The following is a 42,394-nucleotide window of genomic DNA, read 5'->3' on the forward strand; positions in this document are numbered from 1 at the left end:
AAGTCGGTATGTTTTCCCCCGCTGTAGTAATAGCGCAGCGCTTTATCTCCGATCAATACTGCTCCGCGAATATCGAGGATTTGGGCTAGGAGATTGGACGTCGCCGAGTCGGCATCAGCTTTATCGGGGGCAGGGAGAGAGATGACACTTAAAACTTCGCGTTGTGCCACAATTCCGACACCGAAATGGCGGCAATTTTTGGCGGTAATACTGGAGATAAACGCCGCATCGATCCGACGCATGGCAAATTCGCGGTTCAGTGCCGAGGGGACCCCTTTATGGTAATGGAGGCTTTGGTGAAATCGGGTGCTTCGGGCATAGCGTTTGATAAAGACGTGAAACGGGAGGAGATTTAAAAAATCTATTTTTCCGAAAATCAAAACTTCTCCTCTTTAAAAATAAAAGTCATTATACTAATTGATCCCTGACAAGGGACTGTTAGTTCTCTTTCGCTATAATTTTCTCCAATAAAACTACCCAATAAGGGGAATTGTCATGGTGACAATCGAATTTTTAGGACCGATTCAAAAGGCTCCGTTAACGTTGGAAGCATCATCTTTGCGGGATGTTGCCGAAGTATTGAAACAAGACAGCGAAATGGCGCAGTGGCTTGAGAATTGTGCGGTTGCACTCAATGACACATTGGTTTCATCCCTTGACACACCGCTTAAAAGCGGGGATAAAGTATCCTTGCTTCCTCCGGTATGCGGTGGATGAATATGTTGGAACTCTATGATGGCGCATTGAATGTTCCTGAAATCATAACCCGTTGGTATTCAGAGGAAACTGATTATAACTACGGTGCCTATATCCCTTTTATCGGTACGGTGCGTGAGGAAGACGGGATTGAGGGGTTGAGCTTCGATGTATACGAGCCGATACTGACTGCATGGTTTCAAGCGTGGCAGGCTAAAGCAGAACCGCTAGGGGCAAAACTCAAAATGGCACACAGCCGCGGTGACGTGCTGGTGCATGAATCCTCCTACATCGCGGCGGTATTTTCTCCGAAACGGCGTGTCGCCTTGGAGATGATTGAGCAGTTTGTCGAGGACTTCAAAGCCTCCGCTCCGATTTGGAAATACGATCTCAAAAATGGTGAGCGTCTTTACGCACGTGATAGATCGACCCCGATTGGCGGTGCGGGTATTTTGGGAGGAAAGCAATGATTTCATACGAAACCTCTCAAAATATGATTAGTCTCCTCAGTATCGGGAATGTCCGAAGCGAGCGTATTTTTCTCTCCTCAGCGTTGGGGCGGATTTTGGCGGAAGATATTGTTGCTGATAGTGACTATCCGAGCTATCCGACTTCGGCAATGGACGGTTATGCGATACTCCATAGTGATTTGAAAGAGTGCGATACATTGGAAATTTTGGGAGATAATCCTGCAGGCGCTGAAGAAATCGGCGGGGTTATGAGCGGAACGTGCATTAAAACATTTACCGGTTCGTTGATGCCGAAAGGATCCGATACCCTGATTCCGATCGAAAATGTCCGCGTCGATGGATCAAACATTGTAATTGAGAAACCGGTTCCCTTTGGATTTGCCGTCCGTCCGGTAGGAGAGAGTTACCGTGAGGGAGAAATTCTCATCGCAAAAGGGACAAAACTCGGGTTTGCCGAAATCGGTGTATTGGCAGGGATCAATCGTGTGATGATTCGCATCGCACAGCGTCCCCGCGTTGCGATCATCGCTACCGGAAGCGAGATCCTCGATATCGGCGAATCTGCGCGCCATGCCGGACAAATCCGAAGCTCTAACAGCTACACGCTCCAAGTCCTTGTTGATTCTCTCGGAGGCGAGGGGATTCAGATGGGGATCGTCGGAGATGATAAAACGGCGATTATGGAGCGGTTTGAAGAGGCGATCAGTTCGTGCGATATCGTAGTGAGTACGGGTGGAGTGAGTGTCGGCGATTACGATTTCGTCAAACATATCGTCCCAAAACTCGGTGCCGAAGTGATCTTCAAGGGGGTCAATATCAAACCGGGACAGCACGTGATGGTGGCTCAGCGGGGATCAAAATTTATTGTCTCTTTGCCGGGCTTCGCCTACTCCTCAACGGTTACCTTTATCCTGTATGCCGCACCGCTGATCGCTCGTATGTTGGGAGTTGAAAATCCCTACGACGTAATCGAAGCAACCCTCAAAGTGCCGTTTGCCAAACGCTCGAATAAAAGCGAATTTACCGCATGCAATCTCTCTTTTGAGGAGGGACGTTACTGGGTTGATTTCGAGGGGAAAAAGACAGGGAGTTCGGCGATTTTGACCAATCTTCTCGGTAATACCGGGCTTATGATCTGCGGTGAAGAGGATGGGGATCTGGAAGCGGGAACGCTCGTTAGAGTGATAAAGTTATAAACAGCTTGTCATCCTGAACGTCATTCAGGAATTTGGATTGCGGATCAAGCCCGCAATCACCAATTATTTAACAATCTTCGCTTTAATCGCCTCTTCTTCGATCAACTCTTTACGGTATTTCACTGCAACGATATTTTCGGTCTCATTGATAAACCACTCCGCGATATGTTCATGCTCTAAGCCGTTTAATTTTTCCATATCGACATGATCCATTGAAATATAGAGATGAGAATAGCGGTGCGGATTTTGCATTTTAAATGTCCACAATAGCCATATCGTACTGATAACGATTAAAGTGATGGTGAATACTTCACGGCTCGAGTACTGCAGTGCGATTCCGGCGGCCGCTCCCCCGACAAAGGTCATGAAATAGGCAAACCCGTTCGCGATCCCCAAAGCCGCACCTTTTTGGTGCACTTTGGCATATTTGGAGATCATCGACTGTACGAGCGGCTCCATCATGTTAAATGCCATAAAAAAGCTGACCACTCCGGCAACAAATTCCCAACTCTTTGTCGCAAATCCCATCAGGGTAAAAGCTACAATAAAGAGAATAATCGAGAGTAAAAATATTTCTCGAGGCTTATTGTATTTTTCACCGAATACGGCAGCCGGTCCCATCGCTAAAAGCCCCATGACCATTGCGGGAATAAACGCTTGCCAAAGATCCTTTTTATCCCATAAAAAACCGTATTCGGGTTTGATAAGAAAGATAGGGATAAGGACAAATGAAACGGTCATAAGCCCTTTTTGCATTCCGTTGGTGATAATCATACTAAGGAGATTCGGATCTTTGAGAATATCTTTGGTGGTAGTCGTTGAATGGTAGATGTGACGAATACGCGGAGGATTCGGGACATTGGTGAAGAGGACGACCATGGATAGGATCGACAAGACGGCAGCAATCCAAAAGAGTGACGAAAATCCAAATCCGGCGGCAATAACCGGCCCTAATGCCATCGCAGCGGCGAAGCTGATAGCAATGGTTCCCCCCATAAGTGCCATCGCTTTGCCGCGTGATTCTTCATTGACCAAATCGCTGATCATGGCAGGGATGACCGCACCGATAGCTCCCGCACCTTGTAAAAAACGCCCCGCCATCAAGGTGTAGATATCGGTGCTCACCGCACAAATGATCGATCCGACCAAAAAGATGACGAGTCCGAGTAACAGTGTCGGCTTGCGACCGATTTTATCGCTCATCACTCCAAAAGGAATTTGGAAAATAGCTTGTGTCAGAGCATATCCGCCGACGATAACACCGATTAGAAGGGGTGTAGCACCTTCGAGGTTAAGTGCATAGGCTGAAAGCACCGGAAGTACGAGAAAAAGACCAAAAAAGCGGAGCGATAAAATCGCAGAGAGGGGGAGAACCGTTTTAAACACCGTGCAACCTTAGATACGTTAAAATTTTCAGCATTATAATACACCCTTAGATGAAACATCGGGTAAACACCGATAGTTAAAGTCTATTGTAAGGAATGAAATGAAAATCGTCTTGGCAACGTCAAACAAAGGGAAAGTACGAGAGATCATTGAACTCCTCCACGATCGGGAAGTCTTTCCCTATACCGATTTGATCGAGGGATTTGAGATCGTTGAAGACGGTGAGAGCTTTAAAGAAAATGCGCTGATCAAAGCCCGCGCCGTGTACGCCGCATTGGGAGATGAAAATGCGATCGTTATCGCCGATGACAGCGGTATCAGCGTTGACGCGTTGGACGGTGCTCCGGGGATTTACAGCGCCCGTTACGGCGGAGAGGGGGCGAGTGATCGGGATAATCTCCTCAAGCTCGTAGAAGCGCTAAAAGAAAAAGGGTTAAATATTTCTCCCGCTCACTATACGGCGGCGATAGCGATTGTTTCTCTCGAGGGGGAAAGTTGTGTGCACGGGTGGATGCACGGAGAGGTTATCACGGAGTTACGAGGAGAAAACGGCTTCGGATACGATCCGATTTTTATTCCCGGTGGATTTGAAAAAACGCTCGGAGAATTGCCGAATGACGTAAAAAAAGGGCTTTCGCACCGCTCCAAAGCGTTGGAACTGGCGAAAATTTTGATCGATCAGATCAAATTCTTACGATCTCATGCCGGAAGCGTTGCCACGAAATAGAAGAAGATAACCCCGACAACGATTCGGTAGATCGCAAACGGGGTAAAGGTGTGGCGGCTGACAAAGGTGACGAAGAGTTTGACCGTTGCGAGGGCAAATACAAATGCCGTTATAAACGCTACCGAGAGCATAAAATAATCATCTACTACCATCTCGTTACGATGTTTAAGGAGATCGTATGCGGTAGCGATAATCATCGTAGGGATAGCGAGGAGAAATGAAAACTCCGCCGCACTTTTACGGCTGAGTCCGATTACTAATCCGCCGATGAGGGTGGCCCCTGAGCGGCTCGTTCCGGGGATCATGGAGAGGCTTTGAAAGACACCGATAGTAAATGCCTCTTTAACAGTAAGTTCAGAGACATCTTTGCCCGAATCGATGGGTTTATCACGTCGAAGATACTCAAAAAGCAAGAATACGATCCCTCCCGCAATCAGCATAATACTGACCGTTTCAACTCCGAAGAGGGCTTTGATCTGTTTGTAAAATAAAAATCCGAGTGCTCCTGCCGGTAGAAAAGCAACCCCGATTTTAAGCCACAACATTTTGTCCTGCATCAGCCGCTTGGCATATAGGAATAAGACGGCGAGGATGCTTCCGAGTTGGATGGAGACTTCGAACGCTTTGTGGGCAGCGGTTTGTTGAAGCCCTAAAAGCTGAGAAGCTAAGATGAGATGCCCCGTCGAAGAGATAGGGAGAAATTCGGTGACTCCCTCCAGTGCTCCGAGGATCAATGCGTCAAATAAAGTCATAGAGTAAGCTCTTTTTTTGGTGTAATTGTACCATAGCCTCACCCCTTAAACCTCCCCTAACCTCACATAGGATAAAATGCGCGGATTTATGACACTTTCCCTCAAGGAATTTTTGAATGTTACTTTTTACCCCCGGACCAACCCCGGTACCTGAATCGGTACGTATCGCTATGGCTGGTGAGACGCTGCACCACCGTACCCCTGAGTTCGAAGCGATTTTTGAACGCACACGCGCACTATTGTTTGAGTTGCTTGGAATGGATGAGGTACTGATGCTCGCTTCATCGGGAACCGGCGCTATGGAAGGGGCGGTGATCAATCTTGCCCACTCCAAACTCCTCTCAATCAATTCGGGAAAATTCGGTGAGCGTTTCGGCAAGATCGCCGTTGCTCACGGGATTGCCAACGTTGAGATTAAGCACGAATGGGATACGCCCGCTACGGTAGAAGAGGTTCAAGCAGCATTGAACGCTAACCCCGATGTCGATGCGATCACAATTCAAATCTGCGAAAGTGCGGGTGGATTGCGCCACAGTGTTGAAGCGATTGCAGCAGCGGTAAAAGCGCATAACCCAGCCATCATGGTGATTGCGGACGGTATCACAGCGGTGGGTGTTGAGAAAATCGACATCACCAATATCGACTGTTTGATCTCAGGGAGCCAAAAAGCGTTGATGCTCCCTCCGGGACTTGCGATTATGGGGCTCTCTAATGCGGCGATTGAAAAAATCGGAAGCGGCAAAGGGTATTATTTTAACCTTGCTACGGAGATTAAAAATCAGCGTAAAAATACGACGGCATGGACGGCGGCAACGACGATTACCATCGGTTTAGAATCCATTTTGAATCGCATCAAAGCCGAAGGCGGTTTGGATAAATTGTACGCCGATACGGCGCGCCGTGCGAAAGCGACCCGTGAAGCCATGACAGCGATCGGCCTCTCTATTTATCCGATCACTCCGGCTGACTCGATGACGACGGTAGGAGATCCTGAAGCGAAAAAAATTCGCTCAACTCTCAAAGCGTTCGATGTGAACGTCGCCGGCGGACAAGACCATATCAAAGATTCGATTTTCCGTATCAACCACATGGGTCTGATTGCTCCGTATGAAGCGTGCTGGGCAGCGAATGCGGTGGAATTGGCTCTCGATAAAATGGGACGACGTTCTTATGACGGAACCGCGAATCGCGTGTTTAATACCGTCTATTTCGGACTCTAAACCAATGGTATTTGAACACGAAATCCCCGAAGGATCAAAGCTTTACTTTGCCGCGACGGCAAAAACGAAGCGTATAATCGAAACCAAAGCGAGCACACTTTTAAGCGAAGCCGGATTTGAAGAGATCTTAACACCTCTTTTTTCATATCATCAGCACATGAGTGTTTGCGATCAGCGAGAACTTATTCGTGTCAACGACAGCGAAAATCATCCGATCAGTCTTCGTGCCGATTCGACGATTGATGTGGTTCGTATTGTCAATAAGCGTCTTGACGGAAACACCGAACACAAAAAGTGGTTTTACATTCAACCGGTGTATCGTTACCCGGCGGATGAGCAGTATCAAATCGGGGTAGAGATTATCGATGAGCCGAACCTCTCGGTAGCACTTACCCAAGCAACACGGATTTTAAACGAGTTGAAGATGAAACCGCTATTGCAAATCTCAAACATTAATATCCCTCGTCTCCTTACCGAGATGATGGATTTGAGTTTGGATGATTTCCGTCATGTCAATATTGAGAAACTCTTATCGCTAAAAATCGACTGGCTGACTCGCTTGGTTTATATGCAGCATGCAAGTGAAATTGATGCGGTAGTGGAGATTGTCCCCGACGCGATCAAACCGGAACTCATTAAGATAAAAGAGCTGTGCGAAGGGTTGGAATACCCTAATGTGGTTATTGCACCGCTTTATTACGCTAAAATGCTCTATTATGATGAGCTTTTTTTCCGTGTAATCGAAGGGAATGAGATGTACGCCATGGGCGGACGCTATAAAAGCGAAAAGACCGTTTCGGTCGGATTCGCTATTTACACCGATGCGTTGATTGACGCATTACACCAATAACTAATTTAGGATTGTTTATGAAAGCAGATTTGATTGTCGGTATCCAATGGGGTGACGAAGGAAAAGGTAAAATCGTCGATTTGTTGGCGCAAAAATACGATTGTGTTGCCCGTTATCAGGGGGGGCATAATGCCGGACATACCATCGTCGTTGATGGAAAAACCCACGCTCTTCATTTAATTCCGTCAGGGATTTTGAATCCCAAAGCGATCAATATCATCGGAAACGGTGTCGTTGTTTCTCCTGAAGCCCTTATTAAAGAGATGAAACAGTTTGATAATCTTCTCGGACGACTGTTTGTTTCTGAATCGGCTCACATGATTTTGACGTTTCACACGTTGATCGACCAAGCCAAAGAGAAACTTCGCGGCGAAAAAGCAATCGGTACGACGGGTCGCGGTATCGGACCTGCGTATAGCGAAAAAATAGCCCGTGCCGGATTTCGCTTGGGTGAACTCCGTGACGTGAGCGCATTAACGAATCGTGTCATGGAATATTTCGAGCAAAACAAAGCCATTTTTCAAGCGTTAGAAATTTCATTGCCGACCAAAGAAGAATTAACCGTCGAGTTGACGACATTCGCAGAAGCGTTGATACCGTTCTTGGCCAATACAACCCAAATGGCATGGAAACTCATGGATGAGGATAAAAAAATCCTCCTTGAAGGTGCTCAGGGGACAATGCTCGATATCGACCACGGAACCTATCCGTACGTTACCAGCTCATCAACGATCTCGGCGGGAGCGTGTACGGGTCTTGGGGTTAATCCGAAAGATATCGGCAAAGTGACGGGGATTGTCAAAGCGTACTGTACCCGTGTCGGAAACGGCCCTTTCCCGACGGAAGACCACGGCGAGATCGGCGAACGTCTCCGCAAAGCGGGACATGAATTCGGAACCACTACCGGACGTCCGCGCCGATGCGGATGGTTTGACGCCGTAGCGTGCCGCTATGCGAGCCGTTTGAACGGATGCGATGATCTCTCTATTATGAAACTTGACGTCTTGGACGGTTTCGACGAGATCCAGATATGTGTCGGGTACGAAGTGAACGGTGAAGTGATCGACTATCTCCCTCTTGATCTTGAAAATGTAAAGCCGGTCTATAAAACATTCCCGGGGTGGGATAAAACCGAGGGAGTCCGCCGTTTTGAAGACCTTCCTGTAACGGCACAGCAATATCTTCGTGCCATCGAAGAGTTGACTCAAACCAAAATCGGCATGGTTTCAACATCACCGGATCGAAACGATACGATTACATTATAATCATCTTGAGGAGCGTTTATGAGCAAATCGCGTTACGAGCCTTTGGTCAAACTCAAAAAAAAGAGTTTAGACACTGCCGAACGCGCCCTCATCAATGCGAATAACGAGCTTACTTTTGCTTCCGATACCTTAAAACGCTCGTATGAAGAACTCTCTCAAATGACTCTCCCTACACACGGCTCTGTCGGCGAATTTACCCAAGCAACAACCATGATTCATGCACAGCATCAGACCATCGAGCACTCTCAAAACAGAGTGCAAAGGGCACAGCATCTACAGCATCAGATGCGGGAACGTTTTAAGGCGGCAATGATGGATTTTGAAAAGTTTAAATATTTGGAAGTCCAAGAGATGAATGCACGGCTAAAACATCTCAAAGCTCAAGAGGCTAAAATGCTTGACGAGATCGGTACAATGACCTACAAAAGAGAGGAACTATGAAAATAATCTGGAGTTTAGCCGTAGTGATGATCGGCGGATTGTACGGGGCGCCCGCTACAAAATAGTATGAGTGTACCAAAATTTTTGAAGACCGTAAAAACGAGCTTTTGGTCGAACTTGAACGAATTGACGAGCAGAAACAATCGCTCGATTCCCTCAAACGGGCAACGGAAGATCTTTTACGCAAAAAAGAGGCGATGGTACAGGGAAAAGATGTCAAAGTCGATCAAAAGCTGAATGAGATCAAAGCCAAAGAAGCATCGGTCAAAAAAATGTTGGACGATAACAAAAAAGTTTTGGATGAAATCAAACAGCTAAAAGCAGACAAAGTGTCCCAAACTTTTGCGAAAATGAAGCCTGCCGCATCGGCACAGATCCTTGCTCAGATGCCCTCATCCGATGCTGCGGATATCATGAGTACCCTTAACAGCAAAGTCGTCGGACAAATATTGGCGAAGATGGACCCGAAAAAAGGCTCAGAAATTACCGACAAGCTGCGAAAACTTCCTGAACCTACTAAATAACGCTTCATTTCTCCTAAGCGATTTTAGAGGTATTTTAGGCTAAAATGCAGAAAATTTCACTCAGGGCTGGCAATGAAGGTTTCACTGACACACGTACCCCATATCGCGACACGAATTGCTGTCGATCTCAGCCGAAGCGGCTTGGTTACTATGACCAAAGGGCTTGAGAGCACTGCTAAAGAAGCCGAAAAGGTTTTGGCTGCCAACATCAAAAAAGAGATTGCTCTTGAAGAAAAGGTCAAAGAGATCGTTAATGCCAATGAAGAGCAGATCGATTTCTATCTTGCCGATGAGCGACAACTCTTTTTCATGATCAAAAAGAAATTGGCACCGCAATTCGGTGTTGTCCTCTCCTATGAAGATCGCTATTCAGACATTGCGCATCAGATTCTCAACGAACTGTATGAAGAAGATTTGATCAATTACGACGTGAGTGAAAACCGAATTAAAAATATTATTTATGATGCGATTACAGGCTCTATTGCCGATTCAACTGAAATCGAATCGGCTGTTTATGAAAAGATCAGAAGCTATAAACGCAATTTGATTCCGGGTACGGATGAGTATGAGATCGTTTATGAAAAACTCTATAAAGATGAATTGGTTCGACGGGGGATGGCATAATGTTACGCGATGCATGGATTTATCTCGAAAACGGCACCTATATAAGTGCCAAAAGTTTTGGTGCGGATACCACAGCGGTAGGTGAGATTGTTTTTAATACCTCTATGAGCGGGTATCAGGAGATTATTACCGATCCCTCGTACGCAGGTCAGTTTGTCACTTTTACGATGCCTGAGATTGGGAACGTCGGTGTAAACAGCGAAGACATGGAAAGCTCTCGTGCCCACTGTAAAGGGATTATCGTCCGCCAATATCAGCCGGAGCACTCATCGTTTCGTGCCGAAGAAGCGCTGCACACTTTTTTGGAAAAACACGGCATCATCGGTATCTGTGATATCGACACTCGGTTCATAACCAAAATGCTCCGAACGCAGGGGGCAATGATGATGATTGCTTCGACTCAGGTCAGCGATAAAGAAGAACTCAAAAAGCTCCTAGAAGCATCTCCTCGGATTGAAGAGATCAACTATATCGAGGAAGTCAGTACCAAAACATCGTATGTACACCGTAACGGCATCTACGACCCGTTCAACTTCCGTTACAACGATGCACCGGCGCCGAAGGCACGCATTGCGGCGATCGATTTCGGAGTAAAACGCAACATTCTAAATGAATTGACCGAAGCAGGACTGGAAGTCGAAGTCCTTCCGAATTCATTCAGTGCGGATGAGTTGATAGCACGATACGACGCCAAAGAGATTGACGGTGTATTTTTATCCAACGGCCCGGGAGATCCCCTTGTTCTGAAAGTAGAGCAAGAAGAGATTAAAAAGCTGATCGCACGTAAAATTCCACTATTTGGAATCTGCCTAGGGCATCAGCTTCTTAGTATTGCACACGGGTACGACACCCATAAACTAAAATTCGGTCATCACGGCGGAAATCATCCGGTTAAAAATGTGAAAACGGGGATGGTCGAAATTACGGCACAAAACCACAATTATAATGTTCCTGAATCGGTTCGTGAGATTGCTGAAGTGACCCATATCAATCTTTTTGACAACACGATTGAAGGGTTGCGCTATAACAGCGGACATGTCTTCTCGGTTCAACATCACCCCGAATCAAGTCCGGGACCGAAAGAGAGCCGATACATTTTCAGCGAATTTCTTCAACTTCTTCAACGCTAACCTAAAAACAGGGGGGATTCTCCTCCCTTTCTTACCATAAAAAATCTTCAACATGTTACTTTTCTACCCCTATTTCTGTAATTAAACTTAAATATATCGTTAAGTATGAATAGTGTGAAAAATATTTAATAATTTAAGATTCCTTAAATAGTGTGATTGCTATCATTAGAGTGTCTAATAGCCTACTTTTGTTACAAAAGTGTTAAGGGCATCTTTGATTTCACAGCTTTGCGAAGTCAGAGGTGCCCTAATAGGCTCTTATGCTTTGAATCTTTAAGGAGGTCGTAAATGGAGAATCGTCCATTGGAGTATGATTACACGGTTGCGAAATGGTTTATGCTAGCAACTGTTGTTCTCGGTATTGTCGGGATGCTTGTCGGCGTTATTTTGGCGTGGCAAATGGCGTTTCCAGGTGTAAATTTAATGGCGGGAGAGGGCTTGGCTGAGTATACAAACTTTAGTCGTCTTCGTCCGTTGCATACTGACTCAGTAATCTTCGGATTTACCCTTAGCGGTATCTGGGCTACTTGGTATTATGTCGGTCAACGTGTATTGAAAGTGTCAATGGCGGAATCAAAATTTTTGATGTTTCTTGCTAAATTGCATTTTGCTATTTACATGGTAGTAGTAGTTGCCGTTGTCGGTTCATTATTACTCGGTATTTCTACTGGTAAAGAGTATGCAGATTTTGAATGGCCGATTGATATCGCGGTAGTAGTGGTATGGGTTATTTGGGGTATGTCTATTTTCGGTTTGATCGGTATTCGCCGTGAAAAATCACTCTATATTTCTATCTGGTATTACATTGCTACTTTCTTGGGTATCGCTATGTTGTATCTTTTCAACAATATGGAAATTCCAACGTATTTTGCTTCAGGCGGAATCGGCAACTGGTATCACTCGGTTTCTATGTACTCTGGTACAAATGATGCGTTGGTACAATGGTGGTATGGACACAATGCAGTTGCATTCGGTTTCACAGTACCTATCGTTGCAATGATCTACTACTTCCTTCCAAAAGAATCAGGCCAAGCGGTTTATTCATATAAATTGTCTCTTCTTGCGTTCTGGGGATTGATGTTTGTTTACCTTTGGGCAGGCGGACACCACTTGATCTACTCTACAGTACCGGATTGGATGCAGACAATGGGTTCAGTTTTCTCCGTTGTATTGATTCTCCCATCATGGGGTTCTGCGATCAATATGCTTCTTACTATGAAGGGTGAATGGCAACAAGTAGCGGCAAGCCCGTTGATCAAATTCATGATCTTGGCTTCTACGTTTTACATGTTCTCTACACTTGAGGGTCCAATTCAAGCGATCAAATCGGTCAATGCTTTGGCTCACTTTACAGACTGGATCGTCGGTCACGTACATGATGGTGTTCTCGGTTGGGTTGCATTCATGATTATGGCTGCATTGTTCCATATGGCTCCGCGTGTATTCAAACGTGAGATTTATTCTAAATCATTGATGAATACTCAATTCTGGATCCAAACTCTCGGGGTTGTATTGTATTTCACATCAATGTGGATTGCAGGTATTACACAAGGTATGATGTGGCGTGCACACGATGAATTCGGTAACTTAGCGTACTCATTCATCGATACTGTTGCCGTATTGCACCCTTACTTCACAATCCGTGCGGTTGGTGGTACGTTGTATCTCGTAGGTATGTTCTTGTTCGCGTACAATATGTACAAAACAATGACAAGCTCTCGCCGTGTTGAAGAGAGTGAACTTCAAAACGCATCGCCTATGGGCGCATAATAAGGAGGGGAAAAATGTTTCACTGGTTAGAAAAACACCCGTTCTTTTTCGCGGTAGCGGTGTTCTTAACAATCGCGTTTGCAGGTCTTATCGAGATCCTGCCAAACTTTGCGCAAGCATCTCAACCGGTTGTAGGGACTAAACCTTACAGCACGTTGGAACTTGCAGGTCGTCATATTTATATTAAAAACAACTGTATGGGATGTCACTCTCAATTGGTTCGTCCGTTTAAATCAGAAACTGACCGTTACGGTCACTACTCTTTGAGCGGTGAATATGCGTATGACCGTCCATTCCTTTGGGGTTCAAAACGTACCGGTCCGGACTTGATGCGTGTAGGTAACTACCGTACAACGGATTGGCACGAAAACCACATGAAAGATCCTGCAGCGGTTGTTCCGGGTTCAATCATGCCGGCATACCGCTGGATGTTCAAAAATGCTGCGGACATCGATACAGCGTATGCTGAACAAATTACCGTTAATAAAGTGTTCAAAACACCTTATAACACTGAAATTCCAATGGCAGACGGTACAAAAGCGACTGTTGCATTGGCAGCAACATTGGATGAAGCAAAAACTGCAGCTCTCGAAGAGGCTAAAGTTATTGCCGCAGACATGAAAGATCAAGACGTTAAAGATGCGGTTGCAGCGGGTCAAATCCCTGAAATCGTTGCGGTAATCGCATATCTTAACTGCTTAAAATAAGGATGTGAGCGTGGATATAGGTACACTTCAAGCGTATGCTTACTTTTTCTTCGTTGCGTTTTTGGTGGTGGTATTGTATTCATACATTTATCACCTCTACAGCTCGCAGTGGAAAGGGAAGCGCGATTATGAAAAGTACGGCAATATCGCGCTGAATGACGAGATCACCGATCAACCGATCGAAGAGATCTCGAAAAACGATGATAAAAAAGTAGGAGGCATAAATGAATAAGACAGTACTTGCTGCTATCATAGTTGTAATTGCGATGCTTGGCTTCACCTACATTGCTGTCGGCGGAGCCGGCGGTATGGGTGGTGAAGGTGACTGGGTTAACAAACTCGCCGTACTCGGTGCAGTTGTCCTTGTCATCGTAACAGCATTTGTAGTTACCAAATATGTTCGTCAAATGCAATTTGATAAAGCGAGCGGTAAACTTGCTGATGAAAATTGGGACGGTATCGGAGAATATAAAAACGAACTTCCTTTCGGATGGGCGATTATTTTTCTTGGTCTTGTAATTTGGGCAATTTGGTATTTCCTTGCGGGATATCCAGTTAGTTCGTACTCACAAATCGGTGAATACAACGAAGCCGTTGCAGAGCACGATGCTAAGTTTGAAGCGCAATACGCTAATATGGATGATGCTACTCTCAAAGAGATGGGCGGATCGGTGTTTATCGTACAATGTGCTCCGTGTCATGGTCTTCAAGCGGACGGTATCGATGGTAAAGCGGCTAACTTGAATCACCGTTTGGAAGAGAAATCAATCAAACACGTTATTCAAAACGGTTCAAATAACCAACTTCTCGGAATCGAAATGCCGATGCCGGATCGTAACGGTCTTATGAACGCTAATACCGGTGCTTTGATTAGTGATGCTGAAATGGATGCGGTAGCTAAATATGTTGCCGGCGGAATGAAAGGCACTGTTGGTGCTGATGTATTCGCTGGTACATGTGCTGCTTGTCATGCTGCTGACGGTAAAGGTACTGATATGGTTGCTCCAAGTATCGCTGAATTCAATCCTACGCTTATCGCGAATGTATTGAAACACGGTAAAAAAGGTGCAATCGGTCAAATGCCGGCATTCAACAACTTGACAGATGTTCAAGTAAAAGCGCTTGGTGCTTATGTCACCGGCCTTAGCAAATAAGGAGAGTCATAATGGAAAATCGTAGCGTTTTTGCATTGGACGGGATTAGCGGTATGTTGATCGCAACCGTGTTGCTTCTCTCTATCCTCGCGGGTTTAACCGTGTGGGGATTGGGCGTTCAACAAGGAAGTGCAACTAATTATTACCAAATTGAAAATGAAAAAGACATCAAGATGTTTAGCACCGATAACGCTACGCATCGTGTTGATGTTAAATAAGGAGTTTTAGATGGCAAGTATCATGGATAAACTCATCACAATTACATTGGTGGTTTCTGCAGCGGTAACGTTGTGGGCGGTGGTAACACCGAATCACCTTTACGTCGGTTAAGGGTAACTTTTGTTACTCTCGCGAGGGCTAGCGGCCCTCACCCTCTCATTCTTATTTACCCTTTCTCTCCATGCGGAATATTTATATAAAGATGATGTTGTTAACAATCCAAAATTCGCGGAACAAATTAATTCGATCGGCGCTGAGCTAAAAGCCAAAACAGGTGTTTCTCTCTATTTGGTAATGGTGCGTGATTTGGATGAAAATCAAAGTGTCGCTGATTTTGAAAAAAAGGTGTCGGCAGAAGTAGGTGAACCGTCTGTGATTATGACGTTTATAGAGCTTCAACAGCAAATCGACATTTTAGCTCGTCCCGTCTCTTTATATGAGCATTTTAACAAAGCGCAGATACTCAGTCCGAATGCAACTTTTATCGGTTCCGTTGTAAGCGCTGTAATGTTCGCCCGCAGTTACGATGAAGCCAAAGAGCTTATTGTTAACCGCGGAGGTACTATTTTACCTATTTTGGCAGAAAGTACAAAAGGGGGCGAAACGGTTCAAAAGTATTCGGTAGCCATGTATAACGGCTACAGTGACACTGCGGATCAAATTGCAGCGGCTCAAGGGGTAACCCTCAGTTCGTCTGCCGGAAACGGCAGTAAAAACTTTATCGATATTATTCGGTTAATTTTTTACGGTATCATTCTGTACGGTCTTTCACGATACGTATACGGACGATTTTTTCGTCGTCGCAAGAAGGATGATAATGTTTAAAAACCCCGGGACTAAATGGCCGATTATCATTGCTGTATCAACAGTAATAGTAATTATTTTTGGTGTACTAACTATTAAGGCGGCTATTAACAATCCGGTGGAGATGTCGGATTATGGAATGCAAAATTACCATGAATACGACAGAGACGCGAATGATATTATTGAAGCAAAGATTGCTTTTGATCAAAAGTACAGTATTGCTTTTCTGACATCGCAGATTACCGAAAAAGGGTCCGTTATTGAGTATAAAATAACGGATAAAGCAGGTAAAGCCGTTAATAACGCTTCGCTCAATGTAATCCTTACCCGTCCTGATATGAATAAATACGATATCAATCTCTCCAATCCAACCGTGAGTGAAGGGAAATATACTTTTGCTCCGGTAGATCTTCCAAAAGTGGGTCGATGGGACATTATGTCAAAAGTTTCTGTAGGAACCGATCAGCGTTACTATAATCTTAAAGCCGATACCCGCGAACCGAAAACAGCTGAGTTTTAAACAAACGCATCTCTTCTCCCCTTTAGGGGAAACTGACTACAATAAACATTCATAAACTATCAAAATAATTTTTTACTTCCGCAGAAAAGTGGAATTAAGCGTAAAATCGAGGAAATTTCCTAAATGAAAAGAGAATGTGTCGTTTATCCGACCGCACGCTGTGTTCGCGAAGCGGTAGCGGAGTCTACGGAGAGCTTTCTTCCCCATAGAATGACAATGGGGGAGTTTCTATCACGTGCTTACGTAGCGGCCGGAAAGATTATTCCCGATGAGGATTTGCGTCTTTTGGCAATGCATGAAGCATCCAATTTTTCCGGATTTGCAGCACTTAACATCGAGCGGAATTTTTTCAGTTTCATCCAAAATTCGGAGTATCTGTTCCGTTTTTTTGAAGAGCTCTCTTCCGAACAGGTTTCACTCGAAACCCTCCAATCGGTCGATGTGTACGGGGAGTATGAGGAGCACATCACCATACTCAAAAGACTTCGTGAACGATACGGTGAGATATGTTCACGCGAGGGGTGGGCGGATAGAATTTTTCATTCTGAGCATACAACAATTCAGGACGATTTTTTACGCAATTTTGAAACCATAACCATTATCGTCGAGGGGTATTTAAGCCGCTATGAGATCGCACTGCTTCGGGCGTGTGCACATCAAATAGACGTAGTCCTTCACTACAATACAACAGCGTACAACCGTAAAATGACGGCACGATTTGAGGAGATGGGGTTTGAGCTGAAGGAGGGGATAGCCTATCGGCTCTCACTGAGTCAGATTCAAATCATCGACGAAAAACCGCTTCGAATCAATCGATCGATAAGCTGTGATATATTTCATACACGGCTGGCTCAAATCGGATTTATCAAAGCGTCCGTCGAGGCTTTTGTGGAAGAGGGGATGGCGCCTGAAAAAATTGCGGTGGTTCTTCCGGATGAGGATACGGCGCAGATGCTCAAAGAGTTTGATACCGAGGGGAACTTCAATTTTGCGATGGGTTCTCCCTTTAGCAATAGTCCCCTTTACCGTGACCTTGAGAGTATTACCCTTTACTTGGATGAAGCGAGTGTTCTAAATCATGAGCGTATCCGAAATGTCAAAACCGCTACCCTTGAGTGGTTTAAGGGACATTATCCGCAAAAATTTCTATTTTCTCAGTTGGAAGAGCTGATGGGAATGCTGGAAGATGAGGATACGGAGTCGATCGAAATCGTACGTGATGAACTGCATCGATTCAGCCATCTCTCTCATGCTCTGGAACAGATGGATTTCAGAGCGGTCTTTCGGATCTTTATGAACCGTCTGCGTCAACAAAGCATTGATGATGTCCGGGGGGGAAAAGTGACGGTTATGGGGTTGCTGGAGACTCGGGGCGTTGCGTTTGAGGGGGTGGTGATTATTGATTTCAATGAAGGATATGTCCCTCATAAGAGTGAAAAGGATCTTTTTTTAAATACAAAAACCCGTGAATATGCGGCTCTCCCAAGTGCGCATGATCGTGAATCCCTTCAAAAACACTACTACTCCATTCTCTTCAACCGAGCCAAAAAGGTAGCCATCGGATGTGTTCAAAATGCCGAATCGGTACCGTCACGTTTTTTACTTCAATTGGGGATCAAGAGCACTCCTGCCGCATACCGCTATGAGGAAGTTTTATTTCCGTCACCGCATTTTAACGAACGGCATATCGGAGCGTATGAGGGCGAATACGATTTTACGGCGCACCCTCTCTCTGCGAGCGGGATCAAAACGTTTTTGAGCTGTAAACGAGCTTTTTATTATCGTTACATCGCCCATATCCGAGAGCATGAACTGCCGCGTGACCTCTCGCAAGAGCGTGATATCGGGAATGAACTTCACAGTGTTTTAGATAAAGTGTACACATTGCAGGATAGCTATTCAGAACCCTCTGCGATCAAAGAGACGATTAGCAGGCTGTGGGAAGTGAAAAAAACGGACGATCCTCTGGAGCGGTATATGAAACGGCTTTGGATCGATAAACTGGATGATTTCTATGCGTGTGAGGTGTCTCGATTCGCTTCGGGTGCGAGGGTTCTCTACCGTGAAAAAGAGGTGAGCGCCGAGGTCGAGGGGATACGATTAAACGGACGAATAGATCGTATCGATGAGAAGGAAAATTCCCTCGAAGTGATCGATTACAAGAGCGGCAAGTATCCTGATACCGATAAAGAGCCCAAAGAGAGCGATGTCGATTATCAGCTCAGCGTTTATGCACTGCTTGCGGGAGGACTAGGGCGTGTCGAGCGATGCGGGTACTATGATTTGGGAAAAGGAGAGGTGAAATTCGAGCAGTTCTTAGAGGCAAAAATTGTCAAACTGCGGGAAATTTTGGCTCACATGGCCTCTCAAAAACAATGGAATTGGGAGATGTGCGAGGAGTTGAGCCGATGTCGTCACTGCCCCTACACCTACCTTTGCCATCGGGAGGTGATGCGTGGAATTTGAACCGTTTTTAGCCTATGAAGCGAGTGCGGGGAGCGGCAAAACATTTAACCTTGTTGTCCGTTATCTGAGCTTGCTCTTTATGGGGGAGAATCCATCTTCCATCGTGGCATTGACGTTTACCAATAAAGCGGCGAACGAGATGCTGGAGCGGATCATCCTCACCCTCGAAGAACTTCCGACGCGGAGCGAACTGCCTCAAATCTCACGTCTCAGCGGGATTGATGAGGCAACTATACTGGAAGAACGCCCCAAAGTGCTCGCGCGCTTCCTCCGTTCCGATATTCAAATTTCGACGCTGGATAAGTTTTTTGGTCGCATTTTGCGCAAATTTGCTCTCAATGCGGGGTTGATGCCGACTTTTAAAACCGTGCAGAGCCACCATGAAAGTGCCTTATTGGAGCGATTTTTAAACGAAGTGGAGGTGTCAAATGCCTCAGGGGCATTGATCCATCTCTCCCTTTTGAGCGATAAACGGCTCAGTGATCTTTTTACGCTACTCTCTGCTCTCTATTCCAAATACAAAGAGATTGATACTCAAAGGTATGATGGGAAAAATACCCCGGAAGAGTCCGTCGGTTATGCGATGGAGCTTGCGCACGAGCTTGCCTCATTGGTGCTCTCAAAACCGCTCAGCGATCGTGCCCGAAAAACGATGCAGTTTGAGCATTATGAGGAGCTGTTGGAGAAAACGTGGCTTTTTAAACCGAGTATGGAGTACTGGGATTTTAAAAAGGCTTATGAGCCTCGTATGGATGCGCTGCTCCATGAGATACAAAGTGCGGTTGCCTCGCAAATGCGGCGCCGCGAAGTGCTCTATTTCAAAGAACTTTTTGCCGTCCTCAAACTTTATATCAAAAGCCGCCAATCGATGGCAACGCAGAGCAATGAACTAAGTTTTGATGATATAACCCTAAACGTTCATACCCTGCTGAGGGAAAAACTGGAGAGCGAGTTTCTCTATTTTCGACTCGATTCACGGATCAAACATCTCCTTCTCGATGAGTTTCAAGATACCAGTGTCATCCAGTTCGATATTCTCCGTCCGCTGATCGAAGAGATTCGCTCCGGTGTGGGGGTAAATGAGGGGGGAAGCTTCTTTTTCGTCGGGGATGTAAAACAATCGATCTACCGTTTTCGCGGAGGGGTGAGCGCCTTGTTTCATGAGGTGGCGGAGCTGTTTGATGTGCGGCTCGAACCGCTTAAGGTAAACTACCGCTCTAAAAGCGAGATTGTTAATTTTGTGAATCGTGCATTTGAGGGGAAAATCAAAGGGTACATCCCCCAACAAAGCCCGCAAAGCTCATGCGGAGGGTACGTAGAGGTTCTCCTGAGCGATGATCTACTCGAATCGCTATGTGAGCGGGTCGCATTGTTGATCGAGAAAGGCTCTGCACCCGAAGAGATTGCTATTCTTACCGCGACCAACAAAGACGGAAGTGCGGTTGAGGAAGTTTTGAGCGAGCGGGGGTATGACGTCGTGACCGAGACCACCGCACGTCTCATCGCACAGCGAAGTGTCCGTGCCATCATCGAGTATCTGCGCTATTGTTATTTTGGTGAATCGATCTACCGATCCAATTGTGCGGCACTGCTCGGTATTCAAAGTGACCAGATCGATCGTATACGAGCAGATGAGGTAGTGACAGCCGTTATCACTTTTGTCCGAAGATTCACGATTGCCGATAAAAGTGCTCTAATGTTTATCGAAGCACTGCGGGGATACCGCGATATCGAAGAGGTTGTTTTCGAGATCGATCGGTTGGAAACCTCTTCTCCCCAAAGCGATCTTAAAGGGATTCGAATTATGACCGTACACAAATCCAAAGGACTGGAGTTTGAGCACGTTATCGTACTCGATCGGCTCGGAACGGCACGGAGTCATAATGATCCGATTGTCTATGAGTACGAAGGGGTGCAGTTACGGGGGATGCATTATCGGATAAAAGGGCGTGAAGCGCTTGATATGGCTTACGCGAAAGCGCTGGAAGCAGAGAAAATGGCATCCGATGAGGATCAGCTCAATGCCCTTTACGTAGCCCTCACCCGAGCTGCCCAATCGTTGATGGTTATTGCCAAGGTTAAAAATTCATGGTTCGATCCCTTGGAGCTTGTAGCTTCAGAGCAGGGGGTGCTAGAGATCAAAGTGCAAAAAGAGAAGCCGGTGCAAACAGAGAAAGCGGTAAATTTTAAAGCACTTCATTTCGGCACACAGGAGGAGACCCTCCGACCACCGAAAGAAGCAACGCACGATTATGCCGCGGTGCAGTTTGGATTGGCACTCCATTATACGCTGGAGATGATGGGAGAATTTAGCACCGTATCTCTGGAGATTGCATTGGAGTCAACCCGTAACCGTTTCGGATCCGTCTTGCCCATGGGAGCAATGGGAGAGATTGAAAAGAGGATCGAGCGTTTACTGAGCGATCAGACTTTTCGGCACCTGACACAGGGGGATCGGTATAAAGAGCAGATGATACGCCATAAAGGAAATCTTGGGGTGATTGATCTTTTGGTTCGCAGTGAAAAGGGATGGATTATCATCGATTACAAAAGCGGCCGTGAAGAGGAAGAGAAACATCGCGATCAGATCAATCGCTATGGCGAGGCGATCCGTTCATCCACGGGAGAGGAAACAGCGGGGTATTTATGCTATCTTCTTGAGGAGACGATTGAATGGATAAAGTGCTTATAGTAAACTTAATTTAAGTATATTATAAGTTTATGCTGGTACAATTGCGCCACTATTTATAGAGACTTTTAAAGGAGACTCAAGATGAAATTTACTAAAATTGCTTCACCTGAGCAAATCGAACGTAAATGGGTTTTAATTGATGCTGAAGGGAAAACATTCGGTCGTATGATGACTGAAATCGCTGTTAGCCTTCGCGGTAAAGATAAACCGTATTTTACCCCAAATATCGACTGTGGTGATTTTGTTATCGTCATTAACGCGTCTAAAGCGGTTATTAACGGTGGCGGTAAAACTGCTACTAAAACATATCACCGTCATACAGGTTACTTCGGTAATGTAAAAAGTGAAAAATTTACAGAACTTTTGGCTACTAATCCAGAGAAAGTTTTCAAGCTTGCTGCTCGCGGTATGCTTCCAAAAACAAAATTGGGTCGTGCAATGCTCAAAAAATTGAAAGTCTATGCAGGTGCTGAACACCCTCACTCTGCACAGATCGCTAAGTAAGGATAAACCATGGCAAAAACGTATGCAACCGGAAGAAGAAAATCTTCAATCGCTAAAGTATGGCTTGCTCCGGGTACAGGTAAAATCACTGTAAACGGTCTTTCACTCGATGCATGGCTCGGTGGTCTTGAAGCAAAAAAATTGCGTGTTACCCAACCGCTCTCTTTGACTAAACAAGACACATCCGTAGACATCACTGCTTCAACTATGGGCGGTGGTTTCTCAGGACAATCCGATGCACTTCGTCACGGTATCTCTCGTGCTCTTTGCACATTTGATCCGTCATTCCGTGCTATCTTGAAACCGTTCGGTATGCTTACTCGCGACTCACGTATTGTTGAGCGTAAGAAACCGGGTAAACGCAAAGCGCGTCGTTCTCCTCAATTCTCAAAACGTTAATCGTTTTTCTCCTCAGATATTCTGGGGAGCTTCCTTCTCTTCGTATTTATCACAATTATATTACAATCTAACTCTATCTATTCATTTTTATTATATTTAAGCCATTGCTTATATACTAACCACTAGAATCATCCGTGTTTTTAATATAAGGAATTTGCCAATGTTTTTTGGAAGCGGTCAGCAGCGTATTGACGTAGAACCTCTCAATGCAAAAATAGCAGAGTATGAAAGAGAAAATGAGCATCTGCGATACGAGGTAGAGAGGCTGAAAGAAGAAAACAGCCGTTACAGCGAGAGTGCGGTAATGTCCGTGCTTATTCGTCATTTGACGGACGAGTTGACGAATGCGTGCCAACGCGATTTGTCGATCCTGCAAAAAGACCTTGCCGATAACGTTAAAGAGCTTGAAGAGATTGAAGTTCTAAACAAAGACAACCATTCCAATGCGCAAGAGATTAACGATGAAATCGGTGCTCTTCTTCAAACGCAAGAGGAGTTAATCGGAAACATTACCGAAAACTACGGTTCGGTTTCTCAACTCAATGATAGTGTGGGATCGATTTCTCAGGTGATTAATCTGATTAAAGACATCTCCGATCAAACCAATCTGCTTGCGCTGAATGCGGCTATTGAAGCGGCACGTGCGGGCGAGCACGGCCGCGGGTTCGCCGTCGTCGCCGATGAAGTGCGAAAACTGGCGGAACGCACTCAAAAAGCGACTCAAGAGGTGGCTATGAGTGTTCAAAGTCTAAAGCAAAATGCGGTAGAAATCTATGAGCGTTCCAGTACAATGGAGAGTATTTCATCGGTATCGAATGAAAAATTGGAGCGGTTTCGCTCAACATTGCTCGACCTTGGAAATCGAACAGGGACAATTCATAACGACTCTACCGATGTCCTTTATTCTGTTTTTATGGTTCTTGTTAAACTGGATCACCTGTTGTTTAAATCCAAAGGGTACAAAAGCGTCTTTAGTCTCAAAGTTGAGGGAGAGTTTGCCGATCATCACCATTGCCGTCTGGGTAAATGGGCTGAGGGGGGCAAAGGGGCTGAAATTTTCGGTTCAACGGCAAGCTTCAAAAAATTGGAAACACCGCACAAATCGGTACATGATAATATTTTAGCCGCTATAAATTGTGTCACTTCCAATACATGTGTTCAAGAGTCGGCAAATATCCGCAAACATTTTGCTAATGCTGAATCGGCCAGTCAAGAGGTGATTCAAACCTTAGGTGCGATGTTAATGGAAGAGCGACAAAGCCGAGCAAGACACTAATCGAGTGCTCGGTCAGTGTTTGGTGCGATAAAGCTTTTTATTATACATATCATCCATTACCGTTACAAAAGCGAAAGCATCCCGTTCAAGTTCTTTATCATGAGGAGCAGTATGGAGATGCTCTTTCTCATAGGTAAACGTGAGCGGCTCTTTGTTCGGTTGAATAACGGCAACTTTGTTATGGTCGCGCAATGCAAACGTATCGTTGAAAAGCATGAGGGAAACTTCACGTTTTGCATCGCTGTAGATAGAGTGACCTAAAACGGGGTAGGTAAGATTGGCCCCGATCAAATCGAGGGCTGTGGCTAACACATCGGGTTGGGTGCTTAGCGCGTCGAACTTTTGCGGTTTTACCCCATCGGAAATTATCAAAGCAGGAATATGGAACATATTCACCGGGACCAAATCGTCTCCGTAAACACGGATATTATGATCGGCAACGACGACAAAAACGGTGTCTTTATAGTAGGACTCTTTTTTGGCCAGTTCAAAAAGGCGTCCGATCGCGAAATCGGCATACTTGACTGCATTTTCAACCCCTTTTTTCGGTTTCCCGGGGATAAAATCTATTTTTCCCTCCGGCAATTCGAAAGGTGAGTGATTGGAAGATGAGAAGATAACACTGACAAATTTTTCCCCTTTTGCCGTGTGTTCCTTGAACTTTTCATTGGCTTTAACAACCAAATCCTCATCGCTGACCCCCCACGTACTGACGAAGCTCGGGTTCGTGTAATCTTTTTGTTCGATCACTTCATCAAAACCGTTCCCCATATACCAGCTGCGCATATTGTCAAAACGTCCTTCTCCTCCGTAAATGAAGGTCGATTTGTACCCGAGTGGCTTAAGGAGCGAGGCAACGGTGAAAAAATCACTTTGCGATTTGTTCCGCTTGACCACCTCTTCGCCGGCAAGAGGAAGCCAACCGGATGTTATTGCCGAGAGTCCGCGAATGGAACGGGTACCGTTGCTGAAGAGATTGGTAAACGCGATCCCCTCATGGGAGAGTTTTTCCATATTGGGGGTAATCGTAGCGTCCCCTCCGCTGAATCCAACGAATTGCGATCCCATCGACTCTTGGATAAAGATGACAAGATTTTTAGGTTTTTCGGATGGGAAATGGGTCGGTTCTAGGCGATTAAACGGGAATTCTCCTCCCCCTTTAAGGTTCAGTTTGTCGCCCACGCGCGTATAGGCTTCGCTCAACGCCATTTTCTTGCCATAAGGTTTTATAAGATCTCCCTCTTTGGTGTAACTGTAAAAAGCATTCCCGATGCTGTAGAGAGAATTTTTAGCGATCTCGTTGGCCATTCGGTTAGTACTGTACAGGGCATCGGAGATATTGGCGGGGCGATGACCGAACGACGAACGGATACCGATAAATAAAAGAGCGGCAACGATCGGAAACAGAAGCGTCCGTTTCCATAGAGGGGTACGGATCGCTTCGGCAAGACGCAGCGGAGAGAAACGGAGATAGCCCCATGCCGCTACAAGGAGCATACCCATTGCGACGGCAAGCTGCAGCGGGTACTCTTTGAGGATCATGGAGGTGACCTCTTTGGGATATTTAAGATATTCGATGAAAAGGTAGTTTGGACGGACATCGTATTGGGCAACAAACGGAAATGTGGCATTTTCGACATAGAGAGCTATCAGTAGAAAAAAGAGAACATAGCCGTTAATAAAGCGTTCCGTATAACGTGCGAGTACTTGCGGAGTGATCGCAAGGAGGAGTGCCGGAATGATCAGTAAAATCGAAGCGGTCATTGTGTCGAGTTTCAATCCGTAAAGAAAGGATAAAAGTGACTGGGCAAACGTAATATCGCCTAAACGATCAAAGTAAAGAGCGTAAAGCCCGAGTCGGCCCAGAAAAAAAAGGACGATAAAGAGGAGATAAATTTTAAAGAGTTCTCGTAACATGTAGTGTTTATCCTAATAATGATCCGGAATTATAGAATACGAATGGATAATAAAAAATGTTTACGTCTCATTAGGTGTTTAAAGATTATAATTCCGTATCTAATTTAGACGGGGACAGGGTGATATTTTCTTTATCAAAGCCTATCAAGGCTCGTACAGCGGTAATCGTTGTTGCATTATTATTGGTTGTTTTTGCGAACGGAGCATTTTTTAAACATGTCGGCGCAATATATCCCTTAGCCGGCGGGAACCTCTTTTTTGTTATCTCTTTGGGAATTGTCCTTTTCAGTGTGACGGTGATCCTTTTGAGCTTGTTAAGCGGACGCTATACTCTGAAACCTATACTGATAACCGTATTGCTGGTCACTTCGATGGTCGCCTATTTCATGGATGCGTACGATGTCGTGATCGATTCGCACATGATCCAAAATCTTTTAGAGACCAATATCAAAGAATCGGTCGATTTATTGAGTTTTAAACAGGTGCTCTATTTCGTGTTACTGGGGGTTATCCCCTCGGTGATCGTCTATCGGTTGAAAATCGTATCGATGACATTGACAGAGACCCTTGTGGATAAAGCCAAAGTGATTGGGATTGCATTGGCGGTTGCCGTTGTGATTATTTTTTCATTCAGCAAATATTACACCTCTTTTTTCCGAGAGCATAAACCGCTCCGTTATTATGCCAATCCGGCGTATTATCTTTACTCCGTCGGCCATTATGCCCAAGAGACATTTTCACACCCTTATTCGGGTATCGCTCCGATAGGGGAGGATGCGAAAATCATCTCCGGCAATCAGCCGCGCAAATTGATTGTTTTGGTTGTCGGTGAGGCGGTGCGATGGGATCATTTCGGTTTGAACGGATACTCTCGTGATACGACGCCGTTGCTCCGAAAAGAGGACATTATCAACTATACACAGTTTACGTCGAGCGGGACGGAGACGGCGGTATCGGTGCCGTGCATGTTCTCTTCGTTCGGACGTGAGGGGTACGACAAAGAGAAAGCGAAACATACGGAAAATGTTTTGGACGTTCTCAAACGCGCCGGTGTCAATATCCTTTGGCGTGACAACAACTCCGATTCAAAAGGGGTGGCGGACCGGGTGAGTTATGAAGATTATCAAAGTCCGAAAGTCAATACGATCTGCGATGAAGAGTGTCGTGACGAGGGGATGCTGGTCGGTTTGCAGGAGTATATCAATACCCATCCAAAAGGGGATATTCTGATCGTTTTGCATCAGATGGGGAACCACGGTCCGGCCTACTATAAACGGTATACCAAGCCGTTCGAGAAATACACGCCGGTATGCAAAACCAATCAGCTTGAGCAATGCTCCAAAGAGGAGATCACCAACGCGTATGACAATACGATTCTCTATACCGATACTTTTTTAACGCAGGTTATCGCTCTCCTCAAAGGGAATGATGAACGTTTTGCTACGGGGATGTTTTATTTGAGTGACCATGGCGAATCACTGGGGGAAAACGGTCTCTATCTGCACGGATTTCCCTACGCTATCGCTCCCGAAGCGCAAAAGCATGTTCCGGCCGTGATGTGGTTCGGTAAACAATTTAAAATTGATAAAGCCAAAATGGCCGATTCAGCTAAAGAACCTCAAACCCAAGATTCCCTTTTTCATACTCTTTTGGGGTATTTGGACGTCAATACGACTATTTATCAACCGAGACTCGATTTACTCCATGTCGGTCGCTAAACATACGTGGATGAGTGCGGTAGCCCTCATCGCCGCAATACTCTTTTTCGGTGTGAGCGGAACCGATATCTGGATTCAAAACCATTTTTATAATCCCGTGAGTCATCAATGGATTTTGGACCGCGAAGATCCCGTTTTAAATTTTATTTTTTATGACGGTGTTAAGCGGCTTATTATTATCCTCAATGTGCTTGTTTTGATCGGATTGATTCTCTGGTGGAAAAAACCGTTTTTAAGCAAATATCGCAGAGGTCTGGTGATTGTTCTCCTCTCCTCTATTTTTGTTCCGGTCATTGTGGGGAGTTTGAAAGCGACCACCAATATCCCCTGTCCTAAAAATTTGGCGATTTACGGAGGGCTTTACCCCCATACCTGTGTATGGGAAAAGTATCCAAGCACTTTTTGCAACCAAAAAAAAATAAAATGTTGGCCGGCAGGTCATGCAAGCGGCGGATTTGCACTTTTGTCCCTTTATTATCTGTTTCATAAACGCAGAGCAAAAATAATTGCCGTGAGCGGTGTCATGGTTTTGGGATGGAGCATGGGGACGTATAAGATGCTGATCGGAGACCATTTCCTCAGCCACACAACCATTACGATGATTATGGCATGGCTCATTATTTCCGTTATCGTTGTCATCGTAAGCCGCCTGGAACGAAAGGGGATCATCACCCTGTAAAATGGTATAATCTCATCAAAAAACGGGCTGAGATTGAAACTTTTAGTACTTCTTTTACAGAGTGTCTGGTTGATCGCTTCGACCCTTCATCTGAGTGCCTCCTCCAACCCCGCACGGCTTAATCCCCTGATCGCTACCGATTCGGCGAGTTCGTCCATTTCCGGGTTTTTATTTAACTCTCTTGTCAAATACGATGAGAGCGGTCAGAAAATTATCGGTGATTTGGCGCAATCGTACCGTTTCGTTACCCCCACCGTCATAGAGTTTAAACTTCGTCGCGGCGTGAAGTGGCATGACGGGAAACCTTTCACTGCGGCTGATGTCCTATTTACCTACGATCTCATCAAATCTCCCCAAACCATTACCCCCTATGCTTCTGATTTTCGGGTGATTAAAAGTGTTCACATGATTGATGATTACACCCTCCGCGTAACCTATGAAAAACCCTATTTTAAAGCGCTGGAAGTATGGATGATGGGGATCGTTCCGCGTCATGTGCTCGTTCATGATAAAGATATTATGAGTTCAAAATTCAATACTCACCCCATCGGGACGGGCCCTTATATCCTCAAAGAGTTAGAGTTTTCCAAACAGATTGTTTTGGAAGCGAATCCGAATTATTATGAGCATAAACCGAAGATCGAAAAAATCGTTTTTCATGTTATCAGCGATCCGATGACCCGATTTTTAATGCTGAAATCGGGTCAAATCGATCTGGACGCCCTCGAGCCGATGCAGGTTGAACGGCAGTTGGAGAAAGGATTTCAGCAAAGTTTTGCCACATTGGAACTCCCCTCGCACAGTTATACCTATCTGGGGTTCAATTTACGGCTTAAAAAATTTCAAGATCCCCGTGTTCGTCAGGCTCTGTCATTGGCAATTGACCGCCAAAAATTGATTGACATCTTATTTTTAAAGCACGGCAATGTCTGTACGGGCCCTTTTTTGCCCGGGAGCAAAGGGTTCAATGAAGCGCTAAAAGCACCGAAGCGCAACCTTGTTCAGGCAAAAGCGCTTCTTAAAGCGGCCGGGTATGATAGCGCCCATCCGCTGCAGTTTGAGATTGCTACTTCGAACTCCAATGCGATCCGTCCGTATGCGGCAGAAATAATGCAGAGACAGCTTCTGGAGATTGGGGTTAAAGTAACGCTTCGGGTGATGGAGTGGCAGGCATTTTTGAACACCGTTGTCGCTCCGAGAAAATTTGATACGGTGCTGCTGGGGTGGTCGCTCTCCCTGACCCCCGATCCGTATGCACTTTGGCATTCGGAGAGTGACGTTCCGGGGGGATTTAACCTGGTCGGATATCATTCGGCGGATACGGACAAACTGATCGAACGGATGGAAAGTTCCACCGATCCTGAAGCGATAGCTGCATTGCAGCGTCAAATATTTGAGCGCATCGTCGGGGACAATCCTTATCTTTTTTTAGTGATTCCGAATGAAATAAACGTTTACAGCCGCCGTATTAGTGGGATAAAGCCTACCATTAACGGCATTTGGGAAGATTATATTGATTGGGAAAAAAAATGAATAAAATTATATTGTTTGATTTGGACGGGACGCTGATCGATTCGACGGAAGCGATTTTGGAGAGTTTTCACCACTCTTTGCATCTCCATGGCGGGAAAACCGATGTTAATGATACGATGATTACGTCGCAGATCGGGCACCCATTGGAAGTGATGTTTGCGGAAGTAGGGGTTGAGAACGCTATGATAGATGCCCATGTGGCAGCTTATAAGCTCTATTATCGTGAAATCTCGCGACAAAAAACGATCCTCTTGCCCCAAGCGATTGAAGCGGTTCGGGAAGCCTCAATGTTTGCCCGATTAGGGATTGTGACTACTAAAACGGGGCTTTATTCGCAGGAGTTGATGGAGCACTTTGATTTGATGCACTATTTCGAGGTACTGGTCGGACGGGAGCATGTGGAAAATCCAAAGCCTCATCCTGAACCGATATGGACGGCACTGGAGAAAATGAGCGGAGAAAAAAGTACAGCGTGGATGATCGGGGATACACGGCTCGACATTGAGGCGGCGAAGAACGCAGGGATTGAATGGGTAGCGGTAACGTCCGGATATGATAATCAAGAACAATTGCTAACATTAACAGATATTATAAAACCCAATGTCCTTGAAGCGGTACGCTATATCGCAAAACGGGGATGAAAGTAACATTTTTTCTTTGGATTTCAGTCTCTAAAATGGTGAAAAGCTACATTTAAGAGCAACTTTCATAGAATACACGTATTGATAAAATTCAACTTAAACTTAAGTCAGAGGGAGAATTCATGCTAGAGATTCGATGGCATAGTCGAGCCGGACAAGGTGCCGTAACCGGTGCAAAAGGTCTTGCCGATGTTGTATCAACCACCGGTAAGCATGTTCAGGCATTTGCATTTTACGGTTCAGCCAAGCGCGGAGCTGCTATGACAGCGTATAACCGTGTTGACGATAAAGTGGTTATGAACCACGAAAAATTTATGAGACCTGACTATGTTTTGGTTATTGACCCGGCATTGGTATACGTCGCAGACATTACGGCAAACGAAAAAGATAACACTATTTATATCGTTACGACCCACATGAGCACTGAAGAGTTGATTGCATCTCAGCCAAAACTCGCAGGGAAAAAAGTTTACACGGTAGACTGTATTAAAATCGCACAAGAAACGATCGGAAAAGCGATTCCGAATACCCCGATGTTGGGCGCTTTGATGAAAGTATCGGATATGTATGATATCGAGTTTTTCAAAGAGAGTATGTTTAAAGTTCTTAAAAAACTTCCCCAAAAAATTATCGATGCCAACATGATCGCGATTCAACGCGCGTATGATGAAGTGAAGTAAGGAGCACATGATGGAAAAAAAAGGATGGGATGGGTTCGAAATCGGTGCCATGCTCCGAACGTTTGATGGCGCGGTACAAGATATTGCAACGACACTCCCCGAAAATCGCCCTTATTCACAATCAAGCTCATTTACGGCAAGTGTAGCGGACTGGCGCATCGAGAAGCCTTTGTTCAACAAAGACTACTGCATTGACTGTCAGTTTTGCTGGATATATTGCCCGGATATGTCGATTATTTCACGCGACAAAAAGATGGTCGGAATCGATTTCGACCACTGTAAAGGGTGCGGGATTTGTGTGCAGGTGTGTCCGACCAATCCGAAATCTCTTTTGATGTTCCCGGAACAAAAAGATGAAGAAGCGGCACTTGCAGAGTGGCCTAAAAAAGAGAAAAAAGACCAATCAGAAGAACCAAAGGAAGACTAATGGCTGATACAATCGAACTACGCGATATCGAGGTATGGGACGGTAATATGGCGGCAAGCCACGCGCTTCGTCAAGTACAGGTGGATGTTGTTGCGGCTTATCCGATTACCCCATCTACCCCTATCGTTGAAGGATATGCAGGTTTCAAAGCAAACGGCTATGTGGACGGCGAATTCGTTATGACCGAATCCGAACACGGTGCAATGTCTTGTTGTATCGGTGCGGCAGCTGCCGGCGGACGGGTTGCAACGGCTACCAGTTCACAAGGTTTTGCCTTGATGTTGGAAACCCTTTATTCGGCGTCGGGAATGCGTTTACCGATCGTTCTCAATCTTGTAAACCGTGCTATCGGTGCGCCGCTTAACGTTAACGGTGACCACTCTGATATGTACATGGGACGCGACAGCGGCTGGATTCAGTTCGGTGCATACTCTCCGCAAGAGGCATACGATTTGAATTTCATTGCTTTCAAAGTCTCTGAAGATCACGATGTCCGTTTGCCGGCAATCGTTAACCAAGACGGGTTTATGACGTCACACACAGCGCAAGGGGTTCACACCCTAAGTGATGAAGCGGCATTCAACTTTGTCGGTGAGTATAAACCGATGAATGATATGCTCGATTTGGATCATCCGGTAACTCACGGCGTTCAAACGGAAGAAGATTGGCATTTTGAACATAAAGCACGCCAGCAGCATGCTCTTATGACAGCGGTAATCCCGAAAATCGAAGCGGCATTTGACGAGTTTGAAAAATTGACCGGACGAAAATACAATATCGTTGAATCGTATAGTATGGATGATGCGGAAGTAGCGGTCATTTGTATGGGAACATCGGTTGAAACGGCGCGAGAAGTGGCTGAAGAGATGCGTGCTAACGGCGTTAAAGCGGGTGTTGTCGGTATCCGTGTGTTTAGACCGTGGCCGCTGGAGCAAATCGCAGCGGTATTGAAAAATGTAAAAGCTGTCGGTCTGTTGGATCGCTCAAGCCCGCACGGTGCTATGGGTGCGCTGTATAACGAAGTAGCTGGCTCATTGTTCAATACTGATACCAAAGCAGTGTTGACGAACTATATCTACGGATTGGGCGGACGTGACTTGACCAAAGCACATTTAGTGAGTATCTTTACAGAACTTAAAGCAAATGCGGATGCGGGTAAACCGACAACTCCATTGCAGCAGTATATCGGTCTTCGCGGACCGAAACTCTCTTTTTTCTAAGGAGCCCTTATGTCAGAAATTAAAAAAATTAAAAACCTCAAAGATTTTTCCACTTCGGCGGATCGCTTTGAAGGGGCTAACCTTCTTTGCCCGGGCTGTGCCCACTCGATTATCGTTCGTGAAGTTTTGAACGCTACGAATGACGATTTGATCCTTGCGGCGTCAACCGGATGTTTGGAAGTGTGTACGGCGGTTTATCCGTATACTTCTTGGGATGCATCATGGATTCATATCGGATTTGAAAACGGCTCGTCTGCGGTAGCGGGAGCTGAGGCGATGTACAAAGCGCTTAAAACCAAAGGGCGTTTGAAACAACCGGATCGTACCCCTAAATTCGTTGCGTTCGGCGGTGACGGAGCGACTTACGATATCGGTTTCCAATGGATTTCAGGCTGTTTCGAGCGCGGACATAACATGATGTACGTTTGTTTGGATAACGAAGTCTATGCCAATACCGGCGGACAGCGTTCAAGCTCTACCCCGATCGGTGCATCGGCGACGACGACTCCTGCAGGTCGTATCAGTTACGGTGAAAAACGTAACAAAAAAGATATGATGGCGATTATGGCGGCACACGGTGCTCCGTACGTAGCCCAAGTTGCTCCGAATAAATGGAAAGACATGGTGGCAAAAATCCAAAAAGGTTTTGCGGCGGAAGGCCCCGTTTATATCAATGCGATGTCAGCGTGTACGACCGAGTGGAAATTTGCTCCGGAAGATACCATTTCGATTTCTGATTTGGCAACCGATTCATTGGTTTTCCCATTGTATGAAATCATTGACGGTACGCAATTAAACATTACATACCGTCCGAAAAATATTATTCCGGTACGTGATTACCTAGGTGCACAAGGGCGTTTCAAACACCTTTTCACCAAGCAAAACGAGTATCTTATCGATGAGTGGCAAACACGTATCGATGCAAAATGGGAATATCTCCAACGTCGCGAAGAGGCAAGTGTCTAAGGACACCTGCTTTCCCTTTTTTCCCTCTTTATTCTTTTCAAATAATCTTTTTTTATACTATTGGAACTCTCTTTGCTTCTTATACCAAAATAACTATTTTGGATTGAATCATGTATCGTATGACTTATAATCATTTAAATAATTCTGGATGTTCTGCACGCGGCATTGCAAAGCGTGAGAGCAAAGAAGAACTGCTTAAACTTGCGGAAGAGCTGAAGGGATCGATTTGCAATGTTGATATACGCCCTGTTGAGGGAATTATAGAAAAGCGTCTTCCCATGGAGCTCTTTTTAAACATGAAAGAGTTACGGTGAATCGTTACTTTCTTGTACTGGATGCAGGGACGGGAAGTATCCGTGCCATTATCTTCGATACCATAGGAAATCAAATCGCTATTTCCCAATACGAGTGGGAACATATTGCCGAAGCGGGCGTTGCGGGATCGATGGGATTTGATTTTGTGCGCGGGTGGGAACTTGCCAAGCGGTGTATCCGAGAATCCATCGCCCTATCCGGAATCAATCCTGCCGACATTGTGGCGGTATCGGCATCAAGTATGCGCGAGGGGATTGTCGTTTATGATGGCGAAAAGGGTGAGCTTTGGGGTGTAGCCAATGTCGATGGCCGATCGGGTGAGGAAGTTTCCTATCTTAAAAAAACATTTCCCTCCCTGGAAGCGGAGCGTTACGCGATTAGCGGACAAACGTTTGCTCTCTCTGCCGCTCCGAGGCTTCTGTGGCTGAAAAATAATCGCCCCTCTCTCTACGAAAAGGCATGCTACTTCACGATGATTAGTGATTGGGTTCTTTTTAAACTCAGCGGAGAGTTAGCGTCTGAGCCTTCCAATGCGGGGACGGCAGGAGCTTTTAGTCTTAAAAGTCGTACTTGGGATAAGAGCGAGTTTCAAAAATGCGGACTTAAAGATCTCTTTGTTCCGATACGAGAGAGCGGAGAGGTGTTAGGTCATCTCAGTGCAGAAGCCTCTCGTGAGACGGGATTAAGTCGTGATACCCTCGTGGTGATGGGAGGGGGCGACGTTCAAATCGGTACGGCGGGTCTAGGAGCATCGAAATTCGGCGATGCGGTCGTACTAGGCGGGAGCTTTTGGCAGCAGGTCGTGAATATCCCTAGTGATGCGATACTCTCGAATGAGATGCTATTACGGGTCAATCCTCATGTAGTTAGCGGTATGTCTCAGGCGGAGGGGATCACCTTTTTTACGGGATTGGTGATGCGTTGGTTTCGTAACACACTTGGGTGCGGGAAAAGCTATGCGGAACTTGAAGCAATGGCTAAAGATGTACCTCTAGGCTCATATGGAATTACCCCCATCTTTAGTGATAGGATGAACTACGGTGAGTGGATACATGCCTCCCCCTCATTTATCGGTTTGGGGCTGGACGAGTCTAAATACAACGTCGCATCCATGTTTCGTGCCCTCGAAGAGAACGCATGTATCGTGAGTGCGATTAATTTGGAGAACATCAAAGCGTTTAGCGGCGTATCTCCTGATTCCATTACCTTTGCGAGCGGAGCTTCCAACGGAGCATTATGGTCTCAGATACTCGCCGATGTGACGGGTTTGGCGGTAAATGTCCCCGTGGTTAAAGAGGCAACGGCCTTGGGTGTAGCCATGGCGTGCGGGATCGGTTCGGGTGATTATAAAAGTTTTGAAGAGGCGGGAAGTGCTATCGTTAAGATGGAACGGACCTATGAGCCGAACAGGTCAAATCATACACAGTATAAAGAGATAAAAGAGAAATGGCTCAAAGTCTACTCCAAGCAGATGGAACTAGTCAAAGAAGGTATTTTGGAGCCGATGTGGAAGGCTCCCGGAATTTAGAAACCGTAAGCTTTCTCGTCGAGAAGGTCTAACTCTTCGGTGTATTTATCATCCACAAACGGTTCATAGTGTGATTTGTAGTAGGCATAGTGTTCCGTGTGCTTATGTCCCTCTAATGACGCATCATCTGCCCACGACTCAACGGCGAAGAATTTACGTGGATTATCACGAGACTGAAAGATATAGTAATAGAGGCATCCCGGCTCTTTGAGTGAGGGAGCCACCATATCCTCTAAGAGTTTTTTGACCGTTGCGATATGTTCCTCTTTGGCGATAAAGGTCACTTTTTTTGTAATTTTCATCTATGTATTCCTTATTTTTTGAGTTTAGCTTGTTCGAGTTCCCAGTATTCCATTTCGAACATCTGAGCCAATGTGAGTGATCCCCATCCGCCGAGCTGTTCAGCAGAGAGGATAGCGGTAATTGTGTGCTTGACGATGTCGCCGATGATCCGGGACTCTTTTTCATCTTTTCCGAGTACTACGATTCCGACCCCTTTAATCACCGCGTAGCGAGGGGCAAGATCGAGGCAGATATGCTCAAGCGAAGCGTTGGCGTCAAAATAGCTTTTATAATCCTTTGCAAACTCGGCAATTCCTGATGCGATATCATTGTCGATAATTGCAGGAAACGGTTTGATTCGAATAACGTGCTCGGGAGTCAATCCCCCTCTTTTGACGAGCGATTCGAGATTGGGGAGGATACTGAAAAGTTGGGCACGCGGTGAATCGATGAGAAGCGGAAATACCTCACCACCGCGAACTTTGGATACCTCTGCACCGACGGCGGGGGCCACAGAGGGGTCACCTTTTCCTTCACAATCACCGCACGCCAATGTGACGTGTTCAGCCAGATACGCTTCGGCGACGGTGACGAGTTCAATCATCTTCTCATAGGCGCGCTGTGCATCGTTATCAAACGTAAAGACGCCGTGGTGCATCAGAATCATCCCCGTGAGGCTGTTCCAATCGATATTACGGGTCATCTCATAGATATGTTTTGCCAGCTCAAATCCGGGCATTACATAATCGATGATGAGCATGTTTTCCCCGTAGAGCTTTTGAACCAACGCTTTGCCATTCGGGGTATTGGTGAGGGTGACGACCGCATCGGCATGGGTGTGATCGACATAATCATAGGGGATTATGGCATGGAGGATCGCCTCAATGGAGGGATTCGGGAAACTTTGATCCGACATGGCGGCACGCTGCTCGGCTACCATTTGGGTATCGCTGAGAGTCTCCCGTGTTGCCATTTCCAGAAGGACATCGAGGTTTACGGGAGAAAACCCCGGTTTTTCGATCGTATCAAGATTCCAGCCGCTCCCCTTGACGTAGAGGGTGTTATCGATTTTTACCGAAGTGTTCCCGCCGCCGTGGAGAACGAGCTCCTTGCTTTGACCTAAAAGCTGAGAGGTGTATACCCTCATCCCCAGAGGGTCGTTTCGGTATTGTGCAGCAACTGCGTCGTCAAAGAGACTTGTCATAATGTTAGATCCTTCTATTAGTGATCAAATTATAGCGATGCAAGGATGAAATATGCTAATATTGCTCCTATTAAATATAAAAATTGAAGGATTTTCATGCCGTTACTCGATAGTTTTTGCGTAGACCACACCATTATGCCCGCTCCCGCCGTTCGCAAAGCAAAGGGGATGAAAACCCCTAAGGGAGACGATATCACCGTTTTTGATTTACGTTTTGTAAAACCGAATGAAAAGACACTCTCTCCTGAGGGTATCCATACCTTGGAACATCTGTTTGCCGGATTTATGCGCGATCATCTCAACTCAGGAAGCACGGAGATCATCGATATCTCTCCTATGGGATGCCGTACCGGATTTTATATGTCTGTGATCGGGACGCCGAGCGAAGAGATCGTTGCCGAGGCTTGGGAAGCATCTATGAAAGATATCCTCGAAGTAAAAAGCCAAAACGATATCCCTGAACTCAACATCTATCAATGCGGAACGTACAAAATGCACTCCCTCGAAGATGCGAAAGCGATTGCGACCGAAGTGCTCCGCAAAGATATCGACATCATGGATAACGAAGCATTAGCGCTTGACCTTGCAAAGGTAGAGCAATAATGAAGCTTTTGTTGCCGATGGACGGGGATGATGCCCAGGAGTCTGAACTCACGGGTATTCTAACCGCAACACATTGGGCAACCGTCGAAGTCGAAGAGGGGCGTGTCGTCGAGATTAATTTCTATACGGATCGTTCCGAAATCGAGGGTTGGTTGGATGCGGTTATCGTTACCAACAACTATGAACCCGTCATGGAGTTCATCGATAATCAGATGATGGTGTTGGTGGCACATACGCAGCGTAGTGTCGACGATATCGTCGAAGCCTATTTATTCAGAGAACTGCACGACTTGGCACTATGAGTTCTTTCTGCGATCTTTTGCACCCTTCGCCTCAGATGAAAATTCTGGTGGCAACCTCTCATTCTGATACCCTTGTCAAAGACATTTGCACCTATTTGGAACCGTTTAATGCGACGGTCGATCTTTCCCTCTATCCTGGAGCGCATTCGGAGTCCTCATCCTCTCTCATCACTAAAGTCGATACGATCAAAGATTTTAACTCCCCGATTCGTTCCGCTACCCGTGATTATGAGACGATCATCCTTCAAGATGTTTTGCATCTCCATTCCCTACCTCTGAAACTGTTACAGCTCATCTACCGATCACTCGAAAACTCCGCTGAGGTTATCATTGTCCAAAAATGCGGGGTGATGGAGACATCGGATATCGAGACTTTATTGGAGAAAGCGGAGTTTCGTGCGGCGAATACGATTCATGAGTTGATAGAGGGATACGATGTGATAGTAGCGAAGAAGATGCATATGTGGGGAAATGGGCTATGATAGAATGGGTACAAAGCGAGGACGGAAGTTATACGGCGTACAGCAGTGAATACGACGAACACTATCATTCGACCAAAGACGGCGCCCTCAATGAATCGCTCAAAAAACACATCGAACCCGCTTTTAAACTCCACAGCAAGAAAGATCACCTTCGCCTCATCGATATCTGTTTCGGGTTGGGATTTAATACCCTCCTCAGCCTCTATTACCGTGATACCTATTACCCCGATACGACGCTCGAAATCTACTCACCCGAACTTGACGGCGATCTGGTCGCATCACTTGTCGATTTCCCCTATCCCGAAATCTTTGAGCCGTATCGAAATGTCATCACCGACATTGCAACGCTCGGCGGTTATGAGGATGAACGAACCCAAATTACCGTTGAGATTACTGATGCGCGCAAAGCGATTAGAATGTTGGAGGGGGAATGGGATATCTGTTATCAAGACGCGTTCAGCCCCTCGGTCAATCCGCTACTTTGGACGAGAGAATACTTCGCCGATATCGCGCGGTTGATGGGTGAAGAGGGCATTGTGACGACCTATTCGACGGCGCTCGCCACGCGGTTGGCTCTGTATGAAAACGGATTAAATGTCTACCTGAACACGGGTGAGGGGTACCGCAATGCGACGATTGCTTCACGTAGAGATTTAGAGGATTATAAGAAAGTCGATATGGAGCATAAGATGGGGTGCAATCCCAATGCCCAAAGTCTTAGAGACGAAAATTCGGCTCTTTAAGACGATAATGTTCGATGAGGTGGCGGAGACGATTTTCATTGAAGCGCCAGAAATGTTTCGGGTCAAAATCGTGATGTGCACTCATCAATTGAAACAGAGATTCTTCGTCTAGGTGGGCATGTGTATTGTTGCATTCGACCATAATCCGCTCCAATAGGGCGACCGATTCGGGGGTCGTGTCATCATCGGCTAGAGGCTTTTGGGGGAGAAATAGATAGACCTTGTACAGTGAGATGGCCAATCCGCCGATAAAGGCAACCATCATAATGAGTTCAATCGTTTTCAATATTTTCCTTTTTTGCCTCGTATTAGGCAAGCTTCAGTGCCATAGCGGCTAGCGTAGTCAAAGGGATTGTGTATTCCTTTGGCGTTCTTAATACAATGCGCTGATATGGTCGATATCATTCCAACTGAGCTCTTTTTTGGTCGATGAGGTAAGAATATGGCGCATATAGCGGGCGAATACGTCAGTTTCGATATTGACCCGAGTCCCCTTTTTGTAGGTACCGAAGAGCGTTTCTCGCATTGTGATCGGGATGATGGTAAGGCGAAACGCATCGCCCATAACTTCGTTGACGGTGAGACTGATCCCATCAATCGTGATGGAACCTTTGGGTGGGATGAGGGGGATGAACGCGCGCTCCACATCGACGATCACATCATAGCTGTTGCCGTTGTCGGTGATGGAACGGATGGTGCCGATGGTGTCGATATGCCCCTGGACGATGTGCCCCTCGAACCGATCCCCCATCATCATGGCAGGTTCGATGTGCACTTGGCCGCTTAGTTTTTCGGTCGCGATATGGTTGAGTGTTTCGGGAGAGAGTTCGACACTGAAGCCGTCACTTTCAACACTGACAACGGAGAGGCAGGTGCCGTTGATAGCGACGGAGTCACCGAGTTTCGGTTTGTGTTGTGCTTTAAGTACAAGACGGTTTCCCCCAAAGCTTTTGACATGTGCCATTTCTCGAATCAATCCCGTAAACATAGAGCCCCTTTGTTAAAATACAATTTTACCCTCTTCTTGCAGCGATCTGATAATACTTTTCGCTTTTTCGTGACCGTTATGCGCTGCTTTGCGGCACCACTCCAGCGCCGTATCATTATTCATCTCGCATCCGAGCCCCTGATCGTACATCAATCCCAGATTGTATTGCCCCTCGGAGAGGTTCATGTTGGCGGCACGGGAAAAACAGATAAAGGCTCTAGCGTAGTCTTGCGGTACGCCGTGCCCCTCTTTGTAGAGGACGCCGAGGTTGTTAAAGGCATTGGGATTTCCCCGTTTTGCCGCCTCTTCGTACCAAAACGCCGCTTCGGAGAAATTCTGGAGACATCCCACTCCCCGCTCAAGAGATAATGCCACTTCAAATTGCGCTTGGGGAAATTCCAATACAGCGGCACGGAGTAACAACTCGTAAGATTTAAATTGATCGCTCGGCACGACAACGCCGTCGGCATACATCAGGGCAAGATTATAAATCGCGGCAGGTTCGTTTAGCTCGGCAGCTTGGGAATACAGATGGAATGAGCGTTCTACTGAACTCTCAACCCCAAGCCCTTTTTGGTACATATAGCCCAAGGAAGAGAGGGCTGTCGGGTTGTTTTGCAAAGAGAGGGTTTCAAAGAGTTTGAATGCCTCTTCATAGTGTTTGGCATTAAAAGCGTCAAATGCATCTTGCAACATATACGGTAACCTCGGTTTTTTTCGGCTGATTATAGCAAGGCGCTCTTAACGGCGTACTTTTCTGGTCTCTCGCTGTTTTTCTTTAAGTTTGGTTACAACGTCTTTAAGACGCTCTTTCTCTTCAAGGAGCTGATCTCGGATCAAAAACTCATCCCCCCCGTCGATCTCGGGATCGTATTCGAGAGGTTCGGGCGTGTAGTTTTTGAGAAGCTCTTCTAATGTTTTGGTGTTTGCGGCATCCATCTATGTCACCTGTCATCAAAATATTTTCTTAATTATAAAAGATTTTGCCTTGGAGTTTTTATAGCTTTCAACAAGGGAAGCTATAATTGCATTAATAATTTACGTAAAAAGAAGTAATAATGAACTATGACGTTATCGTTGTCGGCGGAGGACACGCCGGGATCGAAGCCGCACTTGCTTCCGCTCGAATGGGTCAGAATACGCTGCTCGTCTCTATATTAGCCGAACAAGTAGGTGCGACAAGCTGTAATCCTGCCGTCGGCGGACTGGCAAAAGGGCATTTGGTGCGTGAGCTCGATGCTCTCGGCGGTGAGATGGGGTTGCTGACCGACGAAGCGGGTATCCAGTTTCGTATCCTCAATATCACCAAAGGCCCCGCCGTGCGCGGAAGCCGTGCGCAGATTGACATGGATCGCTACCGTGTGATCGCCCGCAATAAAATCCTGACGACTCCCAATATGTCGTTGATTCAAGAGACGGTCAATTCCCTTATTATCGAAGACAATACCGTTGTCGGTGTCCGTACCCATCTGTTAAACGAATATCATGCCAAGCGGGTTATTCTTACAACGGGGACCTTTCTCAACGGCGTCGTTCATATCGGTGAGATTACCCAGGAATCGGGTCGTTTCGGTGAGTTCCCCGCCAAAGGGCTTACCGATTCGCTTCGTGAGGCGGGGTTGAATGTCGGACGGCTTAAAACGGGAACGTGTCCACGTGTGGATAGCTCTTCGATCGATTTTTCGGTGATGGAGATCCAAGACGGAGATGAACTCCCCGCACCGTTTAGCTTCCGTACCGATCGAGTCGAATTTGCCCGGACGAAAAAGCAGCTTCCCTGCTTCATCGCCTATACGAATGAAGAGACCCATAGCCTGATCGAGGGAAATTTTCATCGAGCTCCCCTTTTTACAGGACAGATTGAGGGGATAGGGCCGCGCTATTGCCCGAGTATCGAAGATAAGATCAACCGTTTTCGAGACAAAGAGCGTCATCACCTCTTTGTTGAGCCGCAGAGCGCGGAGAATACCGAGTGTTATATCAACGGGATGTCTACGTCGCTTCCGCCGGATGTTCAACGCGCTATGATCCACTCGGTGCACGGGATGGAGAATGCAAAAATCGTCCGTTACGGCTACGCTATCGAGTACGATTACGTCGATCCGACCGAACTGAAACATACGCTTGAGACCAAAAAGGTCAAAAATCTCTATTGTGCGGGACAGCTCAACGGGACGACGGGGTACGAAGAGGCTGCCGCTCAGGGGATGATGGCGGGGATTAATGCCGCACTCTCACTGCAAGGGAAAGAGCCCCTCATCTTGCGCCGTGATGAAGCCTATATCGGCGTTTTGATCGACGATTTGGTGACCAAAGGGACGAAAGAGCCGTACCGTATGTTTACTTCCCGTGCCGAATACCGCTTGCTGCTTCG

General features: G+C 46.1%; 47 protein-coding genes and 1 pseudogene. 38 read left to right on the forward strand and 10 right to left on the reverse strand.

The genetic code is table 11. The features are described 5' to 3' along the window. A pseudogene (locus Q0C19_RS00690) lies at positions 1–380 on the reverse strand (hypothetical protein); the annotation flags it as partial. A gap of 115 nt (positions 381–495) precedes the next feature. On the opposite strand from Q0C19_RS00690, the gene Q0C19_RS00695 reads away from it, so the two are divergent. The 3 genes from Q0C19_RS00695 to Q0C19_RS00705 are packed head-to-tail and all read left to right on the forward strand — an operon-like array spanning position 496 to position 2,362. Further along, positions 496–717 (forward strand): MoaD/ThiS family protein, encoded by a 222-nt coding sequence (locus tag Q0C19_RS00695; protein WP_295051725.1) that lies wholly within the window; start codon positions 496–498, stop codon positions 715–717. Between the two features lie 2 nt (positions 718–719). Further along, positions 720–1,166 carry a molybdenum cofactor biosynthesis protein MoaE gene (locus Q0C19_RS00700; RefSeq protein WP_295051728.1) on the forward strand — a complete coding sequence of 149 codons (447 nt, stop codon included), beginning with the start codon at positions 720–722 and terminating at the stop codon, positions 1,164–1,166. Continuing rightward, complete coding sequence (locus tag Q0C19_RS00705; protein ID WP_295051731.1) at positions 1,163–2,362, forward strand: molybdopterin molybdotransferase MoeA; 1,200 nt, start codon at positions 1,163–1,165, stop codon at positions 2,360–2,362. The genes Q0C19_RS00700 and Q0C19_RS00705 overlap by 4 nt, the downstream gene beginning before the upstream one ends. A 63-nt stretch (positions 2,363–2,425) precedes the next feature. Here Q0C19_RS00705 and Q0C19_RS00710 read toward each other — a convergent pair whose 3' ends face one another. After that, complete coding sequence (locus tag Q0C19_RS00710; protein WP_295051733.1) at positions 2,426–3,748, reverse strand: MFS transporter; 1,323 nt, start codon at positions 3,746–3,748, stop codon at positions 2,426–2,428. Positions 3,749–3,848: 100 nt separating this feature from the next. On the opposite strand from Q0C19_RS00710, the gene rdgB reads away from it, so the two are divergent. Beyond that, the gene (gene rdgB, locus Q0C19_RS00715) at positions 3,849–4,475 is read left to right on the forward strand and encodes an RdgB/HAM1 family non-canonical purine NTP pyrophosphatase (RefSeq protein WP_295051735.1); all 627 of its coding nucleotides are present in this window, start codon (positions 3,849–3,851) and stop codon (positions 4,473–4,475) included. On the opposite strand, the gene Q0C19_RS00720 is transcribed toward rdgB, so the two are convergent. Continuing rightward, positions 4,448–5,227 (reverse strand): undecaprenyl-diphosphate phosphatase, encoded by a 780-nt coding sequence (locus tag Q0C19_RS00720; protein WP_295051738.1) that lies wholly within the window; start codon positions 5,225–5,227, stop codon positions 4,448–4,450. The genes rdgB and Q0C19_RS00720 overlap by 28 nt on opposite strands. Before the next feature lie 116 nt (positions 5,228–5,343). On the opposite strand from Q0C19_RS00720, the gene Q0C19_RS00725 reads away from it, so the two are divergent. The 19 genes from Q0C19_RS00725 (at position 5,344) to Q0C19_RS00815 (ending at position 23,792) form a co-directional block, all read left to right on the forward strand. Further along, a complete protein-coding gene (locus Q0C19_RS00725) occupies positions 5,344–6,447 on the forward strand; it encodes an alanine--glyoxylate aminotransferase family protein (RefSeq protein WP_295051740.1) in 1,104 nt (367 codons plus the stop codon). 4 nt (positions 6,448–6,451) lie between these two features. Beyond that, positions 6,452–7,297, forward strand: coding sequence for an ATP phosphoribosyltransferase regulatory subunit (locus Q0C19_RS00730; protein WP_295051743.1), 846 nt, complete (start codon positions 6,452–6,454; stop codon positions 7,295–7,297). Between the two features lie 17 nt (positions 7,298–7,314). Beyond that, positions 7,315–8,562, forward strand: coding sequence for an adenylosuccinate synthase (locus tag Q0C19_RS00735; RefSeq protein ID WP_295051746.1), 1,248 nt, complete (start codon positions 7,315–7,317; stop codon positions 8,560–8,562). Between the two features lie 18 nt (positions 8,563–8,580). Continuing rightward, on the forward strand, positions 8,581–9,003 hold the full coding sequence (locus Q0C19_RS00740) for a flagellar export protein FliJ (protein WP_295051749.1): 423 nt from the start codon (positions 8,581–8,583) through the stop codon (positions 9,001–9,003). Between the two features lie 107 nt (positions 9,004–9,110). Further along, positions 9,111–9,527 (forward strand): PDP protein, encoded by a 417-nt coding sequence (locus tag Q0C19_RS00745; protein WP_295051752.1) that lies wholly within the window; start codon positions 9,111–9,113, stop codon positions 9,525–9,527. 72 nt (positions 9,528–9,599) lie between these two features. Beyond that, positions 9,600–10,151, forward strand: coding sequence for a DUF507 family protein (locus tag Q0C19_RS00750; RefSeq protein ID WP_295051755.1), 552 nt, complete (start codon positions 9,600–9,602; stop codon positions 10,149–10,151). Then, the gene (carA, locus tag Q0C19_RS00755) at positions 10,151–11,281 is read left to right on the forward strand and encodes a glutamine-hydrolyzing carbamoyl-phosphate synthase small subunit (protein WP_295051758.1); all 1,131 of its coding nucleotides are present in this window, start codon (positions 10,151–10,153) and stop codon (positions 11,279–11,281) included. Before Q0C19_RS00750 ends, carA begins: the two co-directional genes overlap by 1 nt. Positions 11,282–11,569: 288 nt before the next feature. Then, on the forward strand, positions 11,570–13,051 hold the full coding sequence (gene ccoN, locus Q0C19_RS00760; RefSeq protein WP_295051762.1) for a cytochrome-c oxidase, cbb3-type subunit I: 1,482 nt from the start codon (positions 11,570–11,572) through the stop codon (positions 13,049–13,051). Between the two features lie 14 nt (positions 13,052–13,065). Next, the gene (gene ccoO, locus Q0C19_RS00765; RefSeq protein WP_295051764.1) at positions 13,066–13,758 is read left to right on the forward strand and encodes a cytochrome-c oxidase, cbb3-type subunit II; all 693 of its coding nucleotides are present in this window, start codon (positions 13,066–13,068) and stop codon (positions 13,756–13,758) included. A 10-nt stretch (positions 13,759–13,768) separates the two neighbouring features. Continuing rightward, positions 13,769–13,990 carry a cytochrome c oxidase, cbb3-type, CcoQ subunit gene (locus Q0C19_RS00770; RefSeq protein WP_295051767.1) on the forward strand — a complete coding sequence of 74 codons (222 nt, stop codon included), beginning with the start codon at positions 13,769–13,771 and terminating at the stop codon, positions 13,988–13,990. After that, a complete protein-coding gene (locus Q0C19_RS00775; protein WP_295051768.1) occupies positions 13,983–14,912 on the forward strand; it encodes a c-type cytochrome in 930 nt (309 codons plus the stop codon). The genes Q0C19_RS00770 and Q0C19_RS00775 overlap by 8 nt, the downstream gene beginning before the upstream one ends. 11 nt (positions 14,913–14,923) lie before the next feature. After that, positions 14,924–15,130, forward strand: coding sequence for a DUF4006 family protein (locus Q0C19_RS00780; protein WP_295051770.1), 207 nt, complete (start codon positions 14,924–14,926; stop codon positions 15,128–15,130). A 121-nt stretch (positions 15,131–15,251) separates the two neighbouring features. Next, complete coding sequence (locus tag Q0C19_RS00785; RefSeq protein WP_295051772.1) at positions 15,252–15,956, forward strand: 3-dehydroquinate dehydratase; 705 nt, start codon at positions 15,252–15,254, stop codon at positions 15,954–15,956. Next, positions 15,949–16,455, forward strand: coding sequence for a FixH family protein (locus tag Q0C19_RS00790; RefSeq protein WP_295051774.1), 507 nt, complete (start codon positions 15,949–15,951; stop codon positions 16,453–16,455). Before Q0C19_RS00785 ends, Q0C19_RS00790 begins: the two co-directional genes overlap by 8 nt. Before the next feature lie 123 nt (positions 16,456–16,578). Next, positions 16,579–18,921, forward strand: a complete 2,343-nt coding sequence (locus Q0C19_RS00795; protein WP_295051777.1) for a PD-(D/E)XK nuclease family protein — start codon at positions 16,579–16,581, stop codon at positions 18,919–18,921. After that, positions 18,911–21,613 (forward strand): RecB-like helicase, encoded by a 2,703-nt coding sequence (locus Q0C19_RS00800; protein ID WP_295051780.1) that lies wholly within the window; start codon positions 18,911–18,913, stop codon positions 21,611–21,613. The genes Q0C19_RS00795 and Q0C19_RS00800 overlap by 11 nt, the downstream gene beginning before the upstream one ends. A gap of 81 nt (positions 21,614–21,694) precedes the next feature. Further along, complete coding sequence (gene rplM / locus Q0C19_RS00805; protein ID WP_295051783.1) at positions 21,695–22,117, forward strand: 50S ribosomal protein L13; 423 nt, start codon at positions 21,695–21,697, stop codon at positions 22,115–22,117. Between the two features lie 9 nt (positions 22,118–22,126). Then, positions 22,127–22,516, forward strand: a complete 390-nt coding sequence (gene rpsI, locus Q0C19_RS00810) for a 30S ribosomal protein S9 (protein WP_294893969.1) — start codon at positions 22,127–22,129, stop codon at positions 22,514–22,516. Between the two features lie 160 nt (positions 22,517–22,676). Next, positions 22,677–23,792, forward strand: a complete 1,116-nt coding sequence (locus Q0C19_RS00815; RefSeq protein ID WP_295051786.1) for a methyl-accepting chemotaxis protein — start codon at positions 22,677–22,679, stop codon at positions 23,790–23,792. Between the two features lie 12 nt (positions 23,793–23,804). On the opposite strand, the gene Q0C19_RS00820 is transcribed toward Q0C19_RS00815, so the two are convergent. Further along, positions 23,805–25,709 (reverse strand): LTA synthase family protein, encoded by a 1,905-nt coding sequence (locus tag Q0C19_RS00820; protein ID WP_295051789.1) that lies wholly within the window; start codon positions 25,707–25,709, stop codon positions 23,805–23,807. Positions 25,710–25,828: 119 nt separating this feature from the next. Between Q0C19_RS00820 and Q0C19_RS00825 the strand changes: the two genes are divergently transcribed. The 10 genes from Q0C19_RS00825 (at position 25,829) to lsrK (ending at position 35,416) form a co-directional block, all read left to right on the forward strand. Continuing rightward, entirely contained in the window at positions 25,829–27,427 is a 1,599-nt protein-coding gene (locus tag Q0C19_RS00825; RefSeq protein ID WP_295051791.1) for a phosphoethanolamine--lipid A transferase, read from the forward strand. Further along, the gene (locus tag Q0C19_RS00830) at positions 27,414–28,106 is read left to right on the forward strand and encodes a phosphatase PAP2 family protein (RefSeq protein ID WP_295051793.1); all 693 of its coding nucleotides are present in this window, start codon (positions 27,414–27,416) and stop codon (positions 28,104–28,106) included. Before Q0C19_RS00825 ends, Q0C19_RS00830 begins: the two co-directional genes overlap by 14 nt. 33 nt (positions 28,107–28,139) lie before the next feature. Further along, entirely contained in the window at positions 28,140–29,639 is a 1,500-nt protein-coding gene (locus Q0C19_RS00835) for a peptide-binding protein (RefSeq protein WP_295051795.1), read from the forward strand. Further along, complete coding sequence (locus Q0C19_RS00840) at positions 29,636–30,280, forward strand: HAD family hydrolase (RefSeq protein WP_295051798.1); 645 nt, start codon at positions 29,636–29,638, stop codon at positions 30,278–30,280. The genes Q0C19_RS00835 and Q0C19_RS00840 overlap by 4 nt, the downstream gene beginning before the upstream one ends. Before the next feature lie 122 nt (positions 30,281–30,402). Next, on the forward strand, positions 30,403–30,960 hold the full coding sequence (locus tag Q0C19_RS00845; RefSeq protein ID WP_295051800.1) for a pyruvate flavodoxin oxidoreductase subunit gamma: 558 nt from the start codon (positions 30,403–30,405) through the stop codon (positions 30,958–30,960). Between the two features lie 10 nt (positions 30,961–30,970). After that, positions 30,971–31,387, forward strand: a complete 417-nt coding sequence (locus tag Q0C19_RS00850; protein WP_295051837.1) for a 4Fe-4S dicluster-binding protein — start codon at positions 30,971–30,973, stop codon at positions 31,385–31,387. Beyond that, positions 31,387–32,607 (forward strand): 2-oxoacid:ferredoxin oxidoreductase subunit alpha, encoded by a 1,221-nt coding sequence (locus Q0C19_RS00855; protein WP_295051802.1) that lies wholly within the window; start codon positions 31,387–31,389, stop codon positions 32,605–32,607. The genes Q0C19_RS00850 and Q0C19_RS00855 overlap by 1 nt, the downstream gene beginning before the upstream one ends. 9 nt (positions 32,608–32,616) lie before the next feature. Beyond that, a complete protein-coding gene (locus Q0C19_RS00860; protein ID WP_295051804.1) occupies positions 32,617–33,573 on the forward strand; it encodes a thiamine pyrophosphate-dependent enzyme in 957 nt (318 codons plus the stop codon). Between the two features lie 119 nt (positions 33,574–33,692). Further along, on the forward strand, positions 33,693–33,887 hold the full coding sequence (locus Q0C19_RS00865; protein ID WP_295051807.1) for a hypothetical protein: 195 nt from the start codon (positions 33,693–33,695) through the stop codon (positions 33,885–33,887). After that, positions 33,884–35,416 (forward strand): autoinducer-2 kinase, encoded by a 1,533-nt coding sequence (gene lsrK, locus Q0C19_RS00870; RefSeq protein WP_295051810.1) that lies wholly within the window; start codon positions 33,884–33,886, stop codon positions 35,414–35,416. The genes Q0C19_RS00865 and lsrK overlap by 4 nt, the downstream gene beginning before the upstream one ends. Here the strand turns inward: lsrK and Q0C19_RS00875 are convergent. Next, positions 35,413–35,718: a putative quinol monooxygenase gene (locus Q0C19_RS00875; RefSeq protein WP_294894739.1), complete on the reverse strand. Its 306-nt coding sequence runs from the start codon at positions 35,716–35,718 to the stop codon at positions 35,413–35,415. The two genes, lsrK and Q0C19_RS00875, sit on opposite strands and share 4 nt — an antisense overlap. A gap of 11 nt (positions 35,719–35,729) precedes the next feature. Beyond that, positions 35,730–36,902 carry a class II aldolase/adducin family protein gene (locus tag Q0C19_RS00880; RefSeq protein ID WP_295051812.1) on the reverse strand — a complete coding sequence of 391 codons (1,173 nt, stop codon included), beginning with the start codon at positions 36,900–36,902 and terminating at the stop codon, positions 35,730–35,732. A gap of 96 nt (positions 36,903–36,998) precedes the next feature. Between Q0C19_RS00880 and luxS the strand changes: the two genes are divergently transcribed. Genes luxS through Q0C19_RS00900 form a run of 4 tightly spaced genes read left to right on the forward strand, consistent with a single transcriptional unit; the run spans position 36,999 to position 39,032 of the window. Then, entirely contained in the window at positions 36,999–37,505 is a 507-nt protein-coding gene (gene luxS / locus Q0C19_RS00885; protein WP_295051814.1) for an S-ribosylhomocysteine lyase, read from the forward strand. Continuing rightward, positions 37,505–37,807 (forward strand): hypothetical protein, encoded by a 303-nt coding sequence (locus Q0C19_RS00890; RefSeq protein ID WP_295051816.1) that lies wholly within the window; start codon positions 37,505–37,507, stop codon positions 37,805–37,807. Before luxS ends, Q0C19_RS00890 begins: the two co-directional genes overlap by 1 nt. Then, the gene (locus tag Q0C19_RS00895; protein WP_295051817.1) at positions 37,804–38,289 is read left to right on the forward strand and encodes a hypothetical protein; all 486 of its coding nucleotides are present in this window, start codon (positions 37,804–37,806) and stop codon (positions 38,287–38,289) included. The genes Q0C19_RS00890 and Q0C19_RS00895 overlap by 4 nt, the downstream gene beginning before the upstream one ends. Continuing rightward, a complete protein-coding gene (locus tag Q0C19_RS00900) occupies positions 38,286–39,032 on the forward strand; it encodes an MnmC family methyltransferase (RefSeq protein ID WP_295051819.1) in 747 nt (248 codons plus the stop codon). The genes Q0C19_RS00895 and Q0C19_RS00900 overlap by 4 nt, the downstream gene beginning before the upstream one ends. Here the strand turns inward: Q0C19_RS00900 and Q0C19_RS00905 are convergent. The 4 genes from Q0C19_RS00905 to Q0C19_RS00920 form a co-directional block, all read right to left on the reverse strand. Beyond that, positions 39,007–39,318: a hypothetical protein gene (locus tag Q0C19_RS00905; protein WP_295051823.1), complete on the reverse strand. Its 312-nt coding sequence runs from the start codon at positions 39,316–39,318 to the stop codon at positions 39,007–39,009. The genes Q0C19_RS00900 and Q0C19_RS00905 overlap by 26 nt on opposite strands. 87 nt (positions 39,319–39,405) lie before the next feature. After that, entirely contained in the window at positions 39,406–40,020 is a 615-nt protein-coding gene (locus tag Q0C19_RS00910; RefSeq protein WP_295051826.1) for a riboflavin synthase, read from the reverse strand. 12 nt (positions 40,021–40,032) lie between these two features. Next, positions 40,033–40,716 carry a tetratricopeptide repeat protein gene (locus Q0C19_RS00915; protein ID WP_295051829.1) on the reverse strand — a complete coding sequence of 228 codons (684 nt, stop codon included), beginning with the start codon at positions 40,714–40,716 and terminating at the stop codon, positions 40,033–40,035. 45 nt (positions 40,717–40,761) lie between these two features. Beyond that, positions 40,762–40,959, reverse strand: a complete 198-nt coding sequence (locus Q0C19_RS00920) for a hypothetical protein (protein WP_295051832.1) — start codon at positions 40,957–40,959, stop codon at positions 40,762–40,764. 119 nt (positions 40,960–41,078) lie between these two features. Here Q0C19_RS00920 and mnmG point away from each other — a divergent pair. Continuing rightward, positions 41,079–42,394, forward strand: a 1,316-nt coding sequence (gene mnmG, locus Q0C19_RS00925; RefSeq protein WP_295051834.1) for a tRNA uridine-5-carboxymethylaminomethyl(34) synthesis enzyme MnmG, incomplete at its 3' end; no start/stop codon positions are given.

Source organism: Sulfuricurvum sp. (genome assembly GCF_023250475.1).
Taxonomy (GTDB): Bacteria; Campylobacterota; Campylobacteria; order Campylobacterales; family Sulfurimonadaceae; genus Sulfuricurvum.

What these genes read in the sequence shown, in the direction of transcription:
- Q0C19_RS00735 (WP_295051746.1), top strand. Translation starts at nt 7,315, where the DNA reads ATGAAAGCAGATTTGATTGTCGGTATCCAATGGGGTGACGAAGGAAAA.
- Q0C19_RS00840 (WP_295051798.1), top strand. Translation starts at nt 29,636, where the DNA reads ATGAATAAAATTATATTGTTTGATTTGGACGGGACGCTGATCGATTCG.
- Q0C19_RS00860 (WP_295051804.1), top strand. Translation starts at nt 32,617, where the DNA reads ATGTCAGAAATTAAAAAAATTAAAAACCTCAAAGATTTTTCCACTTCG.
- Q0C19_RS00740 (WP_295051749.1), top strand. Translation starts at nt 8,581, where the DNA reads ATGAGCAAATCGCGTTACGAGCCTTTGGTCAAACTCAAAAAAAAGAGT.
- ccoO (WP_295051764.1), top strand. Translation starts at nt 13,066, where the DNA reads ATGTTTCACTGGTTAGAAAAACACCCGTTCTTTTTCGCGGTAGCGGTG.
- Q0C19_RS00880 (WP_295051812.1), bottom strand. Translation starts at nt 36,902, where the DNA reads ATGACAAGTCTCTTTGACGACGCAGTTGCTGCACAATACCGAAACGAC.
- Q0C19_RS00705 (WP_295051731.1), top strand. Translation starts at nt 1,163, where the DNA reads ATGATTTCATACGAAACCTCTCAAAATATGATTAGTCTCCTCAGTATC.
- Q0C19_RS00850 (WP_295051837.1), top strand. Translation starts at nt 30,971, where the DNA reads ATGGAAAAAAAAGGATGGGATGGGTTCGAAATCGGTGCCATGCTCCGA.
- Q0C19_RS00695 (WP_295051725.1), top strand. Translation starts at nt 496, where the DNA reads ATGGTGACAATCGAATTTTTAGGACCGATTCAAAAGGCTCCGTTAACG.
- Q0C19_RS00720 (WP_295051738.1), bottom strand. Translation starts at nt 5,227, where the DNA reads ATGACTTTATTTGACGCATTGATCCTCGGAGCACTGGAGGGAGTCACC.
- Q0C19_RS00820 (WP_295051789.1), bottom strand. Translation starts at nt 25,709, where the DNA reads ATGTTACGAGAACTCTTTAAAATTTATCTCCTCTTTATCGTCCTTTTT.
- rpsI (WP_294893969.1), top strand. Translation starts at nt 22,127, where the DNA reads ATGGCAAAAACGTATGCAACCGGAAGAAGAAAATCTTCAATCGCTAAA.
- Q0C19_RS00910 (WP_295051826.1), bottom strand. Translation starts at nt 40,020, where the DNA reads ATGTTTACGGGATTGATTCGAGAAATGGCACATGTCAAAAGCTTTGGG.
- Q0C19_RS00730 (WP_295051743.1), top strand. Translation starts at nt 6,452, where the DNA reads ATGGTATTTGAACACGAAATCCCCGAAGGATCAAAGCTTTACTTTGCC.
- rplM (WP_295051783.1), top strand. Translation starts at nt 21,695, where the DNA reads ATGAAATTTACTAAAATTGCTTCACCTGAGCAAATCGAACGTAAATGG.
- Q0C19_RS00700 (WP_295051728.1), top strand. Translation starts at nt 720, where the DNA reads ATGTTGGAACTCTATGATGGCGCATTGAATGTTCCTGAAATCATAACC.
- Q0C19_RS00790 (WP_295051774.1), top strand. Translation starts at nt 15,949, where the DNA reads ATGTTTAAAAACCCCGGGACTAAATGGCCGATTATCATTGCTGTATCA.
- Q0C19_RS00750 (WP_295051755.1), top strand. Translation starts at nt 9,600, where the DNA reads ATGAAGGTTTCACTGACACACGTACCCCATATCGCGACACGAATTGCT.
- Q0C19_RS00915 (WP_295051829.1), bottom strand. Translation starts at nt 40,716, where the DNA reads ATGTTGCAAGATGCATTTGACGCTTTTAATGCCAAACACTATGAAGAG.
- Q0C19_RS00865 (WP_295051807.1), top strand. Translation starts at nt 33,693, where the DNA reads ATGACTTATAATCATTTAAATAATTCTGGATGTTCTGCACGCGGCATT.
- Q0C19_RS00795 (WP_295051777.1), top strand. Translation starts at nt 16,579, where the DNA reads ATGAAAAGAGAATGTGTCGTTTATCCGACCGCACGCTGTGTTCGCGAA.
- carA (WP_295051758.1), top strand. Translation starts at nt 10,151, where the DNA reads ATGTTACGCGATGCATGGATTTATCTCGAAAACGGCACCTATATAAGT.
- Q0C19_RS00890 (WP_295051816.1), top strand. Translation starts at nt 37,505, where the DNA reads ATGAAGCTTTTGTTGCCGATGGACGGGGATGATGCCCAGGAGTCTGAA.
- Q0C19_RS00815 (WP_295051786.1), top strand. Translation starts at nt 22,677, where the DNA reads ATGTTTTTTGGAAGCGGTCAGCAGCGTATTGACGTAGAACCTCTCAAT.
- Q0C19_RS00855 (WP_295051802.1), top strand. Translation starts at nt 31,387, where the DNA reads ATGGCTGATACAATCGAACTACGCGATATCGAGGTATGGGACGGTAAT.
- Q0C19_RS00780 (WP_295051770.1), top strand. Translation starts at nt 14,924, where the DNA reads ATGGAAAATCGTAGCGTTTTTGCATTGGACGGGATTAGCGGTATGTTG.
- Q0C19_RS00845 (WP_295051800.1), top strand. Translation starts at nt 30,403, where the DNA reads ATGCTAGAGATTCGATGGCATAGTCGAGCCGGACAAGGTGCCGTAACC.
- Q0C19_RS00775 (WP_295051768.1), top strand. Translation starts at nt 13,983, where the DNA reads ATGAATAAGACAGTACTTGCTGCTATCATAGTTGTAATTGCGATGCTT.
- Q0C19_RS00725 (WP_295051740.1), top strand. Translation starts at nt 5,344, where the DNA reads ATGTTACTTTTTACCCCCGGACCAACCCCGGTACCTGAATCGGTACGT.
- luxS (WP_295051814.1), top strand. Translation starts at nt 36,999, where the DNA reads ATGCCGTTACTCGATAGTTTTTGCGTAGACCACACCATTATGCCCGCT.
- Q0C19_RS00875 (WP_294894739.1), bottom strand. Translation starts at nt 35,718, where the DNA reads ATGAAAATTACAAAAAAAGTGACCTTTATCGCCAAAGAGGAACATATC.
- ccoN (WP_295051762.1), top strand. Translation starts at nt 11,570, where the DNA reads ATGGAGAATCGTCCATTGGAGTATGATTACACGGTTGCGAAATGGTTT.
- Q0C19_RS00920 (WP_295051832.1), bottom strand. Translation starts at nt 40,959, where the DNA reads ATGGATGCCGCAAACACCAAAACATTAGAAGAGCTTCTCAAAAACTAC.
- Q0C19_RS00895 (WP_295051817.1), top strand. Translation starts at nt 37,804, where the DNA reads ATGAGTTCTTTCTGCGATCTTTTGCACCCTTCGCCTCAGATGAAAATT.
- Q0C19_RS00900 (WP_295051819.1), top strand. Translation starts at nt 38,286, where the DNA reads ATGATAGAATGGGTACAAAGCGAGGACGGAAGTTATACGGCGTACAGC.
- rdgB (WP_295051735.1), top strand. Translation starts at nt 3,849, where the DNA reads ATGAAAATCGTCTTGGCAACGTCAAACAAAGGGAAAGTACGAGAGATC.
- Q0C19_RS00830 (WP_295051793.1), top strand. Translation starts at nt 27,414, where the DNA reads ATGTCGGTCGCTAAACATACGTGGATGAGTGCGGTAGCCCTCATCGCC.